The organism is Elioraea rosea (genome assembly GCF_007644105.1).
GTDB classification, from domain to species: domain Bacteria; phylum Pseudomonadota; class Alphaproteobacteria; order Acetobacterales; family Acetobacteraceae; genus Elioraea_A; species Elioraea_A rosea.
In genome coordinates this window covers 1-46,709 of sequence record NZ_VFAC01000032.1, presented here as the reverse complement: position 1 = coordinate 46,709, position 46,709 = coordinate 1, and the positions used below count along the sequence as shown (strand labels likewise).

Sequence of the window (46,709 nt, the reverse complement as noted above, 5' to 3'; positions counted from 1 at the left end):
CCCGCCGCGCGGCGCTGGCCGGCGCCTTGGCAACCGCCACGCTCCCCGCGCTCGCGCAGCCCCGGCGCGACCTGCGCGTCGCCGTGATCGGCGCCGGCCTCGCCGGCCTCGTCTGCGCGCACAGGCTCGTCGAGGCGGGGGTGGCGGACGTGACCGTCTACGAGGCGAACCGGCGAATCGGCGGGCGGGTGATCACCGGGCGCGGGTCGGTCGGCGAGGGAACGCTCGTCGAGCTCGGCGGCAGCTTCATCAACACCGAGCACGAGGACATGCTCGCGCTCGCCAAGGAATTCGCTCTCGAGCTCGCGGACGGCGCCGAGCCGCCCGATGGCGAGCTGTCGACGACCTATTTCATCGACGGCCGGAAGCGGAGCCTCGCCGAGATCGCCGAGGCCGCGCGCGAACTGGTATCGCGCCTTGCGCCTCTGAAGGAGGCCGATGACGAGGCGAAGGCGCGCGAGGACCGCGTCTCCTCCGCCGAGCTGATGGACCGTCTCGGCGTGTCCGGCTGGCTCCGCACCCTTCTCGACGTCGGGCTGACGCAGGAGATGGGCTCCGAGCCAGGGCAGATGTCCTCGCTCTACCTCATCGAGGCCTTCGCCCCGGATCCCGCCGAGCCGAAGAACGGCCTCTTTTCCTCCGACCAGCGCTTCCAGATCACTGGCGGGAACGACAGGCTTCCGCGCGCGATCGCGGAGAAGCTCGGCCCCCGCATCCGTAGCGGCCAGAGGCTCGAGGCGCTGCGGCAGGACGGGCGGCGCTACAGGCTCACCGTGAGCGGGCGCGACGTCGTGGCCGATCTCGTCGTCATCGCCATTCCGCTGACCACGCTGCGGGCGGTCGAGCTCGCCGTGCCGCTTCCCGGGCTGACGCGGCGGGCGATCCGCGACCTTGGCTATGGCACGAACGCCAAGCTGTTCGCCGCCGTCTCCGCGCGCCCCTGGCGGGGGCAGGGCGCGAGCGGGGAGTGCCTGAACGATCTCGGCTTCCAGACCTGCTGGGAGGACCATGCCGCGCCTGGCTCGGGCGGGGCGGGGGCGCTCACGATCTTCGCAGGCGGCGAGGTGGGGCGAGGCTTCGGGCGGGGTGCGCCCGAGGCACGGGCGCGCGAGGTATGCCAGAGGCTCGACAGCGCCTTCCCCGGTGCGGCCGCGGCCTTCGCCGGCAGGGGCGAGCGCATGCACTGGCCCTCCAACCCCTATGTCGGCGGGTCCTATTCCTGTTTCCGCCCGGGCCAGTGGTACGGCCTCTCGGGCGCCTTCGCGCCTTCGGGCGGGGTGTTCTTCGCGGGAGAGCACATGAGCGAGAAATACTCCGGCTACATGAACGGCGGGGCGGAGACCGGGCGCCTCGCCGCGGAGGCCATCCTCGCGCGTGTCGCCTGAGCGAGCTTGCTTGCGGCGCGCTTCTCCGCGCCGGTAAGCTTGCGGGGAAAATCGCTCAGGCAACGACGAGTGACGCGCAGGGGAGACGTTCTGGTGGTGGGCACGCCGATGCTCGAGGCCGCGCAAGTCTCCTTGCGCTTCGGTGGCGTCCGCGCGCTGACGGACGTGTCCTTCGCCGTCCGCCCGGGCGAGCTCTTCTCGATCATCGGTCCCAATGGCGCGGGCAAGACCTCGATGGTGAACTGCATCTCCGGCCGCTACCGGCCGACGGAGGGCAGCATCCGCTTCGAGGGGCGCGACATCACCGCGCTGAAGCCCAATGCGCGCGCGGGCCTCGGCATCGGGCGCACCTTCCAGAACCTCGCCCTGTTCGGGCACATGAGCGTGCTCGACAACATCATGGTCGGCCGCCACCACCTGCTGCGGCACGGCTTCCTCACCGGGATGGTGTACTGGCTCGGCGGCGCGCAGAAGGAGGAGCTCGCGCATCGCCGCGAGGTCGAGGACATCATCGACTTCCTCGAGATCCAGCACGTGCGCAAGGCCCAGGCCGGAACGCTGAGCTACGGGTTGCGCAAGCGCGTCGAGCTCGCCCGCGCCGTGGCCCTCAAGCCCAAGCTCATCCTGCTCGATGAGCCGATGGCAGGGATGAACCTCGAGGAGAAGGAGGACATGGCCCGCTTCATCGTCGACCTCAACGAGGAATGGGGGATGACGGTGATCATGATCGAGCACGACATGGGCGTGGTGATGGACATTTCGCACCGCGTGATGGTGCTCGATTTCGGCAAGAAGATCGCCGAGGGCATGCCCGAGGAGGTGATGGCCAACGAGCATGTGCGCCGCGCCTATCTCGGCGAGGCCGACGAGGTCGTCACCGACGAGGCCGACGCCGTGTCATGACGCGCCACCCGCTGCCTGACACGCGCCGCTACGACACGCTGCCGAAACTGCTTGCCCTGCACGCGCGCGAGCATGGCGGCGAGACGGCGCTGCGCGAGAAGGATTTCGGCATCTGGCGCACCATCACCTGGGCCGAATACCACGCCCGCACGCGCGCGATCGCGCTCGGCCTGCGCACGCTCGGCGTCAAGCCAGGCGATGCCGTGGGGCTGATCGGCGACAACAGGCCCGACTGGGTGATGGGCGAGATCGCCACGCACGCCGTGGGCGCGATGAGCCTCGGCATCTACCGCGACGCGCTCGACGACGAGGTGGCCTACCTGCTCGCCCACGCAGAGGTGTCTGTCGTGCTCGCCGAGGACGAGGAGCAGGTCGACAAGCTTCTGGCGATGGGCGAGCGCACGCCGGGTCTGCGCCACATCGTGTTCGCCGATCCGCGCGGGATGCGGAAATACGACGATCCGCGGCTGATGCCGCTCGCAGCACTCATCGCACGCGGCGAGGCGGCGCACGTGGCGGAGCCCGGCCTCTATGACGGCATCGTCGGGGCGGGAGATGGCGAGGCGGTGGCCATCCTCTGCACGACCTCCGGCACGACGGCGCGGCCCAAGCTCGCGATGCTGACCTCCGGTGCCCTCATCCGCCACTGTGCTGCCTATCTCGGGGCAGACCCGAAGGGGCCGGAGGATGAGTACGTCTCCGTGCTGCCGCTGCCATGGATCATGGAGCAGGTCTACGCGCTCGGCTTCGCGCTGCTTTCGCGCATGAAGGTGAACTTCGTCGAGGAACCCGAGACGATGCTCGCCGATTTCCGCGAGATCGGGCCGACCTTCGTTCTCTTCGCGCCACGGCTCTGGGAACAGCTCGCGGCCGATGTGCGCGCGCGCATCATGGATGCCTCGCCGTTCAAGCGGCGTATGTTCGACTACGGCATGAAGCTCGGCCTCGCCGCGCTCGATTCCGGCAAGCGCTCGCCGCTCGCCGACGCGCTCCTGTTCCGCGCGCTGCGCGATCGCCTCGGCTTCAGCCGCATCACTTCCGCCGCCACCGGCGGCGCGGCACTCGGGCCCGACACGTTTCGCTTCTTCCTCGCCCTCGGCGTTCCGCTTCGCCAGCTCTACGGCCAGACGGAACTGCTGGGCGCGTACACGCTCCACCGGGAGGGCGAGGTGGATTTCAACACCGTCGGCGTGCCGTTCAACGAGGAGATCGAGGTGCGCATCGACGGCGCCGACGCGAACGGCGTCGGCGAGATCGTCACGCGCCACCCGAACCGCTTTTCCGGCTACTACCGGTCGGACGAAGGCGCGGGCGACCTGCGGGATGGCTGGCTGTACACCGGCGATGCAGGGTATTTCGACAAGCGCGGCCAGCTCGTCGTCATCGACCGCATCAAGGACATCGCGACGACCGCCGGCGGAAGCCGGTTCAGCCCGCAATTCATCGAGAACAAGCTGAAGTTCAGCCCGTACGTGGCCGAAGCCGTGATCCTCGGCGACGGGCGCGACTTCCTCGCCGCGATGATCTGCATCCGCTATCCCGTCGTGTCGAAATGGGCGGAGCGGCAGAGGATCTCCTTCACCACCTACACCGACCTCTCCGCCAAGCCGGAGGTGGCAGCACTCCTGAAGAAGGAGGTCGAGGCGGTGAATGCGGGGCTGCCGGAGGCGCAGCGCATCCGCAAGTTCCTTCTCCTCTATAAGGAGCTCGATGCCGATGACGACGAGCTCACCCGCACGCGCAAGGTGCGCCGCGGTGTCATCGCGCAAAAGTACGGCGAGATCATCGACGCGATCTACGGCGGCAGGCCCGCCATTCCGGTCGATACCGTCATCAAGTTCCAGGACGGCACCACACAGCGCATCCGCACCACCCTCGCGGTGATCGACCTGCTGCCAGGTCCTGCCCACGCACGCGAGCCGGAGGCTGCATGAACTGGGAACTGCTCTTCCAGCTCACCCTGAACGGGCTGATCGTCGGCGCGCTCTACGGCGTGGTCGCGATGAGCTTCGTGCTGATCTACAAGGCGAGCCAGGTGGTGAACTTCGCGCAGGGCGAGTTCCTGCTCGTCGGCGCCTGGGCATGCTGGTGGCTTCTGACGACGTTCCAGATGCCGTTCTTCCTCGGCTTCCTGATCACCCTCGCCTTCATGACGATCTTCGGCCTGGTGCTGCAGGTGGTGGTGCTGCGGCCGCTGATCGGCGAGCCGGTGATCAGCGTCATCATGGTTACGATCGGGCTCTCGATCTTCTTCCAGGCCCTGATGAAGTGGATGTTCGGCGTGTTCGCCCAGCCCTTCCCGCAAATCTTCGCGACCGAGCGGGTGAACATCGCCGGCCTCGAGGTGCAGAGCGTGTATCTCCTCTCGCTCGCGATCTCCGTGCTGATCATGGCGGGGTTCGGCTGGTTCTTCACCGTCTCCAAGCATGGGCTCGCGATGCGCGCGACCGCGTTCGACCAGCAGGTCGCGCAGTCGCTCGGCATCTCCGTGCGGCAGGTCTTCGCCATGTCCTGGGCGATCAGCGCGGTGGTCTCCGCCGTCGCCGGCGTCGTCGTCGGGGTAGTGAACGGCGTGTCCTCGGCGCTGTCGTTCTACGGCATCAAGGTGTTCCCCGCCGTCATCCTCGGCGGGCTGGACAGCGTCGTCGGCGCGGTGCTGGGCGGGCTGATCGTCGGCGTGCTCGAGAACGTCGCTCACTTCTTCGACAGCGAGTTCCTGAACTGGGGCAACATGTTCCAGATCGCGCCGTTCTACGTGCTGATCATCATCCTGATGATCAAGCCGTACGGGCTGTTCGGCACGAAGAACATCGAGCGGGTGTAGAGCATCGTGGCAGGCATTGCCCTCACGCCGAGCGGGGATTTCCGCGAGAGCTACCGCGACGACACGACGATCTTCCCTACGAAGGTCTCGCGCGCAGTCGCGGTCGGCTCCGTCGCGCTGCTCTGCCTCGCCCCGCTGACCGGTGACCGCTATCTCCTGAGCCTGATGATCCAGGCGGGCTATCTCGGCATCGCCGCGCTCGGGCTCAACATCCTCGTCGGCTTCACCGGGCAGATCTCCATCGGCCACGCGGCGTTCTTCGGCGTCGGCGCCTTCTCCTCTGCCTTCCTGGTCGACAAGGGCGTGCCGGTGTTCTTCTCCATCCCGCTTGCCGGGCTGATGACCACCGCCGTCGGCATGGTGTTCGGACTTCCTGCGGCGCGGCTGAAGGGGCTCTACCTCGCGATCGCGACGCTGGCGGCGCAGTTCATCATCGAGGATTTCTTCGCCAGGGCCCGCTGGTTCACCGGAGGCGTGGCGGGGCAGGTGACGAAGCCGTTCTCCCTGTTCGGCTTCTCCTTCGACACGAACGAGACCTATTTCTACGTCGTTCTCGCCTATGTCGTGGTGATGTTCCTGTTCGCTGCGAACCTCATGCGCACGCGGGATGGCCGCGCGCTCGTCGCGGTGCGCGACCACTACCTCTCGGCCGAGATGATGGGGATCAACCTCACCTACTACCGCACCCTCTCGTTCGGCATCTCGAGCTTCTACGCCGGCATCGGCGGCGCGCTCTACGCCCACTACCTGCTGTTCGTCTCCGTCGAGGCGTTCAACATCGTGTTCTCCATCCAGTTCCTCGCCATGATCATCATCGGGGGCTTAGGCAGCGTCATGGGCTCGATGATGGGTGCCGTGTTCATGGTGCTGCTGCCCGAGGTGGTGCAGACGGCAGTGGACATCCTCTCGGGCAGCGCGATCGACCGTGCGCTTGGCCTCGCCGGTGCGATCTCGTTCATCCGCGAGATGGCGATCGGCGCGGCGATCGTCCTGTTCCTGATCTTCGAGCCGGATGGGCTCGCCCATCGCTGGCGGCAGATCAAGGCATACTGGAAGCTCTATCCGTTCTCGCACTAGTGTTGCGACACGATGCCGCATGAAGCGGCCAGCGGCCGGGGTCAGGGGACCCGGGCCGAGACAAGGAGGGAAGAGATGCGTCATTGGGGTGGATTGCGGGCGGCCCTGCTCGGCGGTGCGCTGATTGCCGCGGCGGGAACGGCGGAGGCGCAGAACCGGGTCCCTGTCGGGCATCTGATGGACAATTCGGGCGCGACCTCGGATGTCGGCGTGCCCTACGGCCAGGGGGTCGCGGATGCGCTCGCCTGGGTGAACCGGTCGCGCAGCGGCGTCGCCGGGCGCCAGCTCAATGTCCTCGGCTTCGACTACGGCTACCAGGCGCCGCGCGCCATCGCCCAGTACCAGGCCTGGACGAATCGCGAGCGCGTCGTCGCCATCCAGGGTTGGGGCACGGCGGACACGGAGGCGCTGATCGCCTTCGTCACGCGTGACCGCATTCCCTACATCTCCGCCTCCTACTCCGCCGCGTTGACCGACCCGACGGGCCGCGCGCCGAAGGCGGACAAGGCGGCGCCGTTCAACTTCTTCTATGGCCCCTCCTACTCCGATGCGCTGCGCGCGATGATCCAGTGGGCGGCGGATGACTGGAAGAAGAAGGGACGCGAGGGGCGGCCGAAATACGTCCACATGGGCGCGAACCACCCCTACCCGAACTCGCCCAAGGAGGCGGGCGAGACGCTCGCGCGCGAGCTCGGCTTCGATGTCCTGCCCGCGATCCAGTTCGCGCTGACGCCCGGCGACTTCACCGCGCAATGCCTGACGCTGAAGAACGGCGGCGCGAACTACGCCTATCTCGGCAACACGGCCGGCTCGAACATCTCCGTTCTCCGCGCCTGCCAGACGGCGGGGGTGGAGGTGCAGTTCCTCGGCAATGTCTGGGGGATGGACGAGAACGCCATGAAGGCCGCCGGTACGGCCGCGAACGGCGTTGTGTTCCCCGTCCGCACCGCCGCGGTGTGGGGCGGCAATGCGCCGGGCATGGAGACGGTGCGCCAGATCAGCCGCGTGTCCGACCAGGCGGGCAACGCGTACCGGCCGGTGCACTACCTCGCTGGGGTGTGCAGCGCGATGCTGATGGTCGAGGCGATGGAAACCGCCGCGGCCAATGGCGGGCAGGTGACGGGCGACCGTATCCGCGAGGGCTTCTATGCGCGGCAGAACTGGGTGCCGAGCGGGTTCGAGGGGGTGTGCAACCCCTCGACCTTCACGGTGGAAGACCATCGCGGGACGATGCGCGTCGCGCTCTATCGCGCGTCGGTGTCGGGCAACACGGCACAGGGCTCGGTGGCGGAGCTGATGGCCGCTGGCACGATGAAGATCGAGCAGATCGCGACGATCGAGCTCGAGCGCAAGCGCGAGTGGCTCGGCTGGTGAGCCAGCGGGGCGTCAGGGCGGCGGGGCAACCCGCCGCCCGCGTCCTCGGGGCGCGGTGATGGACCAGCGCGCCGACACCGCGGCGCCGCGCGCGCCGAGGCTCGTCGATACGCTGCCGAGCCTGCTCGAGGTCAACAACATCGAGGTCGTCTACAACGACGTGATCCTCGTCCTGCGCGGCCTGTCGCTCAAGGTTCCGGAGGGGCACATCGTCGCGCTGCTCGGCGCGAACGGCGCGGGAAAGTCGACGACGCTGAAGGCGATCAGCGGGCTTCTCAAGACCGAGGAAGGCGCGATCACGCGTGGCGACGTGACCTTCGCCGGCGAGCGCATCAACGGCATCGACCCGGACCGCATCGTGCGGAAGGGCATCTTCCAGGTAATGGAGGGCCGGCGGATCATCGCCGACATGACCTGCATCGAGAACCTCCGCCTCGGTGCCTTCACGCGCTCCGATGGCGAGGTGAAGAGCGATATCGATCGCGTGTTCTCCTACTTCCCCCGGCTGCGCGAGCGTACCGGCCTCGCGGGCTATCTCTCGGGGGGCGAGCAGCAGATGCTCGCGATCGGGCGTGCGCTGATGGCGCGGCCGAAGCTCATCCTGATGGACGAGCCCTCGATGGGCCTCTCGCCCCTTCTCGTGAAGGAGGTGTTCGGCATCATCCGTCGGCTGAACCGGGACCTCGGCATCACCATCCTGCTCGTCGAGCAGAATGCGCGGATGGCGCTGTCGGTCGCGAGCTACGGCTACGTGATGGAGCAGGGCAAGGTCGTGCTCGACGGCACCGCCGAGGCGCTTGCCGACAACGAGGACGTGAAGGAATTCTATCTCGGCGGGCATGGGGCCGAGCGGAAGAGCTTCCGCAACCTCAAGAGCTACAAGCGCCGCAAACGCTGGCTTTGACCGGAGGTGATGGCGGAATGGGACTTGGCGCGACGGTAGTGAGGCGGCGGCGCGAAGGCGAGTACTTCGACGTTCTCGAGACGCGCGACGAGGAGGCACGCGAGGAAGCGCTGATGGCCGCGCTGTCCGCGCATGTCGCGCAGGCCCGCGCCCAGGCGCCCTATTACGCCCGCGTGCTGCAGCATGTGGAGCCAGACCAGGTCTCGAACCGGGCGGCGCTCGCCGCCCTGCCGCTGACGCGCAAGTCCGACCTCGTCCCGCTCCAGGCCGGCCGGCCGCCCTTCGGCGAGCTGATCGCCATCCCGCCAGGCCGGCTCGCGCGCATCTTCGTCAGCCCCGGCCCGATCTACGACCCCGAGGCGCCAGGGCGGGACTTCTTCCGCTTCGCCCGCGCGCTCTTCGCCTCGGGGCTTCGCTCGGGGCAGATCCTGCACAATACCTTCGCCTATCACTTCACGCCCGCAGGCGCGATGATGGAATCCGGCGCCCGCGCGCTCGGCTCGGCGGTGGTTCCGGCAGGCCCGGGAAATCTCGAGCAGCAGGCGAGGGCCATCGCACATCTGCGAAGCCACTGCTACGCCGGAACGCCTGAGTTCCTGAGGGCGATCCTCGAGAAGGGGGACGAGCTCGGCCTCGATCTCACCACGCTTCGCCGCGGCCACGTGACGGGGGGCGCATATACCCAGGCACTCCGCTCCTGGTACGCCGAGCGCGGGCTCATCGTGCTGCAGAGCTACGGCACGGCCGATCTCGGCCTCGTCGCGTATGAGAGCGAGGCGCGCGAGGGCATGATCCTCGACGAGCACGTGCTGGTCGAGATCGTCCGCCCCGGAACGGGAGAACCGGTGCCGGATGGCGAGGTCGGCGAGGTGGTGGTGACGCTGCTTGTCCCCGAATACCCGTTGATCCGCTTCGCGACCGGCGACCTCTCCGCCGTGCTGCCAGGCCAGTCGTCCTGCGGGCGGACAAATACGCGCATCCGCGGCTGGATGGGCCGGGCTGACCAGGCGGCAAAGGTGAAGGGCATGTTCGTCCGCCCCGAGCAGATCGCCGATCTCGCCCGCCGCTTCCCTGGGTTGGGCCGCATGCGCCTCGTGATCGACCGCAAGGGTGATGCCGATACGATGGCGCTTCGCGTCGAGGCGGCAGGCGAGCAGGAGGGGCTTGCCGCCAAGCTCGCCGAGGCGCTGCAGGGGGTGACGAAGCTCCGTGGCGACGTCGAGCTGCACGCGCCTGGCTCGCTGCCGAATGACGGCAAGGTCATCGACGACCTTCGCAAGGTGGAATGAGATGATCCCGAATCGGCTCACCGCGCTCGAGTTCGATCATGGCGAGGAGATCGCCATGCTGCGCGAGAGCGTGCGCTCCTTCGCGGAGGACCGTATCGCCCCGCTCGCCGCCGAGATCGACCGGACCGACGAGTTCCCCCGCCATCTCTGGCCGGAGATGGGCGCGCTCGGCCTGCACGGCATCACGGTGGGCGAGGAGCTTGGCGGGGCGGGGCTCGGCTATCTCGCCCATTGCGTGGCGATGGAGGAGGTGAGCCGCGCTTCCGCCTCCGTCGGCCTCTCGTACGGCGCCCACTCGAACCTCTGCATCAACCAGATCAAGCTGAACGGTTCGGAGGAACAGAAGCGCCGCTACCTGCCGAAGCTGATCAGCGGCGAGCATCTCGGCGCGCTGGCGATGAGCGAGCCAGGCGCGGGGTCCGACGTCGTCTCGATGACGCTGCGCGCAGAGAAGCGCGGCGACCGCTTCGTGCTGAACGGCACGAAGATGTGGATCACCAACGCGCACTATGCCGAGACGTTGGTGGTCTACGCCAAGACCGACCCGACGGCAGGCAAGGACGGCATCACCGCCTTCATCGTCGAGCGCGGGTTCAAGGGATTCCGGCCCGCGCAGAAGCTCGACAAGCTCGGCATGCGCGGCAGCCCGACGAGCGAGCTCGTGTTCGAGGATGTCGAGGTGCCGGAGGAGAACGTGCTCGGCCGCGTCGGCGGCGGCGTGCGCGTTCTGATGAGCGGGCTCGACTACGAGCGCGCGGTGCTCGCTGCCGGTCCGCTTGGCATCATGCAGGCCTGCATGGATGTGGTCCTTCCATACGTGCACGAGCGCAAGCAGTTCGGCCAGGCGATCGGTGAGTTCCAGCTCGTGCAGGCCAAGATCGCCGATATGTACACGAGCTTCTCCGCCTGTCGTGCCTACGTCTACGCTGTCGCCCAGGCCTGCGACCGCGGGCGGGTGACGCGCAAGGACGCCGCCGGCGCGATCCTCTACGCCGCGGAAGCGGCGACGAAGATGGCGCTCGACGCGATCCAGCTTCTCGGCGGCAACGGCTACATCAACGAGTATCCGACGGGGCGGCTGCTCCGCGACGCCAAGCTCTACGAGATCGGCGCGGGCACGAGCGAGATCAGGCGCATGCTCATCGGGCGCGAGCTGTTCCGCGAGACCGCGTGAGCGTCCTTCCCTCCAGCGTCGACACCCGCTCGGAGGCGTTCCGCCGAAACGCCGAGGCGAACGGCGCGGCGCTCGCCGAACTCGAGCAGCGCATCGCGGAAGCCTCGCTCGGCGGGCCGGAAACGGCCCGGCAGAGGCATCTCTCTCGCGGCAAGCTGCTGCCGCGTGATCGTGTCGAGGCGCTTCTCGACCCCGGCACGCCCTTCCTCGAGCTCTCGCCCTTGGCGGCCTATGGGATGTATGGCGGCGAGGTTCCGGCTGCCGGGATGATCACCGGCATCGGCCGGGTGTCAGGGCGGGAATGCGTCATCGTCGCAAACGACGCGACGGTGAAGGGCGGCAGCTACTACCCGCTGACGGTGAAGAAGCACCTTCGCGCGCAGGAGATCGCCGAGGCGAACCGGCTCCCCTGTATCTACCTCGTCGACAGCGGCGGGGCCAACCTGCCGAACCAGGACGAGATTTTCCCCGACCGTGACCATTTCGGCCGCATCTTCTACAACCAGGCGCAGATGTCGGCCGCCGGCATCCCGCAGATCGCTGTGGTGATGGGAAGCTGCACGGCAGGCGGCGCCTATGTTCCGGCGATGTGCGACGAGAGCATCATCGTGCGCGAGCAGGGCACGATCTTCCTCGCCGGCCCCCCGCTCGTGAAGGCAGCGACGGGCGAGGTCGTCACCGCGGAGGATCTCGGCGGAGCGGATGTGCACACGCGCATCTCCGGCGTGGCCGACCACATGGCGAACGACGATGCGCATGCACTCGGCCTCGCGCGCCGGGTCGTCGCGCATCTCGGCTCTGCCAAGCACGTGTCGCTTCCCCTCCGCGCGCCTCGGCCGCCGGCCCATGACCCTGCCGAGCTCGCCGGAATCGTTCCGCCGGACACGCGCACGCCCCATGACGTGCGCGAAGTGATCGCGCGCATCGTCGACGGCTCGGAGCTCGACGAGTTCAAGCACCGCTACGGATCCACCCTCGTCTGCGGCTTCGCGCATGTCTGGGGCTACCCCGTCGGCATCGTCGCCAACAACGGCATCCTGTTCAGCGAGAGTGCGCTGAAGGGCGCGCATTTCGTGGAGCTGTGCAGCCAGCGCGGCATCCCGCTCGTGTTCCTGCAGAACATCGCGGGCTTCATGGTGGGGCGGAAGTACGAGGCGGGCGGCATCGCCAAGGATGGCGCGAAGCTCGTCACCGCCGTCGCCACCACCGCGGTGCCGAAGTTCACGGTGCTGATCGGCGGCTCGTTCGGGGCGGGAAACTACGGCATGTGCGGCCGCGCCTATTCGCCCCGGTTCCTGTTCACCTGGCCGAACAGCCGGATCAGCGTGATGGGCGGCGAGCAGGCCGCGAGCGTGCTGGCCACCATCCGGGCCGATGCGATGGCCGCCCGCGGCGAAACCTGGCCGGAGGCGGAGCAGGAGGCGTTCAAGACGCCGATCCGCGAGAAGTACGAGCGCGAGGGCAGCCCCTACTACGCCACGGCAAGGCTCTGGGATGACGGAATTATCCCGCCGGCGCGCACGCGCGATGTTCTCGGGCTCGCGCTCTCCGCCGCGCTGAACGCACCGATCGGGCCGACGCGCTTCGGCCTGTTCCGGATGTAAGGGCGATGTTCCGCTCCGTCCTCGTCGCCAACCGGGGAGAGATCGCCGTTCGCGTGTTCCGCACGGCGCGGGCGATGGGACTGCGCTGCATCGCCGTCCATTCCGAGGCCGATGCTGGCGCGATGCATGTCGCGATGGCCGACGAGGCGATCGCCATCGGTCCCGCCCCCGCGTCCGAAAGCTATCTCCGCGTCGAGCGCATCATCGAGGCGGCGAAGCGCACGGGCGCCGAGGCGATCCACCCGGGCTACGGATTCCTGTCCGAAAACCCGCTCTTCGCCGAGGCCTGCGCTGCAGCCGGCATCGCCTTCGTCGGACCTTCCGCATCGGCCATGCGCGCGATGGGCGGCAAGGCGGCGGCGAAGGCGCTGATGGCCGCGGCCGGCGTGCCGCTCGTCCCCGGCTATCACGGCGAGGACCAGGAGCCTTCCCTGCTCGCGGAGGAAGCGGCGCGCATCGGCTATCCCGTTCTCATCAAGGCCTCGGCCGGAGGCGGCGGGCGGGGCATGCGCGTCGTCGAGCGCGAGGGCGGGTTCGCCGAGGCGCTCTGGTCAGCGCAGCGCGAGGCCGAGGCCGCGTTCGGCGACCATCGGGTTCTGGTCGAGAAGTATCTAGCCCGGCCGCGGCACATCGAGGTGCAGGTGCTCGCCGATTCGCACGGCGCCACGCTCGCGCTCTCGAGCCGCGACTGCTCGATCCAGCGCCGGCATCAGAAGATCGTCGAGGAGGCGCCTGCGCCGTTCCTCCCCGATGCCATGCGCGCGGCACTCGGCGAGGCCGCCGTCGCAGCCGCGAAGGCCGTCGGCTACGTCAATGCCGGAACGGTCGAGTTCATCGCCGAGGGCGATCGCTTCTTCTTCATGGAGATGAATACGCGGCTTCAGGTCGAGCATCCTGTGACGGAGGCGATCACGGGGCTCGATCTCGTCGCCTGGCAACTTCGGATCGCTTCGGGAGAGAAGCTTCCCTTCGGCGCCGAACCTTCGCTGTCTGGCCACGCGATCGAAGTGCGGCTCTGCGCGGAGGAGCCGCGCGCGGGCTGGCGGCCTGCCGTGGGGCGGCTCTCGCGCTTCGTGATGCCTGAGGGGGAAGGCATACGCGTCGATACCGGCGTGCGGGAAGGCGATGCGGTGACGCCCTTCTACGATTCGATGGTGGCGAAGATCATCGCCCATGGCGCGACGCGTGACGACGCGATCGCGCGCCTCCGCTCGGCGCTCGATGCGACCGAGGTCGATGGTGTCGCGACCAATCTCGACGCCTTGCGCGCGATTCTCGCCGTTCCGGCATTCGCCGCTGCGGCGCCGGCGACCACCTTCCTCGCCGAGCATGAGGCGCAGGTGCTCGCCCCGCCTCGGCCGGCGCCGAAGCGCGCCCTGCTTGCCGCGGTCGCGGCCGTGATCGACGCCGAACGCAGGCAGCCTGCTGCCAGCGCAGCCGACCCCGCGAGCCCGTGGGAGATGCGCGAAGGCTGGCGGCTGTTCGGTGCGGCACGGAGGGTGCTGCGGCTCCATGCCGACGGGCGGGAGATCGAGGTCCCGCTCGCCTATCGCAGCGCGGGCGTCATGGCGCGGCTGGAGGGAGAGGAGCACGCGCTCTCCTGGCGTCGCGACGGGCGGGATGGCGCGTTCCGTATCCGCATCGATGATACCGAGGCCGCGGCGACCGTTCTCCGCTCGCCCGGCGCCGTCACCGTCACCCTGCCTGGGCAGGGCCGGTGGAGGATCGGCATCGTCGACGCGCTCGAGCCCGCGCGGGGCGACGTCGCGGGTGACGATCGCGTCGCCTCGCCGATTCCCGGGCGCGTCGCCTCCGTGCAGTGCGCGGTCGGGGACGTTGTGGCGCGCGGGCAGGTTCTCGTCGTCGTCGAGGCGATGAAGACCGAGCTCCGCATCGCCGCACCTGTGGACGGTACCGTCGCGCGCGTCGATGTGGCCGCCGGAGACCAGGTCGAGGAGGGGATGGAGCTCGTGCTGCTCGAGCCCGCTACAGCATCCGCCCAAGAATGATCTTCTGCACGTCCGACGTGCCCTCGTAGATCTGGCAGACGCGCACGTCGCGGTAGATCCGCTCCACGGGATAGTCGGCGAGGTAGCCGTAGCCGCCGAGCGTCTGGATCGCCGCCGAGCACACCGCCTCGGCCATCTCGGAGGCATAGAGCTTAGCCATGCAGGCGGCTTCGAGGGAGGGCTCGCCCGCGTCCTTCAGCCTGCAGGCATGGTGGGTGAGCTGCCGTGCGGCCTCGAGCCGCGTCTTGGCTTCCACGAGGCGGAAGCGCACGGCCTGGTGACCGATGATCTTCTCCCCGAATGCCTCGCGCTCCTTCGCATAGGCGATCGCGTAGTCGAGCGCGGCGCGGGCCATGCCGAGACTCTGCGCCGCGATGCCGATGCGCCCTGCCTCGAGCGTCGAGAGGGCGATGCGATAGCCTTCGCCCTCTGCGCCCACCAGCGCGTCGGCCGGAACCTCCATCCCCTCGAAATGGATCGCACACGTATCGGAGGCGTGCTGGCCGAGCTTCTCCTCCAGCCGGGCGATGACGAAGCCCTTGGTATCCGTCGGTACGATGAAACAGGAGATGCCCTTCTTGCCCGCCTCCGCGTCCGTCACCGCGAAGAGCACGCACAGCTTCGCGATGCGTCCGTTCGAGATGAACTGCTTGGCGCCGTCGATCACCCAGCCGCTGTTGGTGCGCACCGCGCGCGTGCGCAGGGCGGATGCGTCTGAGCCCGCCTGCGGCTCCGTCAGCGCGAAGCAGGACACCGCCTCGCCAGAGGCCATCGGCCGGAGCCAGCGCTGCTTCTGCGCCTCCGTGCCGAAGCGTTCGAGGATCAGGCAGGTCGGCGAGTTATGGACGGAAAGCATGGTGGAGACAGAGCCATCGCCTGCCGCGATCTCCTCGAGCGCCATCGCGTAGGTCAGCGTATCGAGGCCCGCACCACCCCAGTCCGGGGCGATCGTCGCGCCGAAGAAGCCGAGCGCGCCGAGCTCGGCGATGATCTCGGGTTCGATCGCTCCGGCCTTCGCGCGTGCTGCTGCGCCCGGGGCCAGCTTCTCCTGCGCGAAGGCGCGCGCGGTCTCGACAACGAGGGCACGCGTGTCGGCCATGTCACCCGGCGTGCGATCGAGCATGCTCACTCTCCGTCCCCGGCCGATGCGGCTTCTGCTTGTCGTCGGGCGTGATTCTGGCCGCGGCGAGCCGCTCGCGCAATGCATGCCGGGCGGGTTCCGCGCTTGCGTGGCTCGCCTGCTTGACCGGGCCGAAGCCACGGACCCGGAACGGATGGCGCGCAAGTGCGGTCGCATCCTCAACCGTCGCGGGAGACAGCGCGGCGAGGGCGAGCGCGACGTCGCTCTCGTAATCCGCGAGCATGCTCCGTTCGAGCCGCCTGTCCTGCTGCCGTGCGAACGGGTCGAGCCAGGTGCCGCGCAGGCGCCTGAAGCCGGCGAGAAGGCGGAAAAGCGGAAGGGCGATGGTGCCGGAGATGGCGATCTTGCGCCGCCGCCCCGTCGCACGGTCGCGCCCAAGCCAAGGCAAGGGCGGCGAAAGATGGAACCGGAGCGCTGCGGGACTGTCCGCCCCGCCAGGCAGAGCCTGCGCCGCGGCGTCGAGATGCAGCCGCGCCACCTCGTACTCGTCCTTCACTGCGAGCACGTGGAAATAGCCTTCGGCCACCGCACAGGCGAAGCCGCCCACCGCGCCGAGCGCCGTCCGCTCGCCCTGTGCGGCACGTTCGACGAGCGCGCGGTAGCGAGCGGCAAGCGTCTCGTCCTGATACCGAACGAGCTCGGCCGCGCGTGCGTCGACCAGGTCGGCCAGTGACGATGTCGCAGGCGGTGCGCCGAGCACGGCGTCGGCAAGCGAGGGGTCGGCCGCGAGGGCGCGGCCCCAGAGGAAAGCGCGATTGTTTATCTCGACCGCTGTGCCGTTGAGCGCGATCGCCTCGCGCAGCGCCGCCTCGCCGACAGGGATGAGGCCGCGCTGCCAGGCAGCGCCGAGCAGGAGCGTGTTCATCGCCATCGCGTCCCCGAACAGCGCCTCGGCGATACGAGTCGATTCGACCCAGAGGGCGCTCCCTTCGGCCACCGCGCCGGCAAGCGCGCGTCGGTGCGCGGCCGCATCGAGCACCACGTCGGGGTCGCGCACCATCGCCGCAACCGCCGGCAATGCCGCGTTGCCGACAATCGATCCCTTCGATGAGACGCGCGGCAGCACGTCGCGCCCGGCAGCGACGGCGAGATCGCCGGCCAGAAGCAGGTCTGCCCGGCCGGCGGGGACGCGCGGCACGTCGAGCATCGTCTCGTCGGGTGCGATCTGCACATGCGCGACGACCGCGCCGTTCTTCTGCGCAAGCCCCGTAAAGTCGAGGGTACGCACCGCCCGGCCTTCGAGATGCGCGGCCATCGCGACGATCGCACCGGTGGTCACGATGCCGCCGCCGCCGACGCCGGCAAACAGCGCGCGCCACGGACCGGCGAGCGGGCGCGGCGGCGGCGGCGCAAGGCGTCCGGCGAGGCTTGCCTCCAGCGCGGCGAGATGCGGCGCGGGCACGTGCCTGCGCGGCCCGGCGACCGTGACGAAGGACGGGCAGAACCCCTTGAGGCAGGAGAGGTCGGTGTTACAGGCCGATGGCGAGATGCGGCGCTTGCGGCCGTATTCTGTCTCGACCGGCTCGATCGCGACGCAGTTCGACTGCACGGTGCAGTCGCCGCAATTCTCGCAGACGCGGTCGTTGATCAGCACCGTCGTCGGCGCCTCCGCGGCGGCGCCGCGCTTGCGCTTGCGGCGCTTCTCGGTCGCGCAGATCTGATCGTACAGGATAGCCGAGACACCGTCATGCTCGCGGAACGACCGCTGCACGGCATCGAGCGCGTCGCGCGTGTGCCGCTCGGTTCCGGTAGGCAGGTCGCGCGCCGCGGGCAGCCGGGCGGCATCGTCCGCCACCACGGCGATACGGCCCACGCCTTCGGCCGCAAGCTGGTGCGCGACCTGCGCCACGCTCGGCCCGCCATCGACCGGCTGGCCGCCGGTCATGGCAACGGCGCTGTTGTAGAGGATCTTGTAGGTCACCCGCGTTTTCGCCGCGACCGCCTGGCGGATCGCAAGCAGCCCGGAGTGCTGATAGGTGCCGTCGCCCATGTTGACGAAGAGATGCGGCAGCTCGGTGAAGCGGCTGAGCCCCGCCCAGGTCGCCCCCTCGGCGCCCATCTGCGTCACCGTACGCGCCCGGCCGACCTCGCCGAGAGCGAGGGTATGGCAGCCGATGCCGCCCATCGCGATCGAGCCATCGGGCACCACGGTCGAGGTGTTGTGCGGGCAGCCGGCGCAGAAGAACGGCGCGCGCTTGAGCGCAGCGGCGGCGTAGGCAGGCGGCGGGGAAGGCGCGGCGACGTCATGGCCCATGTCGCGAAGGAACCGCGAAAGGGCGGTGGCGACGAGGAAGGGGTCGAGCTCTCCCGCCTCGGGCAGAAGCCGCGCGCCGTCGAGCCCTGTCTTGCCCGCGATGGCGGGGCGCTGGTCTGCCGCAAGCCCGTAGAGCGCGTCGCGGATCTGGCGCTCGACGATGCTGCGCTTCTCCTCGATGACGAGGAGCGCGCGCTTGCCGTCCGCGAAGGCGCGGAGCCCCTCCGTCTCGAGCGGCCAGGACAGCGCGACCTTGTAGAGCGCGATGCCCATCGCCTCGGCCCGTGCAGGGGGGATGCCGAGATCGTCGAGCGCGCGCAGCACGTCGAGATGCGCCTTGCCGGTGGTCACGAGCCCGATCGGCGCGCGCGGCCTGCCGAACACGACGCGGTCGAGCCTGTTCGCGCGCGCCCAGGCCCGCGCCGCCGGAAGCTTCTCCTCGACGAGCCGGCGCTCGAGCTCGGCACGCTGGGCCGGCCATTGCAGGCGTGGGTCGAAATTGAGCCCGTGCGGAGGCACCACGAAATCCGCCGGCAGGGCGAAGGCATGATCCTCCGGCACCACGAGGGTGGACGCGCCCTCGACCGTCTCGGCGATGGTCTTCATCGCCACCCAGAGGCCGGAGAACCGGCTCAGCGCATAGCCCGCGAGGCCGAGCGGGACGATCTCGGACACGGATGCCGGCTGCAGAACCGGGATCATCACCGCCTCGAACACCATGTCGGTCTGGTGCGGCAGCACGGAGGACTGTGCTGCATGGTCGTCGCCCGCGACAGCGATCACGCCGCCGTGCCGCGAGGTGCCGAAGGTATTCACGTGGCGGAGCGCATCGGCCGAGCGGTCGACGCCGGGGCCCTTGCCGTACCAGAGGCCGAACACGCCGTCGTGCTTCGCGCCGGGGAAGGCCGCCGCTTCCTGCGTGCCCCAGATCATCGTCGCGGCGAGATCCTCGTTGATGCCCGGCTCGAAGCTGATCCGATGGGCATCGAGGAGTGCGCGACGCCGCCACAGCTCCTGGTCGACGCCCCCGAGCGGCGAGCCGCGATAGCCCGATACGAACCCCGCCGTGTCGAGCCCGGCCGCGCGGTCGCGCCGCGCCTGCTCGAGCAGCAGGCGGATCAGCGCCTGGGTTCCAGTCAACAGGACGGGGGCGCCGAGCTCCACGAAGCGGCTCTCGAGCGTGATCGGCGTCCTGCCTGACACTGCGTCCATCGTCGGACGGCCTCCCAGCCTCGGCATTTTAGGTCAACAACGCTAACCCAACCGGCCTGCTCATGTGGCGTCCATGTCAGGGGGCGATGCGCAGCATAAAGACCTCTGCGACGCATCGCACGACACGGTATTGCTCGCCCCTTCGCCGGGCCTGGACGGTCGCGGCCAGCGTGCCATCATTCCGTTACGGATCGCGCAACGGAGGACCGGGGATGACCACGCTCGCCGCCAACTGGACGCTCGAGGATGCGCTGGCCGAGGAGGAGCGGGCCTTCACCGCCGCCAACCCCGCGTCGCGCGCCCGCGCCACCGCCGCCGCGGCCGTGATGCCTGGCGGGAACACCCGCACGGTCCTGCATTACACGCCGTTCCCGCTCGCCTTCGCCAAGGGCGTGGGCGCGACGCTGACCGACCTCGACGGCCACACCTACCGCGACTATCTCGGCGAGTACTCGGCCGGGCTCTACGGCCATTCGCCGAAGGTGATCCAGGACGCGGCCAAGGCGGCGATCGAGGACGGAATCGTTCTCGGCGGGCCGAACATGTACGAGGCGAAGCTCGCCGCCGCGCTCGCGGAACGTTTCCCCTCAGTGGAGCGCATCCGCTTCACCAACAGTGGCACGGAAGCGAACCTGATGGCGCTCGTCACAGCCCGCGCCGCCACGGGCCGCTCGCGCATCCTCGGCTTCTCCGGCGGCTATCACGGTGGCGTCCTGGTCTTCAAGCCGGGCATGGCCACGAACGTTCCGTTTGACCTCGCGCTTGCCCGCTACAACGATCTGGCCTCCGTCGAGGCCACGCTGGCGCCCGACCCGTCGGCGTTCGCGGCCATCATCGTCGAGGCGGTAATGGGCGCTGGCGGCTCGCTGCCGGCCGATCCTGCGTTCATCCATGGGCTGAGGGAGATCGCCACGCGCCATGGCATCGTTCTCATCCTCGACGAGGTGATGACGAGCCGACTTGGCCCGGGCGGCATGCAGGGGCGGCTCGGCGTGCGGCCCGACCTCACGACCTTCGGCAAGTATCTCGGCGGCGGGTTCAGCTTCGGGGCCTTCGGCGGGGCCGAGCACCTGATGGGCCGCTACGACCCCTACCGGCCCGATGCGCTCGCCCATGCCGGAACGTTCAACAACAACGTCACCTCCATGGCGGCTGGGCTTGCGGGGCTGACGCATCTCTTCACCCCCGAGGCGGCCGAGCGGCTCACTGCGCGCGGCGAGGCGCTGAAGGCAAGGGTGAACGCGGCCGCCGAGGCGGCGGGCGCGCCGGTGCGCGTCACCGGCTTCGGCTCGATGCTCGGCCTGCACCCGACCGATGCCCCGATCGCGCGGCCGGAGGACGTTCCGGATGCGAAGCAGGCGCGCGCGCTGATGCATCTCGCACTTCTCGCGCGCGGCATCTACATCGCCCGCCGCGGCTACGTGTCCCTCTCCCTGCCGCAGGAGGAGAGCGACGATGCGGCCTTCGCCGAGGCGGTCGCCGATGCCGCGGCCCAGCATGGCCGCGTCCTGCGCGAGGCGCTGTGATGGATGCGCCTGAGGGCATGGCGCGGGTCGTCCAGCCAGGCGAGGCGCGCAGCTTCTGGCAGCCCGTGCCGGCGAACGGCTTCGTCGAATGCCTTCTCGATCCCTCGACCGTGGACAGCGACACGCCCTTCGCGATGGGGCGGCAGACGGTCGCGCCCGGCTGCCACGTGCGCGAGCACACGCATGACCGGCACGAGGAGATCATCCATTTCGTCTCCGGTACGGCCACGGTGCTGCTCGACGGGGTGGAGCACCCGGCCGTGCCTGGCACGACGGTCTTCCTCGGCAAGGGGCGCAGGCACGCCTTCCTCAACCGTGGTCCGGAGCCCTTCACCTTCGTGTGGTTCCTGATGCCGTCGGGCCTCGAGCGGTTCTTCGAGGCGATAGGGCGCCCGCGCCAGGAAGGGGAGCCCCCGCCCGAGCCCTTCCCCCGGCCCGCCGACGTCGCCGAGATCGAGCGGCGGACGGTGTTCGGCTGGGCCGACCAGTCCGGCAAGGCGCCGTCAGGCTGAGGAATGGTGCCCGGTGAGGGATTTGAACCCCCGACCTTCGGTTTACAAAACCGCTGCACTACCGCTGTGCTAACCGGGCGCCGGGGCTGTTTCTAGGAGTCGGCTGCCGGGAAGGCAAGCGCGCGGCGGAACGCTCAGGACGTGGGTTCGGCCTGCGCGGCGTTGGGGAAGAAGAGCTGCTCGCCGCCGATCCGGTAGTCGGCGATGGCGCGCTGCCCGGCTGCGGAGACGAGCCAGTCGATGAAGCGCTGCCCCTCTGCCGCCTTCACATGCCCGTGCCGCTGCGGGTTCACGAGCATCACGCCGTACTGGTTGAAGAGGCGCGCATCGCGTTCGACGACGATCCCCAGGTCCTGGCGGTTCCGGAACGAGAGCCAGGTTCCGCGATCGGCGAGGATGTAGGCGTTCTGGGCCGCCGCCGTGTTCAGCGCAGGCCCCATGCCTTGGCCCACCTCGCGATACCACGCGCCGCGCCCGGTGGCGGGATCGACGCCGGCGAGCTGCCACAGGCGAAGCTCCGCCGCGTGCGTTCCCGAACGGTCGCCCCGGCTGACGAACGGCGCCTTGGCCGCGGCGACACGTCGAAGCGCATCGGCGGTGTCGCGCGAGCCGGCGATGGCTGCGGGGTCTGCGGCCGGGCCTGCGACGACGAGGTCGTTATACATCACGTGCCTGCGCTCGACGCCGAAGCCTTCCGCGACGAAGCGCTGCTCTGCCGCGCGGTCATGCACGAAGACGACATCGGCATCGCCGCGCCGGCCGACATCGAGCGCCTGGCCTGTGCCGAGCGCGACGACGCGCACGGCGATGCCGGTCTCGCGCGTGAAGATGGGCAGGATGTGGCCGAACAGCCCCGACTGCTCGGTGCTCGTGGTGCTCGCGACGGTGATCGAACGCTCCTGAGCCACCACCGCCGGCGCGACGGCGAGTGCGAACGCTGCGGCGATGATGGATCTGCGGACAGTCAATGCCATGGTGGAACGGCCCCTCCGTGCATGCTCACCAGATGAGCTCGCCGGTGAGGAAGGCCTTCGCTTCGCTCGTGGCGGGCGAGGCGAAGAAGGCAGGTGCCTCGCCGCGCTCGATGATCCGTCCGCGATGCAGGAACACGATCTCGCCGGCAAGCCGCCTTGCCTGGCCGAGATCATGCGTGGTCATCACGATCTTCGTGCCGCGGGCGGCCAGCGCGGCGACGATCTCCTCCACCGCGCGTGTCGCAGCCGGGTCGAGCGACGCGCAGGGTTCGTCGAGGAACAGGAGCTCCGGCCCGAGCGCTGCGGCGCGGGCGAGCGCGAGCCTTTGCTGCTCGCCGCCGGAAAGCTGCCTTGCTGGCCTGTCCGCCATCTGTGCAAGGCCGACCAGCGCCAGCGCCTCGCGCGCCTTCGCCTCGCGCTCGGCCCGCGGAACGCCGGCAAGGCGAAGCGGGTAGAGCACGTTGGCGAGCGCGCTCCTGCGCAGCAGGACGGGGCGCTGGAACACCATGGCCTGCGCGGGTCCCGGCACCTCGCGGCGGCCCGCGTCGCGCACCGTCCCGGCACTGGGCGCGAGCAGGCCGTGAAGGAGGCGCAGCAGAACGCTCTTGCCCGCGCCGTTCGGGCCGATGATCACGGTCGGCCCTCCGGCCTCGATCGAGAGGCTGATGTCCTCGAGGATGGTGGCGCCGCCCGCTGCGAAGGAGAGGCCTTCGGCGACGAGGGGCAGGATGCTGTCGGGCTTGCGCATCAGCCGGCCCACCGCGACGCGGTGTCGCGCGCGCCCTGCGCAAGCGCGTTCACCGTGACCACGATCGCCATCAGGATCATGCCCAGCGCGAGGGCGAGCGGCAAGTCGCCCTTGCTCGTCTCGAGCGCGATCGCCGTCGTCATCACCCGGGTGAAGCCTTCGATGTTGCCGCCGACGATCATCACCGCGCCAACCTCGGCGGAGGCTCGGCCGAAGCCGGCGAGCAGCACGGTGAGCAGTGCGAAGCGCCCGTCCCACAGAAGCGTCGGCACGGCGCGGGCGGCGCCGGTGCCGAAGGAGCGGAGCTGCTCCTCGTATTCCTCCCACATCGTCTCGAGCACCTGGCGGGCAAGCGCGGCAAGGATCGGTGTGATCAGCAGCGCCTGGGCGATGATCATCGCCGAGGGGGTGAAGAGCAGCCCGAGCGGGCCGAGCGGGCCGGAGCGTGAGAGGGCAAGGTAGACGAGCAGCCCCGCGACCACCGGCGGCAGGCCCATCAGCGCGTTCAGGGCGACGATGATGGCGCGTCGGCCGGGGAAGCGGGCGACAGCGAGGAGCGCTCCGAGCGGCAGGCCCACCAAGGCGGCGATGGCGAGCGCCGTGAAGCTGACGCGTAGAGACAGCAGAACGATCGCGGCCAGTGCCGCATCGCCCGCCGCGATCATCCCGACTGCCGTGCCGAACGCCGCCGAGAGGTCGTTCACGCCCTGTGCCCCATGGCGCAAAGCTGCGCATGGCAGGTGCCTGCGTCAACGCGCGGGCGGCTTGCGGAAAGCGCAGGAATTGCCAGAATCTGCCAGGCGATGCCGGACGTTCTCACCCTTCGCGAGGCGGCGGCCTATCTTCGGCTGTCCGAGCGCTCGCTCTACGCCTTCGCGCGAACCCGCCGCGTTCCGGCGGTGCAGCTCGGCGGGAAGTGGCTGTTTCCGCGCGCGCCGCTCGAACGCTGGCTCGCCGCGCAGGCCGATGCCGCCAGCACCGCCGAGGCTGCCTCTCCCCCTCCGATCCTCGCGGGAAGCCATGACCCGCTGCTCGATTGGGCCGTGCGGCAGTCAGGCTCCGGCCTCGCGCTGCGAACCGGCGGCAGCCTCGACGGGCTCGCGGCGCTGGCCGAGCGCGGGGCGGTGGCCGCGGCGGCCCACCTTCTCGACCCCGACAGCCTCACCTTCAACGAGCCGGCCGCGCGCGCGATGCTGGCGGGTCGCGCCGTCGTCGGCGTGGTCTGGGCCTGGCGCGAGCAGGGGCTGATCGTTCCCGCGGACAATCCGCTCGGCCTCGCGGGCGTGGCCGACCTCGCCGCGCCCGGTATCCGCGTCATCGGCCGCCAGGCGCGGGCGGGAAGCCATGTGCTGTTCTGCCACCTTCTCGCCGAGGCAGGCGTGCGGCTCGACGCACTCGCGCTCCTGCCCGCGCCGGCCCTGGCGGAGGACGAGGTTGCCGCCGCGGTCGCGGAAGGCAGGGCGGAGGCAGGGTTCGGCATCCGCGCCGAGGCGGCAGCCCGGGGGCTCGGCTTCATCCCGCTGATCCGCGAGCGGTTCGATCTCGTCATGGAACGGCGGCACTATTTCGATGCGCCACTGCAGCGGCTTCTCGGCTTCGCGCGAAGCGAGGCCTTCGCTGCGCGGGCCGCGCGCATGGGCGGCTACGACATCGGCGAGGCCGGCGCGGTCGCCTTCAACCTCTGAGCGGGGTGACGGCGAAGCCGCGGTAACCGGAGGCCGCCACCTCGTCGCAGATCTCGCGATAGCGGCCCAGGCCACCGAGATAGGGCATGAACACCCGCGGCTTTCCGGGGATGTTGGCGCCGAGATACCAGGAGCTCTTCGCCGTCGGGTAGAGCGTGCGCTCCGCGACCTCGTTGACATGCGCGGTCCAGTTCCGCGCGGCCTCGCCGGTCGCCTCGATGCGGGCTACGCGGTTGGCCCGCGCCCAGGCTATGGCGGAGGCGATCCACTCCACGTGCTGCTCGATCGCGACTGGCATGTTGGTCAGAACCGAGGGGCTGCCGGGGCCGGTGACGGTGAAGAGGTTGGGGAACCCCTCGACGCCGAGGCCCAGATAGGTGCGCGGACCCTCCGCCCAGGCCTCTGCGAGCGTCCGGCCGCCTGGCCCAGCGATGCCGAGCTTCAGGAGAGGGCCGGTCATCGCGTCGAAGCCTGTGGCGAACACGATGATGTCGAGCGGGATCGTTTCGCCACCGATCACGATGCCGTCTGCGGCGATGCGCTCGATCGGCGTCGCGCGGATGTCGACGAGGCGCACGTTGTCGCGGTTGAAGGTCTCGAAATAGCCCGTGTCGATCGGCGGGCGCTTGGTCGCGAAAGGGTGGTCGAAGGCCGTCAGGAGCTCGGCCGTCCTCGGGTCCTTCACGATGGCGCGGATGCGCTCCCGGATATAGGCGGAGGCCTCGTCGTTCGCGGCCTTGTTCACCATCATGTCGCGGAACGTCGCGCGGAAGGACAGGCCTCCCTGGTCCCAGGCCTGGGCGTAGGCCGCGCGCCGCTCCTCCTCGCTCACCGAGAACGTGTCGCGCTCCGAGATCGTGTAGGGGTGGCCGTTGGTGTTCGAGCGCATCAGCCGCCTCAGCACCGGCCACTCCGCCTTCTTGCGGGCACGGAACGCATCGTCGAGCGGGTGGTTCTGCGCGGGAACCGAGTAGTTCGGCGTGCGCTGGAACACCGTCAGCTGCGCGGCCTCCTCGGCGATCACGGGCGCGGCCTGGATGCCCGTGCTGCCCGTGCCGATCATGCCGACGCGCTTGCCGCGGAAATCGACCCCCTCATGCGGCCACTCGCCGGTGTGCACCCACCTTCCCCTGAAGTCGGCGAGGCCCGGAATGTCTGGGATGTTGGCCGCCGAGAGGCAGCCGACGGCTGTGATCAGGAAGGGGGCCGCGAGGCGCTCGCCGCGATCGGTCGTCACCACCCAGCGGTCACTCGCCTCGTCGAACCGCGCGCCGGTGACGCGCGTGGAGAACGCGATGTCGCGGCGGAGATCGTAGCGATCGGCCACGTGGTTGAGGTAGCGCAGGATCTCCGGCTGGCGCGGGTACCGTTCCGACCAGGTCCACTCCTGCACCAGCGCGTCGTCGAACTGGAAGCAGTAGGACCAGCTCTCGGAATCACAGCGCGCACCCGGGTAGCGGTTCCAGTACCAGGTGCCGCCCACGCCATCGGCCGCCTCGAGCACGCGCACCTTCAGCCCCTGCTGGTTGCGCAACAAGTGCAGCGCGTAGAGGCCAGCGAAGCCTGCGCCGATCACGAGCGCGTCGAACGTCGCGATGCTGGCCTGGGCGTCGGGCGAGGGGGCGGCATCGGGCATGCGTCACCTGCGGGGCGATGGCGTGGACTGCCATCGTCGCGCCCGCGCCCGCCCGCGTCGAGGGGGGACCGATCAGAACAGCGCGAAGGCAGCCCGCCCGGCCTGCCAGGCGATCAGCCCCGCCGCCGCGAGCACCAGCGCGGCGGCACCCAGTGCAATGGCCAGGAGCACGCCGTCCTTCTCCACGAACGCCACGGCGATGAGCATCACCGTCACGGCCGGAGGAAGGTTGCTCATGGGCACGGGAACCAGTTGCACGGTCGCCAGCAGCAGGACCACCACGCCGACGACACGCTTCGTCGCCTCGAACGGTGTATGCCAGCGCGGGCGGATCACCCGTTCGAGACGGAGCAGGACGGGCATCATGCGCGTGACGAGACGATCGAGCCGGCGCGGCTCGAATTGCCGCGCGCCGATGAAGCGGGGAAAGGTCGGGGCTGGCCGGGCCAGGGCCATCTGCACGGCGGGGATCATCAGGACCACCGCGGCAACGACCGAGATGCCTGGAAGCACGGCGATGAGGGACAGTACCAACAGGATGATCCCGAAGGACCGTTCGCCGAGCTGGCGCATCAGCCAGTCGAGCGTGACCGGGGTTTCGCCGGCCGAGGCGGCCAGGGCGGCGAGGACGTGCGAGGTGGGCGCATGCACGTCGCTTGCGGGCATTCCGGGCGCGTCGGTCATCCGCCTGCTTCCGCGGTGCCGGGTGGCCACTGCCTCCTGCCCTTGGTGAAGGTGATGTGGTGCAGGCAGAGGCCGCTCCCTCCGGCGCGGAACCCTTCGATCACGCCCGCGAGATAATAGGTCCAGATCCGGCGGAACCGCTCGGTGAAGCGGGTGGGGTCAAGCGCCGCGATCTCCTCCCAGCGCGCCTCGAAATTGGCGAGCCATGCTTCGGCGGTGCGCTGGTAGTGCCAGCCGAGCTCCTCGACGAGCACGACATGCAGCCCCGCCTGGTCTAGCAGGGCAAGGAGCCGCGGCAGGCTTGGCACGTGGCCACCGGGGAAGACATGGCGGATCGTGAGGTATTCGGTGGGATATTGCCGCATGTAAGCGGTCGTCGAGATCAGCCCGATGCCGCCAGGCTTCAGCGCCTCGGCGATGCCGGCCACCCATTCCGGAAGCTGGCGGAGCCCGGCATGCTCGAACACACCCACCGACACATAGGCGTCATAGCGCGCCTTCTCCTCGGCCAGCGCGCGGTGATCCTTCTCGACGATCGTCACGCGCCCGCCCAGACCGCGCGCATCGATGCGCGCCTGCATCACGGCGTTCTGTTCCGGGACAAGACCGTAATTGACGACTTCGGCGCCATGCCGGGCGGCCGCATGCAGCGCCATCTCGCCCCAGCCCGAGCCGACCTCGACCAGCCTTTGGCCGGGGGCGAGGTGCAGCTTGCGACAGATCGCCTCGCAGCGGCGCCGTTGCGCCGCCTCGAGCGTGTCGGCGTTGCCTTCCCAGAGGCCTTCCGCGTAGAGGCAGTCCTCGCCCAGCATCATGCGGAAGAAGTCGAACGGCAGCCCGTAATGCCGCCGGGCGTTCGCCTTTGCGGTCGCGAGATCGCGGTTGTTGTCGCGCCGTTCCAGCATCATCCGCTTCAGCGTAATCAGCGGGTTCGCGCCGTACCGGTAGGCGCTGCGATAGGCCATGTGCATCAGCGTCGAGACGGGGCGATCGCCCTCGAGCTCGATCTCGCCGTCGAACCAGGCCTGGAAGAAGCCGACATAGCCGAAGAGAACCGTCCGCCGTTCGGCGGAGGGCGTGCGGAATCGGATCGTGACGGAGGGCGCACCCGCCCGGCTCGACCATTCCGTTCCGTCGGCGAAGGTGACGGCAATGATCCCAGGCTGGTCGCGGGCTACCCGGTCGAAGAGGGCACGAAGCAACCGCTTCACGACCACCTCATGCCATCGTCAGATCCTGCACGGACGAAACCATAGCGCGGTCAGACCGGGCGCGGAACCGTTCGCGACACGGTCTCGCAGCCGGTGGGCGCCGGGGGTCAGCCCCTGCGTACGCCCGTCATGTTGGCAAAGACGCGGCGCTGCTCGGTGTCCTGCGCCGGGGCGGGGCTGAGGATCTGGCTCTCGCGGACAACCCGCTCATGCCCGTCATGGGCGCTCTTCACGCGATACTCGCGGTCGCTGCCGTCATTCGGCATGCGCCGGATGACCGTGTAGAGGCCAGGTGGCGGGGCGGCGTCGCCTCGGCCGGAACCGACCTCGACACGCTGTCCGACGTCGTAACGATGTTGTGCCATCAAGGGATGTCCTTCCTGTCATGCTGCTTCCCCGCGCCCTGTGGCGGCGGGGCAACGGTGTTCGCGATTACCCGCGCCGGCCTTCGCTTCCCTGCGCGGCCGTCCTGCCGGGCGCTGGCCCGTGCGGCGAATCGGGTGCCCTGTCCACTGCTCCGGCCGGCAGCGCTTTTCGTCGCGAGGCCGGACGGAAGCGCAAAAACGGCGCGATGGAGCCCGCAGGCTCCGAGCCGATCAGCGGGCTGAGTTTGCACCATCGCCGTCCGCTGCCCCGGGCACAAGCGCAATCGCCGCGTCCCGGACAAGCGCGGGGCAGGCATCAGGCCGGGCCGGCGGAGACATGCCGCGTCACGGCGCGGTGGATCGACCCGCTTGTCGCAGGTGGCAGGCCATTGCGCCACGTCAATGATCCGGGCCGCCGGCCCGGCGCAGGGTCTGTCTCTGCGCACGATTCCGGGGCGGTGCACTCAAAGGAGAAGGGTGAGGTCGATGACGTCGCGCGCTTTGGCCATGCTTGCCCTGTGTCTCGGTCTCGTTGCAATGCCGCCGGACACGCCTGCCTCGGGCCAGGTCCAGTCGGGCACCGTCGGAGCGGAGGTGATCAGGCGGATGCTGGTCGGCCCTGGTGTCTGGCTGCTGAACTGGCCCGATACGACCATCAACTTCATGACGTCCAATGCGACGCTCACCTTCGAGATGCGCGGCCCTGCCCTTGTCGTAAAGATCGAGAACCATCGGGCAAACGTGAGCTGCGAGAAGGAAGTCACCGTGACGCCGGGGAGCATCGTCTTCGACGGCTGCCTTGAGCGTGGGATCGACCTGCGATGGACGCCGGATGACCCGGTTTTCGCATTCCGCGGCCAGAGCTCGTTGCGATGGTTCACGCTGCGGCCGAACTAGGCTCGGCCCGGCCGCAACCGGCCAGCGCTAGCGGCGCGCCGCGCCCGGCCCCGCTGCGGTATCCGCCATCGTCGGCGGCTCGGCGAGTGGAGCGCTGCTGCTGCCCGCGGGCGGCAGGTAGCGCTCGACGAGGTAGAGCGGCCTCGCCTTCACCTCGTTGAACACGCGGCCCAGATACTCGCCGATCACCCCGAGCGTCATCAGCTGCACCCCGCCGAGGAACAGAACCACCGCCATGACGGACGGATAGCCGGGAACCGGGTTGCCGAAGAGAAGGGTGCGGACGACGATCTGCCCGCCGAACAGGATCGCGAACACCGCGACCCCGAGGCCGAGATAGGTCGCGATCTTGAGCGGCATCACGGTGAACGAGGTGATGCCCTCGAGCGCGAGGTTCCAGAGCTTCCAGTAGTTCCACTTCGTCGTGCCCGCCGCCCTCGGCGCGCGGTCATACAGGACGGGCTTGGACGGGAAGCCGACCCAGGCGAACAGCCCCTTCATGAAGCGGTGCTGCTCGCGCATCTTCAGCAGGGCATCGACGGCGCGGCGGCTCATCAGGCGGAAATCGCCCGTGTTGCGCGGGATCTGCACCTTGCCGCCGACATGCTGCATCAGGCGATAGAACAGGTTCGCGGTTGCCCGCTTGATCACCGTCTCGCCCTCGCGCACGCGGCGCTGGGCGTAGACAACGTCGAACCCCTCGCGCCAGCCGGCGACGAGCTCGGGGATCACCTCCGGCGGGTCCTGCAGGTCGACGTCGGTGACGACGACGGCCTCGCCGCGCGCATGGTCGAGCCCGGCGGTGAGCGCGATCTCCTTGCCGAAGTTCCGGCTGAGATTGACGATCGCGACATTGCCGCGCCGGCCACGCAGGCTCTCGAGGATCGCGAGGCTCCGGTCGCGCGAGCCGTCATTGACGTAGACGACCTCCCAGGCCTCGCCCATCGCGTCCATCACGGCGGAAAGCCGGTCGTGGAACTGTGCGACCACCTCCTCCTCGTTGTAGAGGGGGACGACGATCGAGAATGTGGGGGCGGCCGGGCGAGGTGCCGGCGCCCCTCCCTGCAGGGTTGAGGGTGTCATGTCGCGCCGAGCTTACCCCGATGGTTGCAACGGCGCGATGGCGCAATCGGGGCGGCAATGCGGCCGGGCCTGACGCCGGAGGCGCGCGCGACGGGGCTGCTGGGACGTGGGGTACCGGGGCCGTTCCCCCTCATCCTGATCCTCGCGCTCGCGGCGGTGGTTCTCGCTGTGGCGGCGTTCCTCCGTTCCGCGGAGTATGACGAGGGCTACTCGCTCCTGCTTGCCGCGGGCACCGTCCGCCCGGCCTGGCCGGAGGCCGTGTTCGTCGTCGGAGAGGTGCGCGGCATCTATGAAGGGCGGGCGAGCCTCTCTGGCATCCTCGAGGCGCTTCGCGGAACCGACGTCCACCCCCCGCTCTATTTCTGGCTGCTCCGGCTGTGGCGGGATGTCGCCGGCGAGGGGCTGTTCGCCGCGCGGCTTCTCTCCGTCGTCCTCACGCTGGGCGCTCTGGTCCTTGTGCCGGGGATTGCTGCGCGGGCCGGCGCACCGCCCGTGGCGGCGATGCTGCTGTGCCTGTTCTCGTACGCCTTCGCCTATACCGGCATCATCGCGCGCGGCTTTGCCCTCGCACAGCTCCTGACGCTCGCTGCCGCCTGGCTTGCGCTTGCCGAGCGGCGGCGTGCCGATGGCAGCGAGGCAGGTCCGAGCCTCGCCGGTGCCGCCGTGATAGGCGCCTGCGCCGGCCTTGCGACCATGTCGAACTACCTCGCGCTCTTCTGTGCGGCGACGGTCCTCGCCTGGCACGCGCTGTTCATCGGCCTGCGTAGGCCGGCGCACCTCATCGCCGCGGCGCTTCCGTTTCTCGCCGTGCAGGCGGTGAACGTGCCGCTCTTCCTCGCGCAGGACAGGCGGTCGGGCCAGTTCCCGCCCTTCTCCGTCACGGGCGCCGCGGCGCGCACGGCTCAGTGGCTCGCTGCCTCGGTGTTCGGCGGCACACCGCTCCAGGCCGAGGCGCCGCTCTCCTATGCGATCGGCGCCGCGCTCGGGCTGCTGATCCTGCTGCTGGCCGTCGTCATCGTCGCGACCCTCGCATCCTCGCTGCGCCAGCCGGAGGGGCTGCTCGTCTGGGCGTGTGCGCTGGCGCCGCCTGCCGGGCTCGTCGCGCTCGGGGTGATCTTCGGCAACCTCCCGCTCGAGCTCCGCTACTACGCCTTCGCCTCGCCCTTCATCGCGATCATCCTCGCCGGCGCCTTCGCAGCCCTGGCCGAGCGCGGCTGGCCCCGCGCGGCGGGGGCGGGTCTCGCCGTTGTCCTGCTCGCCCAGGCGGCGGGCCTCGCCGGGCTCGGCTTCGGCCAGGGAACGATGCAGCCCGCCCGCGCCGTGGCGCGCGATGCCGCGCCGCTGCTCGGGCCCGACACCGTCGTGGTGGTCGCCCATGGCAATGATGGTGTCGGCATCGCCGGCGCGCTGATCCTCGAACTGCCGGCAAAGGCGCGGGTGCTCGTCGTGCGCGAGCGCGACGACGCCGAGGCAATCCGTGCCCGGCTCGACGGCGCCCGCCGTGCGATCGTCGTCACCACAGCGGGGGATTTCTCGAGCCGCGAGGAGGTGCCGAAGGCGCTCGCCGCAATCGCGGCCGACCCGTCCTGGCGCGAGACCGGCGCGGGGTACAATCAGCGCGTCTTCTCGCGCTGATCCTCGACAGGCGGGGCGAGCGGCGCGTCGAGCCCGAGCCAGCGCCGCAGCATGACGTAGCCGACGCCGAGAAGGGTCGGGCCGAGGAAGATGCCGATCAGGCCCATTGCGATCAGCCCGCCGAGCACGCCGATCAGCATGAGAAGGAGCGGCAGGCGCGCACCGCGGCTGATCAGGATAGGGCGGAGGAAATTGTCCACCGTCTGCACCACGCCGAGGTTCCACACGAGAAGCAGGACCGCCGTCAGCGTATCGCCCGTCGCGTAGAACCAGATCACCACCGGCAGCCAGACGGGCAGCGGCCCGAGCTGGATGATGCCGAAGACGAGCACGCCGACGGAAAGCAGCACCGGCGCCGGCGCCCCTGCCACGGCGAAGCCAATGCCTGCGAGAAGCGCCTGCGCCGCGGCGGTGCCGATCACGCCGGCAGAGACGCCGCGGATCGCCCGCGTGGCCACCGCCAGCGCCTCGGTCCCTTCCGCTCCGCCAAGCCGCGCGGCGAGCCGCTGCGCCATGTCCGCCGCCGCCCTGCCCTGGGCGTAGAGCACGGCGGTGGCGATGGCGACGAGCAGGAACTGCAGCACCGTCGCACCCGCCCCGGCGATCGAGGCGAGAAGCCAGGTGCCGACGGCCGGCGCGACGCGGGCAGCGAGGTCGCCCGCGGCGGAGGCGTCGCCGGAGAAGTGCCGCCAGGTCTCGACCAGCCGCTCGCCGACGAGGGGGATGCCGGCGAGGAAGCCGGGCGGTTCGGCCGGAACCGAATCGATCAGCTGCCGGACCATCTCTCGCAGGCGCGGAAGGCCCTGCGTCACGGCATCGACGGCAGAGATCGCCGGCATGACCACGAGCGCCACCATCGCGAGCGCAAGCAGCGTCGCGACCAGCGTGCGCCGTCCGCCCAGCCGCGCGGTGATCCATTCGAGTGGCTGCCACAGCGTGACGACGATGACGGCCGACCAGACGAGGGCCGGGATGAACGGCGCGACGACCAGCAGGCAGGCGATGAGTAGGGCGATCGGCAGCCCGTAGCCCATCACCTGCTCGAACTTGACGGTGCGCCGGACCGCTGGCTCGCCCTGCCCGGCCTCGTCGCGCTGCTGTTCGGTGCCGCCCATGCCTGCCTCGCCCTTTCGCCAGGCCTCCAGCGGCGCGGCCCGATCGGGGCGGGGATTGAACAGCGCGCGTGGCCGGGCTGTCCATGCTCCTGGTTGAGCGGCCGCGCGCAAGGCTGCACCCTCGTCGCCATGACGCCCCCTGACGCGATCCATCTCCGCGAGGCCGTCGTGTTCCTCGCCGCCGGCGCGCTGGTCGTGCCGCTGATGCATCGGCTTCGGCTGAGCCCGGTGATCGGCTGGCTGGCCGCGGGGCTGGTGCTCGGCCCGCACGGCGTGGGCGGATTCGCCGAGGCGGTGCCGGCGCTCGGCTGGATCAGCATCGCCGAATGGGACGCGATTGCCCCGCTTGGCGCCATCGGCGTGCTGTTCCTGATGTTCTCCATCGGACTCGAGCTGAGCCTCGAGCGTCTGAAGCGGATGAAGCTCCTCGTGTTCGGGCTCGGCGGCGCGCAGGTGCTCGCCTCCGGCGCCGCGATCGGCCTCGTCGCCTGGGGCTTCGGCAACCCGCCCGGCGCGGCCACGGTTCTCGGCGCCTGCCTTGCGCTGTCCTCCACCGCGATCGTGATGCAGATCCTGATCGACCAGAGGCGGATCGCCACCCCGGTCGGGCATGCCGCGCTTGGCGTGCTGCTGTTCCAGGACCTCGCGGTCGTGCCGATCCTCGTGCTCGTCGGCGTTCTCGGCGCGCGGGCAGGGGAGAACCCGCTCGCCTCGCTGCTTGCCTCGATCGTCGCCGGCGCTGTCGCGGTCGGGCTGATCTCGCTTGCCGGGCGGCTCCTGCTTGCCCGCCTGTTCCGCCACGCCGGCCGCTCGAGCAGGCCGGAACTCTTCGCCGCCGTCGCGCTGCTCGCGGTGCTCGGCGCCGCCTGGGCGACCGAGCAGGCGGGGCTGTCGGCGGCTCTCGGCGCCTTCCTCGCCGGGCTCCTGATCGCGGAGACCGAGTTCCGCCACCAGGTCGAGGCCGATCTCGAACCCTTCAAGGGCCTGCTCCTCGGCATGTTCTTCATGTCCGTCGGCATGGCGATCGACCTGCGCGCGCTTGCCGCCGCGCCGGTGCTTCTGCCCGCCTCCGTGGTTGGGCTGATCGTTCTGAAGGCGGCGGTCGTGTTCCCGCTCTGCCTCGCCTTCGGGCTGCCGCGCCATGTCGCGGCGGAGGTATCGCTTCTGCTCGGCCAGGCGGGCGAGTTCGCCTTCCTCGTCATCGCGCTCGCGAGCCGGCTCGAGCTGGTGAGCCCCGCAACGGCCCAGTTCATGACGCTCGTTGCCGCGCTGACGATGGGCGCAACGCCGCTGCTCGGGGGCCTTGCGCGGCGGCTCGGCCTCGCGATCACGGCCGCCGAGGCGAGCGCCGAGCCGGAGCCTGGGATCGCGGGACACGTGATCATCGCCGGCTACGGCCGCGTCGGCGAGACGATCGGCCGGGTGCTCGACGCGGAGGGCGCGCGCTGGATCGCCCTCGACCTCGATGCCGCCTCGGTGGCCCGGCACAGGGCCGAGGGCAGGCCGGTGTTCTACGCAGACGCGGCGCGGACGGAGGTGCTCCGCCGCGCGGGCGCGGGTGAGGCGCGCGCGCTCGTTCTGACGATGGACAGCGCCGCTGCGGTGCAACGCGCGCTTGCCGCTGCCCGACGCGGCTGGCCAGACCTTGCCGTGGTTGCCCGCGCGCGCGATTCCGCCCAGGCGCGGCGGCTTGGCGAGCTTGGCGCCACCGCCGCCGTGCCTGAGGCGCTCGAGGCGGCGCTCGCGCTCGCAGGCGGAACGCTCGCCGCGCTCGGCCTGCCGGACGAGGCGGCCGCGGCCGCGCTGCAGCTCGAGCGCGGGCGCACCGGGCAGGGGTGATTCAGGGGGCCGGTCATCGGGGCTTGGCGAAGCACCCCTTGCGGCCACATGCTGACGCAACCAACCCTGATCCCGCCAATGCCAACATTCCGGGGAGTGAAGCCATGAAGTTCGGCCTGAGCCAGTCGATGCGCCGCGTCGAGGACCCCCGCCTTCTGCGTGGCGACGGTCGCTACACCGACGACATCAGTCTCCCCGGGCAGGTCTATGGCGTGGTGGCGCGCAGCCCGCACGCGCATGCCGTGATCAAGGGCATCGACAAGGCCTCTGCCAAGGCGGTTCCCGGCGTGCTTGCCGTGTTCACGGGCGAAGACCTGCGCGCGATGGGGCTTGGCGACGTGCCCTGCGCCATTCCGCTGAAGAACCGCGACGGCACCGACCGCGCGGAGACGCCGCGCCCGGCGCTCGCCGTCGGCCGCGTCCGCCACGTGGGCGACCCCGTGGCCTTCGTCGTCGCCGAGACCCAGCAGGCCGCCCGCGACGGCGCGGAGGCGCTCGCGATCGACTACGACGTGCTGCCTTCGGCGACCGACCTCGCCACCGCCATGAACCCGGGCCAGCCCCAGGTGTGGGATAGCGCGAAGAACAACCTCTGCTTCGACTGGGAAACCGGCAACAAGGCCGAGACAGACCGCCTGTTTGCTGAGGCCGCGCATGTCGCGAAGCTGACGGTAATCAACAACCGCGTCGTCGTCGCCTCCATGGAGGGGCGCGGCGCGGTGGCCGAGTACGACAAGGCGTCCGGCCGCTTCACGCTGCACACCTGCACCCAGGGCTCGTGGCTGGTGCGCGGCCTGATGGCGAACCAGGTGTTCAAGCTTCCCGAGGACAAGTTCCGCGTGCTGACACCCGATGTCGGCGGCGGCTTCGGCATGAAGCTCTACCTCTACCCCGAGCACGTGATGGCGACGGTGGCCGCCCGCGAGGTCGGCCGCCCGGTGAAGTGGATCAGCGACCGCTCCGAGGCGTTCCTGTCCGACACGCATGGGCGGGACAACATCACCACCGGTGAGCTGGCGGTCGACAAGGACGGGCGGTTCCTCGCGCTGCGCACGCGCACGCTCGCCAACATGGGGGCCTATCTCTCGACCTTCGCGCCCTTCATCCCGACGGGCGCGGGCTCGAAGGTTCTCGCCTCCGTCTACGGCTTCCGCGCGATCCACGTGAACGTGCTCGGCATCATGACGAACACGGTTCCGGTCGATGCCTATCGCGGCGCAGGGCGGCCCGAGGCGAACTACCTCGTCGAGCGGCTGATCGACACGGCAGCACGCGAGCTGAAGATCGACCGCATCGAGCTCCGCAAGCGCAACATGGTGCCGCCCACGGCAATGCCGTGGAAGACGCCGATGGGTGCCACCTATGACAGCGGCGATTTCGGCACGGTGCTCGCCGCTGCGCTGAAGAAGGCCGACTGGGACGGGTTCGCGACGCGTCGCGACGAGGCCGCAAAGCGGGGCAAGCGGCGCGGCATCGGGCTTGCCTACTACCTCGAGGCAACGGGCGGCGCGCCGACCGAGCGGGCGGAGATCCGCTTCGCCGAGGACGGCATGGTCGATGTCATCGTCGGCACGCAGTCCACCGGCCAGGGGCATGAGACCGCCTACATCATGCTCACCGCCAACGAGCTCGGCATCGACCACGACAAGATCCGGGTGATTCAGGGCGATTCCGACTCCGCGCCCAGCGGCGGCGGGACGGGCGGCGCACGCAGCCTCTACTCCGAGGGCCAGGCTATCCTCGCCACCACCGCGACCGTGATCGAGAAGGGCAAGAAGGCGGCTTCCGAGGCGCTCGAGGCCGCGGTCGCCGACATCGTGTTCGAGAAGGGGCGCTTCTCCGTCGTCGGCACCGACAGGGGCATGGACATCCTCGCGCTGGCCGGGACGCAGCGGAAGAAGGCGGCCGCAGGCGAGGACGTGACGGTTCTCGACGCCGCAGAGATCGCCGAGATCAAGTCGCACACCTTCCCTAATGGCTGCCACATCGCCGAGGTGGAGATCGACCCCGCCACCGGCGTTCTCGACATCGCGCGCTACCTCGTGGTGGACGACGTGGGCCACGCGATCAATCCGCTGATCGTGCGCGGCCAAGTGCACGGCGGCGTCGCACAGGGCATTGGCCAGGCGGTGTACGAGCACACCGTCTACGACCCCGAGAGCGGCCAGCTCGTTGCCGGCTCGTTCATGGACTATTGCCTGCCGCGGGCCGACCAGCTTCCCGACATCGAGGTCGACCTCATCGAGATCCCCTGCGAGACCAATCCGCTCGGGGTGAAGGGCGCGGGCGAGGCCGGCGCCGTGGGAAGCCCGCCCGCGGTGATGAACGCGGTGGTCGATGCGCTCGCGGCGGACGGCGTGACGCATGTCGACATGCCGGTGACGCCCGAGAAGCTGTGGCGGGCGATTGCCTCGGCAAGGAAGGCAGCGTGAGCGGCCGGGCAGGGGCGTGGCGCGGGCCACGCCCCGCCGGATCGTGAGAGAGTCCCTGGGTGGACAGCGCGGCGGGGCGTGAGCAAAGTCCCGCGCGAACAGACCACGGGAGAGAGACGATGGCGGAACCGCGCTTCCTGCACACCATGCTCAGGGTCGGTGACCTCGAGCGCTCGGTCGCGTTCTACACGAAGACGCTCGGCATGAAGGAGCTTCGCCGCCGCGACGTGCCGGAGGGCAAGTACACGCTCGCCTTCGTCGGCTATGGCGACGAGAGCACCGGGGCGGTGATCGAGCTCACCTACAATTACGGCGTCGACAAGTACGAGCCGGGCACGGCCTTCGGCCATCTCGCCATCGGCGTTCCCGACATCTACGCCACCTGCGACAGGCTCCGCGAAGCGGGGGCGAAGATCACGCGCGAGCCCGGCCCGGTGAAGTTCGGCACGACCGTGATCGCCTTCGTCGAGGACCCGGACGGCTACAAGATCGAGCTGATCGAGCGGAAGTAGCCTTCAGACGGGCTCTGGTTTGGCTGCCTCGGCCCGCGCGTCCGACCGCGCATGGCCGAGGCAAGCGAGTACGACGACGAGCGCGCCGATGAACTCCACCGCACCCGGCCAGGTCGCGAAGAAGGTCGCGTCGTAGAGGATCGCCCAGACCATCGCGGTGAAGTCGTAGGGCGCGAGCCGGGCGGGCGAAGCAGCGCGGATCGAGGCGGCGAGCGAGACATTGCCCAACGCCCAGAGCGCGCCGGTGAGCGACAGAAGCGCCGCGTCGCCGAGGCTCGGCGGCGACCAGTCCGCCGCCGCGAACGGGCCGATCAGCAGGATGCCGAGCATCGCCGGGATCGCCATGCCTTCGGCCAGCCGCGCATCCGGCCCAAGCCTGCGGGTGATCACCATCAGCGTGGCGTAGGAGCAGGTGCCGGTCGCCGCGGCGAGATAGCCGATCGCGTCGCCGCGCCCCGAGAGCCCGTGGCCGAGCGCGAGCGCCACCCCCGCGAAGCCGAGCGCCGCCCAGCCCCAGGCCGAGCGGGAGACCCGCTCTCCCAGCATCGCGCCGACCAGCGCAAGCGTCACGAAGGGCGCGGAGAAGAACACGACATAGGCGTCGAACAGCGGCAGACGCGCGAAGGCGACGAAGAAGGTGAGCCCCGAGCAGTGGATCAGCAGCCCGCGCAGGACCTGCAACCTCAGCCTCGCGACCGGAATGCCGCCCAGCCGCGCCCAGTCCCGGAACGCCGCAGGACCCATCAGCAGAAGCCCCACCGAGCAGCGCCAGGTGATCACCTGCGCGGCGCCGAAGCCGGCAGACAGCAGCTTCATCGCCACGTCGTTGGCGGAAAAGAGCGCGATGGCGAGGATGATGAGCGCGGGGCCGGCGAGGCTCCCGCGCGGGGCGACGTTTCCCATGCGTCCCCGTCATGCCCGCCCCTGCTCAGCCTGTCGAGGCTGGCGCGCGCAGCCCGCGGCTGGCATAGGGGGCGGCACCGATGACCCCCTCCCTCGCCTCCGCCCTGATGCCGCTCACGCGGTTCTTCGACCCCGAGAGCGCGCATCTCTTCGCGCTCCGCGCGCTGAACGCCGGCCTCGCCGGACGGGCCGAGCCGGCCTCCCTGCCTGTCGAGGCGATGGGGCTCTCCTTCCGCAACCCGCTCGGGCTTGCGGCGGGGTTCGACAAGAACGCCGTCGCCGCGCGGCCACTCTTTGGCCTCGGCTTCGGCTTCGTCGAGATCGGCACGGTTACGCCGCGGCCGCAGGAGGGGAACCCGCGCCCGCGCCTGTTCCGCCTGCCCGAGGACGCGGCGGTGATCAACCGCAACGGCTTCAACAACGATGGCTGGCAGGCCGTCTCTGCGCGGCTCGCAGCGCTCCGCGCAGAGGGGGCGCTGCCCGGCCCGCTCGGGGTGAATGTCGGCATCAACAAGGATTGCGACGACCCCGCGCGCGACTACGGGCTGATGGTCGAGGGCGCGTCCGCCTTCGGCGACTACATCACCGTCAACGTCTCCTCGCCGAACACGCCGGGCCTGCGCGACCTCCAGGCGGCTGACAGGCTGAAGGGCCTGCTCGACGCCGCCTCGGCCGGGCTCGCGCGGGCGGGGCGGTCGGTGCCGCTCGTCGTCAAGATCGCCCCTGACCTCGACCGCGAAGCGCTTGGCCCGATCGTCGAGACCGCGCTCGGCGCCGGCGTGGCGGGGCTGATCATCAGCAACACCACCATCGCCCGGCCGGCCACGCTCAAGGGCGCGGCGAAGGCGGAGGCCGGCGGGCTGTCGGGCAGGCCGCTGTTCCGGCCATCGACGGAACTTCTCCGCGCCGCCGCGCGCATCGCCGAAGGGCGCCTCGTGCTGATCGGCGCCGGCGGGGTGGCGAGCGGGGCGGAGGCGTACGCCAAGATCCGCGCCGGCGCGACGCTCGTGCAGCTCTACACCGCCATGGCCTATGCCGGGCCCGCGCTGCCCGCGCGCATCATCGCCGAGCTTGCCTCCCTCCTCTCGCGCGACGGGTTCTCGCGCATCGACCAGGCCGTCGGCCTCGACAGGAATGCAGACCATGCGTGAGACGACCACCCTCGAGGTGCTGCCCGGTTTCGCACCGCTTGCGGAACGCTATGACGGCTTCATCCTCGATCTCTGGGGCGTGGTGCATGACGGGGTGAAGCCCTATCCCGGCGCCGTCGATTGCCTCGCGCGCATGAAGGCGATGGGCAGGCGCAGCGTGCTTCTGTCGAACGCGCCGCGCCGCGCGGGTGCGGCGCAGGCGGCGATGCGGGCGATGGGCATCGCCGACGATCTCTATGGCGGCATCCTCACCTCCGGCGAGGCCGTGCACCTCGCGTTGCGCGACCGTGACGACCCGTGGTTCGCCGCGCTGGGCACGAGGCTTTTCCATCTCGGCCCCGAGCGTGACCGCAACGTGTTCGACACGCTCCCGCTCGAGGTCGTCGATGCGCCCGGCGATGCGGAGTTCGTGCTGAACACGGGCCCGGACGACCACCAGGCAGGCCAGAGCGTGGCGGATTTCGAGCCCGTCCTCGAAGCCTGCCGCGCCGCCGGATTGCCGATGATCTGCGCCAACCCTGACCTCGAGGTGATCCGCGGCGGCGTGCGCGTCATCTGCGCCGGAGCGCTCGCGCAGCGCTACGCGGAGATGGGCGGCGAGGTGCGGAGCCTCGGCAAGCCCGATCCGGCGATCTACCCGCGGGTCTTCGCCATGCTCGGGCTCGAGCCGCCGCGCATCCTCGCGGTCGGCGATGCGCTGCGTACCGACATCGCCGGCGCACGCGGGGCGGGCATCGCCTCTGCCTGGGTGCTGGGCGGCATCCACGCGGAGGAGCTCGGCCTCGCCGAGGGCGAGCTGCCCGATGCCGAGCTTGCCGCCGCGCGCGCCGCGGCCGATGGGCTTTCGCCGGACGCGGTGATCCCGGCGTTCCGCTGGTAGCGCCCGGGTGACGCCGGAGGTTCGACAGCCCACCCCTCCGCCAGCCTGGCTGCTCGTGGTGCTGACCGCCATCGGGCCGTTCAGCATGCAGATCATCATCCCCGCCATCCCGGGGCTCGAGCACGCCTTCGGCGTGCCGGCGGCATCGGCGCAGCTCACGCTTACCGTCTATCTGATCGGCGTCGCGGCGGGGCAGCTCCTCTACGGCCCGCTGTCGGATCGCTATGGCCGCAGGCCGATGGCGATCGCGGGGCTCGTGGTGTTCCTCGCCGCCTCCGTGCTCGGCACGCTTGCAACCACCATCGGCGGGCTCGTCGCCGCGCGCGCGCTGCAGGCGATCGGCGCGTGCTCGGGCATGGTTCTCGCCCGCGCGATGATCCGCGACTGCTACCCGCGCGACCGGGCGGCCTCCGTCATGGCCTATGTGTTCATGGGGATGACGGTCGCGCCGATGGTGGCCCCGATCATCGGCGCGCTGCTCGACGAGGCGCTCGGCTGGCGTGCGCTCATCGCCGTGCCCGGCCTGCTCGGCCTGCTCCTGTTCGCAGCCGTCGTCGCGCGGCTGCCGGAGACGCTGCGGCACGAGCCTGGCGCCTCGCGCGCCGGGTTCGGCACCGTCGTGGAGGCGAGCCTGATCCTTCTGCGCACGCCCGCCTTCGGCGTCTATGCAGGCTGCTTCGCCGCCTCTTCCGCGGTGTTCTTCGCCTTCATCGGCGGCTCGCCCTTCGTCGTCGTGCGCGGCCTCGGGCTGCCGACGACGGCCTATGGCATCGCCTTCATGCTGCTCTCGATCGCGTACGCCGCGGGCAACTTCGTCACCGCCCGGCTGGCGGTGCGGTTGGGCGCGATCAAGCTTCTCTCCTGGGGAACCGGGCTCACCTTCCTCTCGGCAGCGCTCGCCCTCGCGCTGGTCGCGTTCCTGCCGCCGCACATCCTGAGCCTGTTCGGCCCGGCGATGCTGATGGCCTTCGGCAACGGCATCGCACAGGCCAACGCGATGGCCGCGGCCGTCAGCGTCCGCCCGCAATCGGCCGGCGCGGCATCGGGGCTCTCGGGGGCGATCCAGATGTCTGCCGGCGCGGTCGCTACCGTCGCGGTCGCTGCCGTCGAGACGGGAAGCGGGGTGCCGACCGCTGCGCTGATGCTCGCCTTCGCGACGGCCTGTCAGGTGATCCTGTGGTCCGGGCGGGGCATCGCAGGCCCTGCCGCGCCCGGCGGGTCAGGCCCGGCCGGCGGCGCCTGACAGGAGCAGCGGGTCGACCTTCAGGGCAGACAGCGCGCCGCGCCACATCGCGCCGAGATCGCCGCCGAACACGAACTCCTCCGCCGCCGGAACCGACAGCCAGGCGTTCTGCAGGATCTCCTCGTCGAGCTGCCCCGGCCCCCATCCGGCATAGCCGAGGGCGAGGATGCCCCTGCGCGGCCCGTCGCCGCGGGCGATCGCCTTGAGGACCTCAATGGAGGAGGTGAGGGCAAACTGCGCATCGACCTGGAGCGAGGTCTCCTGCACCCAGTCCGTCGTGTGCAGAACGAAGCCCTTGCCTGTCTCGACGGGCCCGCCGGCATGCATGCGGATACGCCGCGCGGGGGGCACCGGCTCGACCTTCAGCTGGGTGAGCAGGTCATCGAAGGAAAGCCCCTCGAGCGGGCGATTGATCACGATGCCCATCGCGCTCTCGGAGGTGTGGGCGCACATGAACACGACGGCCTGGGCAAAGCGCGGGTCGCGCATCGCGGGCATGGCAACCAGGAGTTGCCCGGTCAGATAGCCTTCCCCACCATCATGCACGCCGGACGTCATCTCTTGCCCCATCGACGGGATGTTGGCGCATCGGCCGGCGAGGGCAAGGGCAGGCCCAGGAACTCCGCGCCCGAACTCCGGGCAGGGTCAATCCCCCGCGAGCGCCCCCCGCAGCGCTTGCCGTGCCCGAGCGGAGGAATACGGTGGCAGCGATGGGGAGCGAACGCGCGGCACGCATGATTCTTGCCTGCTCCGTCCTGCTCGCTGCCTCCGGCGGCGTTCGGGCTGAGGAGGGCGTCGGCCCCTGGGTCAGTGGCGACGAAGCCGAGCTTCGGCTCGTCTCTGCCGTCTCCGCCGTGGCGCCGGGGGCCGGCACGGTGCCGCTCGCGCTGCACATGCGCCTTGCCGAAGGGTGGCGGATCTACTGGCGCACGCCTGGCGCCTCCGGCCTGCCGCCGCAGCTCGACTGGTCCGGCAGCGACAACCTCGAAGCCGTGGCGATGGCCTGGCCCGCGCCGGTGCGGTTCGTGTTCTTCGGCCAGGAAAGCTACGGCTATCGCGGCGAGGTGCTGTTCCCGCTCGCGGCGCAGCTGGTGCGGCCGGGCGAGGCTGCCGAATTCCGCCTGATGGTGATGTACCTCGTGTGCCGCGAGGTGTGCATTCCGGGAGAAAGCGAGCTCGCGCTCGACCTCGCCGCCGGCGCGCCTCGGCCAACCACGGCCGCCGCGGAGATTGCCCGCCACGCTGCCCGCCTGCCGGCGCCGGCCGCCTCGCGGGGTGTGTCCATCCGCGCGATCGCCGAGCCTCAGGGGCTGGCGGTGATCGCTGCGGCGCGCGAGGCCTTCGCGGCGCCCGATCTCTTCCTCGAATGGCAGATCGCTCCAGGCCATCGGCGCCCCGACCTGCCCCGCCCGGCGCTCAGCCTCGCCGAGGGGGGGCGGGAGGCGACCTTCCGCCTTGGCCTGCACCCGCCTCTGGTGCGTCCGGGCACGCCGCTTCGCGTCACCCTCGTCGACGGTGCCGCTGCGGTGGAGGCCGATGTGACCGTGGAGCCGGCTCTCCCCTGAACCGCCGGTCCCCCTGGCGTTTCCGCGCCGCCGCGCTATAGGAGAGGCGCGGCGTGCGGCGCCGCCGAACCAAGGGGCGAGAGATGATGATCAAGGTCGGCGATACGATTCCGGCGATGAAGCTGATGCAGGCCACCGCGGAAGGCCCGCGCGAGGTCTCGACCGACGAGCTGTTCGGCGGCAAGACCGTGGTCCTCTTCGCCGTGCCTGGCGCCTTCACGCCAACCTGCAGCGCGAAGCACCTGCCGAGCTTCCTCTCCAACATCGACCCGCTCAAGGCCAAGGGCGTGGACGCCATCGCCTGCATCGCGGTGAACGATGCCTTCGTGATGGGCGCCTGGGCGAAGGACCAGCAGGTCGGCGACAGGATCATCATGCTCGCCGACGGGTCGGGCGCATTCACCAAGGCGCTCGGCCTCGAGCTTGATCTCGTGGCCCGTGGCCTCGGCGTGCGCAGCCAGCGTTACGCGATGGTGGTGAAGGACGGCAAGGTGGCGCATCTCGCCGTCGAGGCGCCGGGCGGGTTCGAGGTGAGCAAGGCGGAAGCCGTTCTCGCCGCGCTCTGAGATGGCGCGGGACCTCCTCCGCACGCCCTTCCACATGGCGAGGCTGAACCTCGCCCTCGCCACGATGGCGTGGCAGGCCGCGTTCGTCATGCCCATCCGCCTCGGCATGATGGCCGTGAGCTTCGCCGCCCAGCGCCCCGACCAGGCCGCCGAGATGACGCGCATGGTGACGGAGAAGTTCGCCGCCGCAGCGAAGGGCACGGGGGCTGCGGCCTCCGTCGCGCTGCGCGGCGGCGACGCGCTCGCCGTTGCCGTCGCCGCGATCGGGCCGGCCCGCCGCACGCTTCGCGCCAATGCGCGGCGCCTCGCCCGGAAGTAGCAGGGCGCCCGCTCGACACCCGCTTCGTTCCCGAAGCACACTGTTCCGATGACGGATGCTCCAGCGCCGGCGGCAGAGGTCGACAGCGACGCCGCCCGCCATGCGCGGCTCGATGCCCTGTTCGCGCGCCGCGTCGAGCCGCTTCTGCCGGAGTTCTCGGCGATGCAGGCGAAGTATCGCGGCCTCACCGTCGCCGCCCTCGTCGGCTCGATTCTCCTCACCCTCCTTTTCCTGTCGTTCGAGCTTGTCGGCGAGGCATCTCTCGGCGTGCTCGCCGTGTTCGTCGCAGCCGGCGCGCTCGCCCATTACAGCCGCGTCTACCGCGACAGGCTTCGCGAGGCGCTGACGCCCATCGTCTGCGAGGCGATCGGCGGGATGAGCCACCGCACCGGCACGGCGCAGGAGGTGGTCGAGCGCCTGCGGCGAATCCCGCTGGTGAACCGGTTCGCCGAGAACACGGTCGATGACGTGTTCGCGGGACGCCATGACGGAACCGAGTTCCTGATGGCGGAGGTACGGCTGTTCAACCGCGTCGTTCGCCGAACGGCCAAGAGCACGACGACGTCGGAGAAGACGGTTTTCAGGGGGCTCGTGTTCCTCATCGCGACGCCGCTTCCCGTCGAGCCGCGCATCGTCATCCGCGGCCCTGCCTGGTGGTTCGGCCATCGCTGGCGGCGGACCGACAAGCAGCTCCGCGCCGAAGGCTATGCGCGGGTGCCGGTGCCCGATGCCGCCTTCGCGCGCCATCTCACCCTCTGGTCGGACCAGGGCGAGGCGGCGCTCGAGGTGGTTGGGCCGGAGCTTGCCGCGACGCTTGCGCGGCTTGCCGCGTCGGCGGGGCGGAAGCGGATCGACGCTGCCTTCATGGGCGCACGCTTCATCCTGCTCCTGCCGAAGGGCGGCAACAGCTTCTCCGCTGGCGGCCTGTTCCGCCCCCTCTCGGGCCTGCGCGAGGAGACGCACCGGCTGATGGAGGAGGTGATGGTGGTGCACCGGCTGATCGACGTTCTGAAGGGCGCGCCGGCAAGGCCCGGCTGATCGTCAGCCCTTGAGGAGCGCCTCGCGCGCCGCCGTCGCCAGCGCGTCGGCGCGTTCGTTCATCTCGTCGCCGGCATGGCCGCGCACCCATTTCCACTCCACCTCGTGGCGCTTCTGCGCCTCGAGAAGAACCTTCCACAGGTCCATGTTCGCCACAGGGTCGCGGCTCGCGTTGCGCCAGTTGTTGCGCACCCAGCCCTTCACCCAGCGCGTGACGCCGTTGCGCACATACTCGCTGTCGGTGTGGATGACGATGCGCGTTGGCCGCTTCAGCGCCTCGAGAACGGCGATTGCGGCGGTGAGCTCCATGCGGTTGTTGGTCGTCTGCGGCTCCGCACCGGAGAGCTCCTTCTCGTGGCCCTTCCAGCGGAGCACCGCACCCCAGCCGCCAGGCCCCGGGTTCGGCCGGCAGCCGCCATCGGTCCAGGCCTCGACCTCCGGGTGCGTCGCCTCAGTCAAGGCCATAGTCCCGCACGCTCCGCACCGCGCGGTGGAAGCGCAGCTTGCGGGCGTATTCGAGCGGGTCCTTCGGCGTCACGAACGCGCCTGGCGGGTGGTTCAGCCAGTCATAGAGCCGGGTGAGCAGGAACCGCACGGCGGCGCCGGCGCAGAGCACCGGCAGCGCCTCGCGCTCCTCCGCCGTTAGCGGCCGCGCGGCCGTGTAGGCCCCGAGTAGAAGTTTCGCCTTCGTGACGTTGAACGAGGCATCCGGTTCGAAGCACCAGGCGTTGAGGCAGACGGCGATGTCGTAGGCGAAGAGGTCGGTGCAGGCGAAGTAGAAGTCGATCAGGCCGGAGACCCTGTCGCCGAGGAAGAAGACGTTGTCGGGGAAGAGGTCGGCGTGGATCTGCCCGCGCGGCAACCCCGACGGCCAGCCGGAGAGGATGACATCGAGCGCGTCGGCCACCTCCGCGCCGAGGCCCGCGCGCACCTCGTCCGCCCGGCCGGCGCAGCGGTCGAACAGCGGCCGCCAGCCTGCGGGGCCCAGCGCATTGGCGCGCTCGAGCGCGAAGCCCTCGCCGGCGGCATGCAGCGCCGCG

At 70.2% G+C, this 46,709-nt stretch carries 41 protein-coding genes and 1 tRNA gene; 26 read left to right on the top strand and 16 right to left on the bottom strand.

From position 1 onward, the window contains the following. From FIF60_RS16775 to FIF60_RS16725, 11 genes are all read left to right on the top strand, one after another. The coding region (locus FIF60_RS16775) for a flavin monoamine oxidase family protein (RefSeq protein WP_144299436.1) at positions 1 to 1,385 on the top strand (1,385 nt) is incomplete at its 5' end. Between the two features lie 69 nt (positions 1,386 to 1,454). Then, positions 1,455 to 2,288 (top strand): ABC transporter ATP-binding protein, encoded by an 834-nt coding sequence (locus tag FIF60_RS16770; RefSeq protein ID WP_456305156.1) that lies wholly within the window; start codon positions 1,455 to 1,457, stop codon positions 2,286 to 2,288. Continuing rightward, positions 2,285 to 4,222: a long-chain fatty acid--CoA ligase gene (locus FIF60_RS16765; RefSeq protein WP_144299435.1), complete on the top strand. Its 1,938-nt coding sequence runs from the start codon at positions 2,285 to 2,287 to the stop codon at positions 4,220 to 4,222. Before FIF60_RS16770 ends, FIF60_RS16765 begins: the two co-directional genes overlap by 4 nt. Continuing rightward, positions 4,219 to 5,112, top strand: coding sequence for a branched-chain amino acid ABC transporter permease (locus tag FIF60_RS16760; RefSeq protein WP_144299434.1), 894 nt, complete (start codon positions 4,219 to 4,221; stop codon positions 5,110 to 5,112). Before FIF60_RS16765 ends, FIF60_RS16760 begins: the two co-directional genes overlap by 4 nt. A 6-nt stretch (positions 5,113 to 5,118) precedes the next feature. Continuing rightward, a complete protein-coding gene (locus FIF60_RS16755) occupies positions 5,119 to 6,189 on the top strand; it encodes a branched-chain amino acid ABC transporter permease (RefSeq protein WP_144299433.1) in 1,071 nt (356 codons plus the stop codon). Between the two features lie 75 nt (positions 6,190 to 6,264). After that, complete coding sequence (locus tag FIF60_RS16750; RefSeq protein WP_144299432.1) at positions 6,265 to 7,563, top strand: ABC transporter substrate-binding protein; 1,299 nt, start codon at positions 6,265 to 6,267, stop codon at positions 7,561 to 7,563. A gap of 58 nt (positions 7,564 to 7,621) precedes the next feature. Further along, positions 7,622 to 8,467 carry an ABC transporter ATP-binding protein gene (locus FIF60_RS16745; RefSeq protein WP_408869876.1) on the top strand — a complete coding sequence of 282 codons (846 nt, stop codon included), beginning with the start codon at positions 7,622 to 7,624 and terminating at the stop codon, positions 8,465 to 8,467. Between the two features lie 17 nt (positions 8,468 to 8,484). Then, positions 8,485 to 9,756 carry a phenylacetate--CoA ligase family protein gene (locus FIF60_RS16740; RefSeq protein ID WP_144299431.1) on the top strand — a complete coding sequence of 424 codons (1,272 nt, stop codon included), beginning with the start codon at positions 8,485 to 8,487 and terminating at the stop codon, positions 9,754 to 9,756. 1 nt (position 9,757) lies between these two features. Next, positions 9,758 to 10,930, top strand: coding sequence for an isovaleryl-CoA dehydrogenase (locus FIF60_RS16735; protein ID WP_144299430.1), 1,173 nt, complete (start codon positions 9,758 to 9,760; stop codon positions 10,928 to 10,930). Next, positions 10,927 to 12,534: a carboxyl transferase domain-containing protein gene (locus tag FIF60_RS16730; protein WP_144299429.1), complete on the top strand. Its 1,608-nt coding sequence runs from the start codon at positions 10,927 to 10,929 to the stop codon at positions 12,532 to 12,534. The genes FIF60_RS16735 and FIF60_RS16730 overlap by 4 nt, the downstream gene beginning before the upstream one ends. A 5-nt stretch (positions 12,535 to 12,539) precedes the next feature. After that, positions 12,540 to 14,543: an acetyl/propionyl/methylcrotonyl-CoA carboxylase subunit alpha gene (locus FIF60_RS16725; RefSeq protein ID WP_144299428.1), complete on the top strand. Its 2,004-nt coding sequence runs from the start codon at positions 12,540 to 12,542 to the stop codon at positions 14,541 to 14,543. Here the strand turns inward: FIF60_RS16725 and FIF60_RS16720 are convergent. Together FIF60_RS16720 and FIF60_RS16715 are read right to left on the bottom strand one after the other, a co-directional pair. After that, positions 14,521 to 15,666 carry an acyl-CoA dehydrogenase family protein gene (locus tag FIF60_RS16720; protein ID WP_144299427.1) on the bottom strand — a complete coding sequence of 382 codons (1,146 nt, stop codon included), beginning with the start codon at positions 15,664 to 15,666 and terminating at the stop codon, positions 14,521 to 14,523. The genes FIF60_RS16725 and FIF60_RS16720 overlap by 23 nt on opposite strands. Then, positions 15,644 to 19,150, bottom strand: coding sequence for an indolepyruvate ferredoxin oxidoreductase family protein (locus FIF60_RS16715; protein WP_144299426.1), 3,507 nt, complete (start codon positions 19,148 to 19,150; stop codon positions 15,644 to 15,646). Before FIF60_RS16715 ends, FIF60_RS16720 begins: the two co-directional genes overlap by 23 nt. A gap of 212 nt (positions 19,151 to 19,362) precedes the next feature. Here FIF60_RS16715 and FIF60_RS16710 point away from each other — a divergent pair, with 212 nt between their 5' ends. Further along, a complete protein-coding gene (locus tag FIF60_RS16710; RefSeq protein ID WP_144299425.1) occupies positions 19,363 to 20,676 on the top strand; it encodes an aminotransferase class III-fold pyridoxal phosphate-dependent enzyme in 1,314 nt (437 codons plus the stop codon). Beyond that, positions 20,676 to 21,188, top strand: a complete 513-nt coding sequence (locus tag FIF60_RS16705) for a cupin domain-containing protein (protein ID WP_144299424.1) — start codon at positions 20,676 to 20,678, stop codon at positions 21,186 to 21,188. Before FIF60_RS16710 ends, FIF60_RS16705 begins: the two co-directional genes overlap by 1 nt. 4 nt (positions 21,189 to 21,192) lie before the next feature. On the opposite strand, the gene FIF60_RS16700 is transcribed toward FIF60_RS16705, so the two are convergent. The 4 genes from FIF60_RS16700 to FIF60_RS16685 form a co-directional block, all read right to left on the bottom strand. Beyond that, positions 21,193 to 21,267: transfer RNA gene (locus FIF60_RS16700), tRNA-Thr, on the bottom strand. A gap of 55 nt (positions 21,268 to 21,322) precedes the next feature. Next, positions 21,323 to 22,162 (bottom strand): substrate-binding domain-containing protein, encoded by an 840-nt coding sequence (locus FIF60_RS16695; RefSeq protein WP_144299423.1) that lies wholly within the window; start codon positions 22,160 to 22,162, stop codon positions 21,323 to 21,325. 25 nt (positions 22,163 to 22,187) lie between these two features. Then, positions 22,188 to 22,910 (bottom strand): ATP-binding cassette domain-containing protein, encoded by a 723-nt coding sequence (locus tag FIF60_RS16690; protein WP_144299422.1) that lies wholly within the window; start codon positions 22,908 to 22,910, stop codon positions 22,188 to 22,190. Continuing rightward, positions 22,910 to 23,614, bottom strand: a complete 705-nt coding sequence (locus tag FIF60_RS16685; RefSeq protein WP_239451681.1) for an ABC transporter permease — start codon at positions 23,612 to 23,614, stop codon at positions 22,910 to 22,912. The genes FIF60_RS16690 and FIF60_RS16685 overlap by 1 nt, the downstream gene beginning before the upstream one ends. A 99-nt stretch (positions 23,615 to 23,713) precedes the next feature. Between FIF60_RS16685 and FIF60_RS16680 the strand changes: the two genes are divergently transcribed. After that, positions 23,714 to 24,595, top strand: a complete 882-nt coding sequence (locus FIF60_RS16680) for a helix-turn-helix transcriptional regulator (RefSeq protein ID WP_144299421.1) — start codon at positions 23,714 to 23,716, stop codon at positions 24,593 to 24,595. Here FIF60_RS16680 and FIF60_RS16675 read toward each other — a convergent pair. The 4 genes from FIF60_RS16675 to FIF60_RS16660 form a co-directional block, all read right to left on the bottom strand. Beyond that, positions 24,585 to 26,231: a flavin-containing monooxygenase gene (locus FIF60_RS16675; RefSeq protein ID WP_144299420.1), complete on the bottom strand. Its 1,647-nt coding sequence runs from the start codon at positions 26,229 to 26,231 to the stop codon at positions 24,585 to 24,587. The two genes, FIF60_RS16680 and FIF60_RS16675, sit on opposite strands and share 11 nt — an antisense overlap. A 72-nt stretch (positions 26,232 to 26,303) precedes the next feature. Further along, positions 26,304 to 26,915, bottom strand: coding sequence for an exopolysaccharide biosynthesis protein (locus FIF60_RS16670; RefSeq protein ID WP_239451680.1), 612 nt, complete (start codon positions 26,913 to 26,915; stop codon positions 26,304 to 26,306). Beyond that, positions 26,912 to 28,126, bottom strand: a complete 1,215-nt coding sequence (locus tag FIF60_RS16665) for an SAM-dependent methyltransferase (protein WP_144299419.1) — start codon at positions 28,124 to 28,126, stop codon at positions 26,912 to 26,914. The genes FIF60_RS16670 and FIF60_RS16665 overlap by 4 nt, the downstream gene beginning before the upstream one ends. 107 nt (positions 28,127 to 28,233) lie before the next feature. Next, on the bottom strand, positions 28,234 to 28,491 hold the full coding sequence (locus tag FIF60_RS16660; RefSeq protein WP_204251225.1) for a hypothetical protein: 258 nt from the start codon (positions 28,489 to 28,491) through the stop codon (positions 28,234 to 28,236). Positions 28,492 to 28,977: 486 nt separating this feature from the next. Here FIF60_RS16660 and FIF60_RS16655 point away from each other — a divergent pair, with 486 nt between their 5' ends. Next, positions 28,978 to 29,388, top strand: a complete 411-nt coding sequence (locus FIF60_RS16655) for a hypothetical protein (protein WP_144299418.1) — start codon at positions 28,978 to 28,980, stop codon at positions 29,386 to 29,388. 27 nt (positions 29,389 to 29,415) lie between these two features. Here the strand turns inward: FIF60_RS16655 and FIF60_RS16650 are convergent, their stop codons facing one another. After that, positions 29,416 to 30,471 carry a glycosyltransferase family 2 protein gene (locus FIF60_RS16650; RefSeq protein ID WP_144299417.1) on the bottom strand — a complete coding sequence of 352 codons (1,056 nt, stop codon included), beginning with the start codon at positions 30,469 to 30,471 and terminating at the stop codon, positions 29,416 to 29,418. A 57-nt stretch (positions 30,472 to 30,528) separates the two neighbouring features. Here FIF60_RS16650 and FIF60_RS16645 point away from each other — a divergent pair, with 57 nt between their 5' ends. Next, positions 30,529 to 32,106, top strand: a complete 1,578-nt coding sequence (locus FIF60_RS16645) for a glycosyltransferase family 39 protein (RefSeq protein WP_144299416.1) — start codon at positions 30,529 to 30,531, stop codon at positions 32,104 to 32,106. Here the strand turns inward: FIF60_RS16645 and FIF60_RS16640 are convergent. After that, on the bottom strand, positions 32,085 to 33,221 hold the full coding sequence (locus FIF60_RS16640; RefSeq protein WP_158639269.1) for an AI-2E family transporter: 1,137 nt from the start codon (positions 33,219 to 33,221) through the stop codon (positions 32,085 to 32,087). The two genes, FIF60_RS16645 and FIF60_RS16640, sit on opposite strands and share 22 nt — an antisense overlap. A gap of 129 nt (positions 33,222 to 33,350) precedes the next feature. Between FIF60_RS16640 and FIF60_RS16635 the strand changes: the two genes are divergently transcribed. The 3 genes from FIF60_RS16635 (at position 33,351) to gloA (ending at position 38,004) form a co-directional block, all read left to right on the top strand. Then, a complete protein-coding gene (locus FIF60_RS16635; protein WP_144299414.1) occupies positions 33,351 to 35,060 on the top strand; it encodes a cation:proton antiporter domain-containing protein in 1,710 nt (569 codons plus the stop codon). A 104-nt stretch (positions 35,061 to 35,164) separates the two neighbouring features. Further along, complete coding sequence (locus FIF60_RS16630; protein ID WP_144299413.1) at positions 35,165 to 37,492, top strand: xanthine dehydrogenase family protein molybdopterin-binding subunit; 2,328 nt, start codon at positions 35,165 to 35,167, stop codon at positions 37,490 to 37,492. 119 nt (positions 37,493 to 37,611) lie between these two features. Continuing rightward, positions 37,612 to 38,004, top strand: a complete 393-nt coding sequence (gene gloA / locus FIF60_RS16625) for a lactoylglutathione lyase (RefSeq protein ID WP_144299412.1) — start codon at positions 37,612 to 37,614, stop codon at positions 38,002 to 38,004. Between the two features lie 3 nt (positions 38,005 to 38,007). On the opposite strand, the gene FIF60_RS16620 is transcribed toward gloA, so the two are convergent. Then, positions 38,008 to 38,907, bottom strand: coding sequence for a DMT family transporter (locus tag FIF60_RS16620; protein WP_144299411.1), 900 nt, complete (start codon positions 38,905 to 38,907; stop codon positions 38,008 to 38,010). Positions 38,908 to 38,987: 80 nt separating this feature from the next. On the opposite strand from FIF60_RS16620, the gene FIF60_RS16615 reads away from it, so the two are divergent. From FIF60_RS16615 to FIF60_RS16605, 3 genes are read left to right on the top strand one after another with little or no spacing between them, the layout of a single operon-like run. Continuing rightward, entirely contained in the window at positions 38,988 to 40,058 is a 1,071-nt protein-coding gene (locus FIF60_RS16615; RefSeq protein WP_144299410.1) for a quinone-dependent dihydroorotate dehydrogenase, read from the top strand. After that, entirely contained in the window at positions 40,051 to 40,938 is an 888-nt protein-coding gene (locus tag FIF60_RS16610; protein WP_144299409.1) for a TIGR01459 family HAD-type hydrolase, read from the top strand. Before FIF60_RS16615 ends, FIF60_RS16610 begins: the two co-directional genes overlap by 8 nt. 7 nt (positions 40,939 to 40,945) lie before the next feature. Then, positions 40,946 to 42,181: a multidrug effflux MFS transporter gene (locus FIF60_RS16605; RefSeq protein WP_239451679.1), complete on the top strand. Its 1,236-nt coding sequence runs from the start codon at positions 40,946 to 40,948 to the stop codon at positions 42,179 to 42,181. Here FIF60_RS16605 and FIF60_RS16600 read toward each other — a convergent pair. After that, positions 42,158 to 42,739, bottom strand: coding sequence for a YqgE/AlgH family protein (locus tag FIF60_RS16600; protein WP_239451678.1), 582 nt, complete (start codon positions 42,737 to 42,739; stop codon positions 42,158 to 42,160). The genes FIF60_RS16605 and FIF60_RS16600 overlap by 24 nt on opposite strands. Positions 42,740 to 42,891: 152 nt before the next feature. On the opposite strand from FIF60_RS16600, the gene FIF60_RS16595 reads away from it, so the two are divergent. The 4 genes from FIF60_RS16595 (at position 42,892) to FIF60_RS16580 (ending at position 45,669) form a co-directional block, all read left to right on the top strand. Beyond that, positions 42,892 to 43,746 carry a protein-disulfide reductase DsbD domain-containing protein gene (locus FIF60_RS16595; protein ID WP_158639268.1) on the top strand — a complete coding sequence of 285 codons (855 nt, stop codon included), beginning with the start codon at positions 42,892 to 42,894 and terminating at the stop codon, positions 43,744 to 43,746. A gap of 86 nt (positions 43,747 to 43,832) precedes the next feature. Continuing rightward, positions 43,833 to 44,312, top strand: coding sequence for a peroxiredoxin family protein (locus tag FIF60_RS16590; protein ID WP_144299437.1), 480 nt, complete (start codon positions 43,833 to 43,835; stop codon positions 44,310 to 44,312). Between the two features lies 1 nt (position 44,313). Further along, positions 44,314 to 44,631, top strand: a complete 318-nt coding sequence (locus FIF60_RS16585; RefSeq protein WP_144299406.1) for a hypothetical protein — start codon at positions 44,314 to 44,316, stop codon at positions 44,629 to 44,631. A 48-nt stretch (positions 44,632 to 44,679) separates the two neighbouring features. After that, complete coding sequence (locus FIF60_RS16580; RefSeq protein ID WP_144299405.1) at positions 44,680 to 45,669, top strand: DUF3137 domain-containing protein; 990 nt, start codon at positions 44,680 to 44,682, stop codon at positions 45,667 to 45,669. A 3-nt stretch (positions 45,670 to 45,672) separates the two neighbouring features. Here FIF60_RS16580 and rnhA read toward each other — a convergent pair whose 3' ends face one another. Continuing rightward, positions 45,673 to 46,128, bottom strand: a complete 456-nt coding sequence (rnhA, locus tag FIF60_RS16575; protein WP_239451677.1) for a ribonuclease HI — start codon at positions 46,126 to 46,128, stop codon at positions 45,673 to 45,675. Next, on the bottom strand, positions 46,121 to 46,709 hold a 589-nt coding region (locus FIF60_RS16570; RefSeq protein ID WP_144299403.1), incomplete at its 5' end, for a phosphotransferase. The genes rnhA and FIF60_RS16570, both read right to left, overlap by 8 nt.

Excerpts from the sequence above, each read along its gene's own strand:
- FIF60_RS16765 (WP_144299435.1), top strand. The coding sequence starts at position 2,285 with ATGACGCGCCACCCGCTGCCTGACACGCGCCGCTACGACACGCTGCCG.
- FIF60_RS16760 (WP_144299434.1), top strand. The coding sequence starts at position 4,219 with ATGAACTGGGAACTGCTCTTCCAGCTCACCCTGAACGGGCTGATCGTC.
- FIF60_RS16750 (WP_144299432.1), top strand. The coding sequence starts at position 6,265 with ATGCGTCATTGGGGTGGATTGCGGGCGGCCCTGCTCGGCGGTGCGCTG.
- FIF60_RS16745 (WP_408869876.1), top strand. The coding sequence starts at position 7,622 with ATGGACCAGCGCGCCGACACCGCGGCGCCGCGCGCGCCGAGGCTCGTC.
- FIF60_RS16740 (WP_144299431.1), top strand. The coding sequence starts at position 8,485 with ATGGGACTTGGCGCGACGGTAGTGAGGCGGCGGCGCGAAGGCGAGTAC.
- FIF60_RS16735 (WP_144299430.1), top strand. The coding sequence starts at position 9,758 with ATGATCCCGAATCGGCTCACCGCGCTCGAGTTCGATCATGGCGAGGAG.
- FIF60_RS16725 (WP_144299428.1), top strand. The coding sequence starts at position 12,540 with ATGTTCCGCTCCGTCCTCGTCGCCAACCGGGGAGAGATCGCCGTTCGC.
- FIF60_RS16720 (WP_144299427.1), bottom strand. The coding sequence starts at position 15,666 with ATGCTCGATCGCACGCCGGGTGACATGGCCGACACGCGTGCCCTCGTT.
- FIF60_RS16715 (WP_144299426.1), bottom strand. The coding sequence starts at position 19,150 with ATGGACGCAGTGTCAGGCAGGACGCCGATCACGCTCGAGAGCCGCTTC.
- FIF60_RS16710 (WP_144299425.1), top strand. The coding sequence starts at position 19,363 with ATGACCACGCTCGCCGCCAACTGGACGCTCGAGGATGCGCTGGCCGAG.
- FIF60_RS16705 (WP_144299424.1), top strand. The coding sequence starts at position 20,676 with ATGGATGCGCCTGAGGGCATGGCGCGGGTCGTCCAGCCAGGCGAGGCG.
- FIF60_RS16695 (WP_144299423.1), bottom strand. The coding sequence starts at position 22,162 with ATGGCATTGACTGTCCGCAGATCCATCATCGCCGCAGCGTTCGCACTC.
- FIF60_RS16690 (WP_144299422.1), bottom strand. The coding sequence starts at position 22,910 with ATGCGCAAGCCCGACAGCATCCTGCCCCTCGTCGCCGAAGGCCTCTCC.
- FIF60_RS16680 (WP_144299421.1), top strand. The coding sequence starts at position 23,714 with ATGCCGGACGTTCTCACCCTTCGCGAGGCGGCGGCCTATCTTCGGCTG.
- FIF60_RS16675 (WP_144299420.1), bottom strand. The coding sequence starts at position 26,231 with ATGCCCGATGCCGCCCCCTCGCCCGACGCCCAGGCCAGCATCGCGACG.
- FIF60_RS16670 (WP_239451680.1), bottom strand. The coding sequence starts at position 26,915 with ATGACCGACGCGCCCGGAATGCCCGCAAGCGACGTGCATGCGCCCACC.
- FIF60_RS16660 (WP_204251225.1), bottom strand. The coding sequence starts at position 28,491 with ATGGCACAACATCGTTACGACGTCGGACAGCGTGTCGAGGTCGGTTCC.
- FIF60_RS16655 (WP_144299418.1), top strand. The coding sequence starts at position 28,978 with ATGACGTCGCGCGCTTTGGCCATGCTTGCCCTGTGTCTCGGTCTCGTT.
- FIF60_RS16650 (WP_144299417.1), bottom strand. The coding sequence starts at position 30,471 with ATGACACCCTCAACCCTGCAGGGAGGGGCGCCGGCACCTCGCCCGGCC.
- FIF60_RS16645 (WP_144299416.1), top strand. The coding sequence starts at position 30,529 with ATGCGGCCGGGCCTGACGCCGGAGGCGCGCGCGACGGGGCTGCTGGGA.
- FIF60_RS16640 (WP_158639269.1), bottom strand. The coding sequence starts at position 33,221 with ATGGGCGGCACCGAACAGCAGCGCGACGAGGCCGGGCAGGGCGAGCCA.
- FIF60_RS16635 (WP_144299414.1), top strand. The coding sequence starts at position 33,351 with ATGACGCCCCCTGACGCGATCCATCTCCGCGAGGCCGTCGTGTTCCTC.
- FIF60_RS16630 (WP_144299413.1), top strand. The coding sequence starts at position 35,165 with ATGAAGTTCGGCCTGAGCCAGTCGATGCGCCGCGTCGAGGACCCCCGC.
- gloA (WP_144299412.1), top strand. The coding sequence starts at position 37,612 with ATGGCGGAACCGCGCTTCCTGCACACCATGCTCAGGGTCGGTGACCTC.
- FIF60_RS16620 (WP_144299411.1), bottom strand. The coding sequence starts at position 38,907 with ATGGGAAACGTCGCCCCGCGCGGGAGCCTCGCCGGCCCCGCGCTCATC.
- FIF60_RS16615 (WP_144299410.1), top strand. The coding sequence starts at position 38,988 with ATGACCCCCTCCCTCGCCTCCGCCCTGATGCCGCTCACGCGGTTCTTC.
- FIF60_RS16610 (WP_144299409.1), top strand. The coding sequence starts at position 40,051 with ATGCGTGAGACGACCACCCTCGAGGTGCTGCCCGGTTTCGCACCGCTT.
- FIF60_RS16600 (WP_239451678.1), bottom strand. The coding sequence starts at position 42,739 with ATGACGTCCGGCGTGCATGATGGTGGGGAAGGCTATCTGACCGGGCAA.
- FIF60_RS16595 (WP_158639268.1), top strand. The coding sequence starts at position 42,892 with ATGGGGAGCGAACGCGCGGCACGCATGATTCTTGCCTGCTCCGTCCTG.
- FIF60_RS16590 (WP_144299437.1), top strand. The coding sequence starts at position 43,833 with ATGATCAAGGTCGGCGATACGATTCCGGCGATGAAGCTGATGCAGGCC.
- FIF60_RS16585 (WP_144299406.1), top strand. The coding sequence starts at position 44,314 with ATGGCGCGGGACCTCCTCCGCACGCCCTTCCACATGGCGAGGCTGAAC.
- FIF60_RS16580 (WP_144299405.1), top strand. The coding sequence starts at position 44,680 with ATGACGGATGCTCCAGCGCCGGCGGCAGAGGTCGACAGCGACGCCGCC.